At 65.6% G+C, this 56,015-nt stretch carries 54 protein-coding genes (1 of these 54 only partly in view); 19 read left to right on the plus strand and 35 right to left on the minus strand.

Going from position 1 to position 56,015, the window contains the following annotated elements:
- The 4 genes from FAZ69_RS27145 to FAZ69_RS27160 all read right to left on the minus strand — a co-directional run.
- Positions 1-173, minus strand: partial view of an efflux transporter outer membrane subunit gene (locus FAZ69_RS27145; RefSeq protein ID WP_136898287.1) — the 5' portion only. It extends 1,267 nt beyond the left edge of the window; only the first 173 of its 1,440 coding nucleotides appear in the window; its start codon is at positions 171-173; its stop codon lies off the left edge, out of view.
- A gap of 176 nt (positions 174-349) precedes the next feature.
- On the minus strand, positions 350-622 hold the full coding sequence (locus FAZ69_RS27150) for a hypothetical protein (RefSeq protein ID WP_136898185.1): 273 nt from the start codon (positions 620-622) through the stop codon (positions 350-352).
- 264 nt (positions 623-886) lie between these two features.
- Positions 887-1,312, minus strand: a complete 426-nt coding sequence (locus FAZ69_RS27155; RefSeq protein ID WP_136898186.1) for a DUF4399 domain-containing protein — start codon at positions 1,310-1,312, stop codon at positions 887-889.
- Between the two features lie 19 nt (positions 1,313-1,331).
- Positions 1,332-1,775, minus strand: coding sequence for a DUF4399 domain-containing protein (locus tag FAZ69_RS27160; protein ID WP_136898187.1), 444 nt, complete (start codon positions 1,773-1,775; stop codon positions 1,332-1,334).
- Between the two features lie 275 nt (positions 1,776-2,050).
- Here FAZ69_RS27160 and FAZ69_RS27165 point away from each other — a divergent pair, with 275 nt between their 5' ends.
- Both FAZ69_RS27165 and FAZ69_RS27170 read left to right on the plus strand, forming a co-directional pair.
- The gene (locus FAZ69_RS27165; RefSeq protein WP_136898188.1) at positions 2,051-3,196 is read left to right on the plus strand and encodes a formylglycine-generating enzyme family protein; all 1,146 of its coding nucleotides are present in this window, start codon (positions 2,051-2,053) and stop codon (positions 3,194-3,196) included.
- A gap of 17 nt (positions 3,197-3,213) precedes the next feature.
- Positions 3,214-3,654, plus strand: coding sequence for an HIT family protein (locus FAZ69_RS27170; RefSeq protein WP_136898189.1), 441 nt, complete (start codon positions 3,214-3,216; stop codon positions 3,652-3,654).
- 24 nt (positions 3,655-3,678) lie between these two features.
- Here FAZ69_RS27170 and FAZ69_RS27175 read toward each other — a convergent pair whose 3' ends face one another.
- The 3 genes from FAZ69_RS27175 to FAZ69_RS27185 are packed head-to-tail and all read right to left on the minus strand — an operon-like array spanning position 3,679 to position 4,781.
- Positions 3,679-4,050: a DUF190 domain-containing protein gene (locus FAZ69_RS27175; protein ID WP_136898190.1), complete on the minus strand. Its 372-nt coding sequence runs from the start codon at positions 4,048-4,050 to the stop codon at positions 3,679-3,681.
- A complete protein-coding gene (locus FAZ69_RS27180) occupies positions 4,047-4,403 on the minus strand; it encodes a hypothetical protein (protein WP_136898191.1) in 357 nt (118 codons plus the stop codon). The genes FAZ69_RS27175 and FAZ69_RS27180 overlap by 4 nt, the downstream gene beginning before the upstream one ends.
- 36 nt (positions 4,404-4,439) lie before the next feature.
- Positions 4,440-4,781: a DUF190 domain-containing protein gene (locus FAZ69_RS27185; RefSeq protein ID WP_136898192.1), complete on the minus strand. Its 342-nt coding sequence runs from the start codon at positions 4,779-4,781 to the stop codon at positions 4,440-4,442.
- A gap of 180 nt (positions 4,782-4,961) precedes the next feature.
- Here FAZ69_RS27185 and crcB point away from each other — a divergent pair, with 180 nt between their 5' ends.
- On the plus strand, positions 4,962-5,342 hold the full coding sequence (gene crcB, locus FAZ69_RS27190; protein WP_136898193.1) for a fluoride efflux transporter CrcB: 381 nt from the start codon (positions 4,962-4,964) through the stop codon (positions 5,340-5,342).
- Positions 5,343-5,403: 61 nt separating this feature from the next.
- On the opposite strand, the gene FAZ69_RS27195 is transcribed toward crcB, so the two are convergent.
- From FAZ69_RS27195 to FAZ69_RS27205, 3 genes are all read right to left on the minus strand, one after another.
- Positions 5,404-5,748: a hypothetical protein gene (locus FAZ69_RS27195; protein WP_136898194.1), complete on the minus strand. Its 345-nt coding sequence runs from the start codon at positions 5,746-5,748 to the stop codon at positions 5,404-5,406.
- Between the two features lie 105 nt (positions 5,749-5,853).
- Complete coding sequence (locus tag FAZ69_RS27200) at positions 5,854-6,321, minus strand: hypothetical protein (protein ID WP_136898195.1); 468 nt, start codon at positions 6,319-6,321, stop codon at positions 5,854-5,856.
- A 14-nt stretch (positions 6,322-6,335) separates the two neighbouring features.
- Complete coding sequence (locus tag FAZ69_RS27205; RefSeq protein WP_136898196.1) at positions 6,336-6,887, minus strand: GNAT family N-acetyltransferase; 552 nt, start codon at positions 6,885-6,887, stop codon at positions 6,336-6,338.
- 386 nt (positions 6,888-7,273) lie between these two features.
- Here FAZ69_RS27205 and FAZ69_RS27210 point away from each other — a divergent pair, with 386 nt between their 5' ends.
- The 6 genes from FAZ69_RS27210 to FAZ69_RS27235 all read left to right on the plus strand — a co-directional run bounded on the left by FAZ69_RS27210 (position 7,274) and on the right by FAZ69_RS27235 (position 16,098).
- Positions 7,274-8,494, plus strand: coding sequence for an MFS transporter (locus FAZ69_RS27210; protein WP_136898197.1), 1,221 nt, complete (start codon positions 7,274-7,276; stop codon positions 8,492-8,494).
- Positions 8,495-8,710: 216 nt separating this feature from the next.
- A complete protein-coding gene (locus FAZ69_RS27215; RefSeq protein ID WP_136898198.1) occupies positions 8,711-9,610 on the plus strand; it encodes a TetR/AcrR family transcriptional regulator in 900 nt (299 codons plus the stop codon).
- 60 nt (positions 9,611-9,670) lie between these two features.
- Positions 9,671-12,169 (plus strand): acyl-CoA dehydrogenase, encoded by a 2,499-nt coding sequence (locus tag FAZ69_RS27220; RefSeq protein WP_136898199.1) that lies wholly within the window; start codon positions 9,671-9,673, stop codon positions 12,167-12,169.
- Between the two features lie 110 nt (positions 12,170-12,279).
- Positions 12,280-13,209, plus strand: coding sequence for a MaoC/PaaZ C-terminal domain-containing protein (locus tag FAZ69_RS27225; RefSeq protein WP_136898288.1), 930 nt, complete (start codon positions 12,280-12,282; stop codon positions 13,207-13,209).
- Positions 13,210-13,283: 74 nt separating this feature from the next.
- A complete protein-coding gene (locus FAZ69_RS27230; protein WP_136898200.1) occupies positions 13,284-15,062 on the plus strand; it encodes an AMP-binding protein in 1,779 nt (592 codons plus the stop codon).
- A 70-nt stretch (positions 15,063-15,132) separates the two neighbouring features.
- The gene (locus FAZ69_RS27235) at positions 15,133-16,098 is read left to right on the plus strand and encodes a DUF1571 domain-containing protein (protein ID WP_136898201.1); all 966 of its coding nucleotides are present in this window, start codon (positions 15,133-15,135) and stop codon (positions 16,096-16,098) included.
- 10 nt (positions 16,099-16,108) lie between these two features.
- On the opposite strand, the gene FAZ69_RS27240 is transcribed toward FAZ69_RS27235, so the two are convergent.
- From FAZ69_RS27240 to FAZ69_RS33435, 7 genes are all read right to left on the minus strand, one after another.
- Complete coding sequence (locus FAZ69_RS27240; protein WP_136898202.1) at positions 16,109-16,516, minus strand: hypothetical protein; 408 nt, start codon at positions 16,514-16,516, stop codon at positions 16,109-16,111.
- 90 nt (positions 16,517-16,606) lie between these two features.
- On the minus strand, positions 16,607-17,152 hold the full coding sequence (locus tag FAZ69_RS27245; protein WP_136898289.1) for a DUF2239 family protein: 546 nt from the start codon (positions 17,150-17,152) through the stop codon (positions 16,607-16,609).
- Between the two features lie 155 nt (positions 17,153-17,307).
- On the minus strand, positions 17,308-18,891 hold the full coding sequence (locus FAZ69_RS27250; RefSeq protein ID WP_136898203.1) for an FAD-binding oxidoreductase: 1,584 nt from the start codon (positions 18,889-18,891) through the stop codon (positions 17,308-17,310).
- Between the two features lie 51 nt (positions 18,892-18,942).
- A complete protein-coding gene (locus tag FAZ69_RS27255) occupies positions 18,943-19,452 on the minus strand; it encodes a hypothetical protein (protein WP_136898204.1) in 510 nt (169 codons plus the stop codon).
- 133 nt (positions 19,453-19,585) lie between these two features.
- Positions 19,586-20,392, minus strand: a complete 807-nt coding sequence (locus FAZ69_RS27260) for an anti-sigma factor family protein (RefSeq protein WP_136898205.1) — start codon at positions 20,390-20,392, stop codon at positions 19,586-19,588.
- On the minus strand, positions 20,389-20,910 hold the full coding sequence (locus FAZ69_RS27265; RefSeq protein ID WP_136898206.1) for a sigma-70 family RNA polymerase sigma factor: 522 nt from the start codon (positions 20,908-20,910) through the stop codon (positions 20,389-20,391). The genes FAZ69_RS27260 and FAZ69_RS27265 overlap by 4 nt, the downstream gene beginning before the upstream one ends.
- Positions 20,911-20,937: 27 nt before the next feature.
- Positions 20,938-21,078 carry a hypothetical protein gene (locus FAZ69_RS33435; protein WP_169708775.1) on the minus strand — a complete coding sequence of 47 codons (141 nt, stop codon included), beginning with the start codon at positions 21,076-21,078 and terminating at the stop codon, positions 20,938-20,940.
- A gap of 533 nt (positions 21,079-21,611) precedes the next feature.
- On the opposite strand from FAZ69_RS33435, the gene hfq reads away from it, so the two are divergent.
- The gene (gene hfq / locus FAZ69_RS27270; protein WP_136898207.1) at positions 21,612-22,085 is read left to right on the plus strand and encodes an RNA chaperone Hfq; all 474 of its coding nucleotides are present in this window, start codon (positions 21,612-21,614) and stop codon (positions 22,083-22,085) included.
- 26 nt (positions 22,086-22,111) lie between these two features.
- Here hfq and FAZ69_RS27275 read toward each other — a convergent pair whose 3' ends face one another.
- On the minus strand, positions 22,112-22,339 hold the full coding sequence (locus FAZ69_RS27275) for a hypothetical protein (RefSeq protein ID WP_136898208.1): 228 nt from the start codon (positions 22,337-22,339) through the stop codon (positions 22,112-22,114).
- A 216-nt stretch (positions 22,340-22,555) separates the two neighbouring features.
- Between FAZ69_RS27275 and FAZ69_RS27280 the strand changes: the two genes are divergently transcribed.
- The gene (locus FAZ69_RS27280) at positions 22,556-23,746 is read left to right on the plus strand and encodes a low temperature requirement protein A (protein ID WP_136898209.1); all 1,191 of its coding nucleotides are present in this window, start codon (positions 22,556-22,558) and stop codon (positions 23,744-23,746) included.
- Between the two features lie 97 nt (positions 23,747-23,843).
- Here FAZ69_RS27280 and FAZ69_RS27285 read toward each other — a convergent pair whose 3' ends face one another.
- On the minus strand, positions 23,844-24,599 hold the full coding sequence (locus FAZ69_RS27285; RefSeq protein WP_136898210.1) for a DUF2968 domain-containing protein: 756 nt from the start codon (positions 24,597-24,599) through the stop codon (positions 23,844-23,846).
- A gap of 545 nt (positions 24,600-25,144) precedes the next feature.
- On the opposite strand from FAZ69_RS27285, the gene FAZ69_RS27290 reads away from it, so the two are divergent.
- Complete coding sequence (locus tag FAZ69_RS27290; RefSeq protein WP_136898211.1) at positions 25,145-25,633, plus strand: DUF2147 domain-containing protein; 489 nt, start codon at positions 25,145-25,147, stop codon at positions 25,631-25,633.
- Positions 25,634-25,785: 152 nt separating this feature from the next.
- On the opposite strand, the gene FAZ69_RS27295 is transcribed toward FAZ69_RS27290, so the two are convergent.
- The 6 genes from FAZ69_RS27295 to typA all read right to left on the minus strand — a co-directional run bounded on the left by FAZ69_RS27295 (position 25,786) and on the right by typA (position 35,447).
- A complete protein-coding gene (locus FAZ69_RS27295; RefSeq protein WP_136898212.1) occupies positions 25,786-26,235 on the minus strand; it encodes a transposase in 450 nt (149 codons plus the stop codon).
- 134 nt (positions 26,236-26,369) lie between these two features.
- Entirely contained in the window at positions 26,370-27,467 is a 1,098-nt protein-coding gene (gene zapE / locus FAZ69_RS27300; protein WP_136898213.1) for a cell division protein ZapE, read from the minus strand.
- Positions 27,468-27,568: 101 nt separating this feature from the next.
- Positions 27,569-28,999 (minus strand): dihydrolipoyl dehydrogenase, encoded by a 1,431-nt coding sequence (lpdA, locus tag FAZ69_RS27305; protein WP_136898214.1) that lies wholly within the window; start codon positions 28,997-28,999, stop codon positions 27,569-27,571.
- A 113-nt stretch (positions 29,000-29,112) separates the two neighbouring features.
- Complete coding sequence (gene odhB / locus FAZ69_RS27310) at positions 29,113-30,387, minus strand: 2-oxoglutarate dehydrogenase complex dihydrolipoyllysine-residue succinyltransferase (RefSeq protein ID WP_136898215.1); 1,275 nt, start codon at positions 30,385-30,387, stop codon at positions 29,113-29,115.
- Positions 30,388-30,520: 133 nt separating this feature from the next.
- The gene (locus FAZ69_RS27315; protein WP_136898216.1) at positions 30,521-33,382 is read right to left on the minus strand and encodes a 2-oxoglutarate dehydrogenase E1 component; all 2,862 of its coding nucleotides are present in this window, start codon (positions 33,380-33,382) and stop codon (positions 30,521-30,523) included.
- Between the two features lie 238 nt (positions 33,383-33,620).
- The gene (gene typA, locus FAZ69_RS27320) at positions 33,621-35,447 is read right to left on the minus strand and encodes a translational GTPase TypA (protein ID WP_136898217.1); all 1,827 of its coding nucleotides are present in this window, start codon (positions 35,445-35,447) and stop codon (positions 33,621-33,623) included.
- A 352-nt stretch (positions 35,448-35,799) separates the two neighbouring features.
- On the opposite strand from typA, the gene FAZ69_RS27325 reads away from it, so the two are divergent.
- The 4 genes from FAZ69_RS27325 (at position 35,800) to FAZ69_RS27340 (ending at position 40,798) form a co-directional block, all read left to right on the plus strand.
- Positions 35,800-36,276, plus strand: coding sequence for a MarR family winged helix-turn-helix transcriptional regulator (locus FAZ69_RS27325; protein ID WP_136898218.1), 477 nt, complete (start codon positions 35,800-35,802; stop codon positions 36,274-36,276).
- 97 nt (positions 36,277-36,373) lie between these two features.
- Positions 36,374-37,879, plus strand: coding sequence for an efflux transporter outer membrane subunit (locus FAZ69_RS27330; RefSeq protein WP_136898219.1), 1,506 nt, complete (start codon positions 36,374-36,376; stop codon positions 37,877-37,879).
- Positions 37,880-37,959: 80 nt separating this feature from the next.
- The gene (locus tag FAZ69_RS27335) at positions 37,960-39,204 is read left to right on the plus strand and encodes an HlyD family secretion protein (protein WP_136898220.1); all 1,245 of its coding nucleotides are present in this window, start codon (positions 37,960-37,962) and stop codon (positions 39,202-39,204) included.
- 40 nt (positions 39,205-39,244) lie between these two features.
- Positions 39,245-40,798, plus strand: a complete 1,554-nt coding sequence (locus FAZ69_RS27340; protein ID WP_136898221.1) for a DHA2 family efflux MFS transporter permease subunit — start codon at positions 39,245-39,247, stop codon at positions 40,796-40,798.
- A gap of 97 nt (positions 40,799-40,895) precedes the next feature.
- Here FAZ69_RS27340 and truB read toward each other — a convergent pair whose 3' ends face one another.
- The 9 genes from truB to FAZ69_RS27385 all read right to left on the minus strand — a co-directional run bounded on the left by truB (position 40,896) and on the right by FAZ69_RS27385 (position 53,044).
- The gene (gene truB, locus FAZ69_RS27345; RefSeq protein ID WP_136898222.1) at positions 40,896-41,828 is read right to left on the minus strand and encodes a tRNA pseudouridine(55) synthase TruB; all 933 of its coding nucleotides are present in this window, start codon (positions 41,826-41,828) and stop codon (positions 40,896-40,898) included.
- 43 nt (positions 41,829-41,871) lie between these two features.
- Positions 41,872-42,240 carry a 30S ribosome-binding factor RbfA gene (gene rbfA / locus FAZ69_RS27350; protein WP_136898223.1) on the minus strand — a complete coding sequence of 123 codons (369 nt, stop codon included), beginning with the start codon at positions 42,238-42,240 and terminating at the stop codon, positions 41,872-41,874.
- Between the two features lie 154 nt (positions 42,241-42,394).
- The gene (gene infB, locus FAZ69_RS27355; protein ID WP_136898224.1) at positions 42,395-45,313 is read right to left on the minus strand and encodes a translation initiation factor IF-2; all 2,919 of its coding nucleotides are present in this window, start codon (positions 45,311-45,313) and stop codon (positions 42,395-42,397) included.
- A gap of 126 nt (positions 45,314-45,439) precedes the next feature.
- Positions 45,440-46,915, minus strand: a complete 1,476-nt coding sequence (gene nusA / locus FAZ69_RS27360) for a transcription termination factor NusA (protein ID WP_136898225.1) — start codon at positions 46,913-46,915, stop codon at positions 45,440-45,442.
- Positions 46,912-47,370 (minus strand): ribosome maturation factor RimP, encoded by a 459-nt coding sequence (gene rimP / locus FAZ69_RS27365; RefSeq protein WP_136898226.1) that lies wholly within the window; start codon positions 47,368-47,370, stop codon positions 46,912-46,914. The genes nusA and rimP overlap by 4 nt, the downstream gene beginning before the upstream one ends.
- A 440-nt stretch (positions 47,371-47,810) precedes the next feature.
- The gene (gene rluB, locus FAZ69_RS27370) at positions 47,811-49,553 is read right to left on the minus strand and encodes a 23S rRNA pseudouridine(2605) synthase RluB (protein ID WP_136898227.1); all 1,743 of its coding nucleotides are present in this window, start codon (positions 49,551-49,553) and stop codon (positions 47,811-47,813) included.
- A gap of 60 nt (positions 49,554-49,613) precedes the next feature.
- Complete coding sequence (scpB, locus tag FAZ69_RS27375; protein ID WP_136898228.1) at positions 49,614-50,567, minus strand: SMC-Scp complex subunit ScpB; 954 nt, start codon at positions 50,565-50,567, stop codon at positions 49,614-49,616.
- Positions 50,568-50,808: 241 nt separating this feature from the next.
- Complete coding sequence (locus FAZ69_RS27380; RefSeq protein ID WP_136898229.1) at positions 50,809-52,005, minus strand: pyridoxal phosphate-dependent aminotransferase; 1,197 nt, start codon at positions 52,003-52,005, stop codon at positions 50,809-50,811.
- 136 nt (positions 52,006-52,141) lie between these two features.
- Complete coding sequence (locus FAZ69_RS27385) at positions 52,142-53,044, minus strand: LysR family transcriptional regulator (RefSeq protein ID WP_136898230.1); 903 nt, start codon at positions 53,042-53,044, stop codon at positions 52,142-52,144.
- A 405-nt stretch (positions 53,045-53,449) separates the two neighbouring features.
- On the opposite strand from FAZ69_RS27385, the gene FAZ69_RS27390 reads away from it, so the two are divergent.
- Positions 53,450-53,851, plus strand: coding sequence for a transposase (locus FAZ69_RS27390; RefSeq protein ID WP_136898231.1), 402 nt, complete (start codon positions 53,450-53,452; stop codon positions 53,849-53,851).
- 353 nt (positions 53,852-54,204) lie between these two features.
- Complete coding sequence (locus tag FAZ69_RS27395) at positions 54,205-54,450, plus strand: hypothetical protein (protein ID WP_136898232.1); 246 nt, start codon at positions 54,205-54,207, stop codon at positions 54,448-54,450.
- A gap of 195 nt (positions 54,451-54,645) precedes the next feature.
- Here FAZ69_RS27395 and FAZ69_RS27400 read toward each other — a convergent pair whose 3' ends face one another.
- Positions 54,646-54,963, minus strand: a complete 318-nt coding sequence (locus FAZ69_RS27400) for a hypothetical protein (protein WP_136898233.1) — start codon at positions 54,961-54,963, stop codon at positions 54,646-54,648.
- Between the two features lie 267 nt (positions 54,964-55,230).
- Between FAZ69_RS27400 and FAZ69_RS27405 the strand changes: the two genes are divergently transcribed.
- A complete protein-coding gene (locus tag FAZ69_RS27405) occupies positions 55,231-55,950 on the plus strand; it encodes a YdcF family protein (protein ID WP_136898234.1) in 720 nt (239 codons plus the stop codon).
- The last annotated feature ends 65 nt before the right edge of the window (positions 55,951-56,015 follow it).

Here is a 56,015-nt window from a genome sequence, read left to right on the forward strand (position 1 = left end):
ACTGTTTCCGCTGCCGATACCGGGTGTTGCACGTGCGCCCAAGCGTCCTTTGCGGGCATGTCCGGGCGCTTGTAGTCGGGGATGCTCAGGTCCATGCAGCCGCACAGGGAGGATGCGCACACGCCGGCGGCAAGCGCAAGCAGAACGCGGCCCGGCCGAACGAGCGCCGGCATGCGGCCGGTGCGAATCCGTGCGAAAGCTGAACCGGTCGATGTGTTCACGATTTGCTCCTGGAGTGTGGGGCTTGAGGAATGCGGAAGGGAGGCTGCGGATCTAAAAGCAGTGTGGGCGTGTCGGCCCCTGGCGAGCCGTGCAGGTTGCTCTGCAACCTGCACGGCAACCGCTACGATCAGAAATTGATCGTGTTGTGAGCGTTCTGCGAGGGGTTGACCGTCGAGTGGATGTCGGAAGCGAACGCCACGTTGTTGCCCGTGTTGTTCTCGATCAGGTTGCTCTGGCCGATCGATTGCGAGGCGCTGAAGTTGGTCGTGTCGACGTGCACCGACGGATACGGCAGATACACCGGATACAGCGACGGCAGGTAGCCGCCGCGCACGGCGGACATTTCGCGGCCGTCGAGTTGTTTGGCGACGCTGAGGTCTTCGATCATCAAGGTCTTCATGGCAGTTCTCCAAGAGTGAGAGAGAGGCTTCGGTGATTGAGCTGCAAGTGTTGCGGGCTCGGCTCTCTTACTGCATGGGGTATGCCAGGTGTGTGGCCGTACGAGGTGGATAGCGCGCAAAGGCGTGCCGATGCTGGGCTTTACGCGAATGGAGAACAAATCGAGCGGCCCCGCCGATGCACGAGCAACGAGGCAAGTGATGCGGCGGGACCAACACGCGCCAAGGCAAATGTTGCCGCGCCGACAACACTTGCCACGCCAGGCTCACTTCACGTAGATCGTGATCTTCTTCGAGTAGACCGGCGGGTTGTGCGGCACGTGATCGAAGTCGCCCACCAGGAGCTGCAGGGTGTGCTTGCCGGGCGGCAGTTCGAGCGTGGTCTCGGTCTGGCCCGCACCGAAGTGCAGATGGTTGCGGTCCGATGGAATCTTCTGGTCCATCGGCGGCAAGTCGGTGTCGACCAGCAAGTGATGGTGGCCCGTGTTCGGGTACTGGACACCCACCGGGGCCACCCCCATGTAGCGCAGCCCGAACCAGACGCGAAACGGCTTGCCGGCGGGCAGCACCTGTCCGTCGTTGGGCCAGCCGATATAGACGTGGGCGCGCGGATCGGCCGGCGTCGGCCCCGCGATGGCGAAGCTCGCCGAGAGCAGCAAGGCCGCGGCGGCAAGCGCAAATGCTTTCTTCATGGCGTTGACTCCGTGTCGGCTACTTGACCGTGACAGTGATCTTCTTCGAATACACCGGCGGGTCGTGCGGCACGTGGTTGAAGTCGCCCATCAGCAACTGCAGCGTGTGCTTGCCGGGCGGCAGCTCGACACGCGCATCCGTCTCGCCCGCGCCGAAATGCAGGTGGTTTCTGTCAGACGGAATCGGCTGGTCCATCGGCGGCAAGTCGGTGTCGATGAGCAGATGATGGTGGCCGGTGTTCGGGCGGTCGACGCCCTTCGGACACACGCCCATGTTGCGCAACCCCATGCGCACCCAGAAGCCGCCGTGGATCACCGCGCCGTCGTACGGCCAGATGATGTAGACCTCCGCGCCCGGCGGCGACGGCGTGGGTCCGGCCAGCGCGGTGCGCGGCAGCAGCGAGGTCAAGACGGTCGAAGGGAACGCGGCGGCAATTGCGAGGAGCATCGTTCTTCGTTGCATGGCCTGCCCTCCTTCACGTCATTACCGTCCGTCGCCTCATCGCTTCTTCGAGCCGCGATCTATAGCTTAGGTCGTATCGCGCGCGAACCCTACCCGCCGCCGCCCGCAACAACCCTATTCTCGCTAACACTCATGACCGCGCAGCCTCTTCAAGCAAAGACGATTCAATCGTCTTTCTTGGAAAACTGCTGCTATCGTTGTTGATGCGTGGTGCGAAATGCCAAGGCTTGTTCATTCATGCCGCACGCCAAAGAGCACGACAAAGGAGACCGAACATGTGGCGAAGACTCTTGCCCCTCTGTCTGTTGTTCGCGTCGCTCTTTGTCACGTGGCCGGGAATGGCAAACGCCGGCGTGCTCCCGAAAGACAGCTCCGAGCAATACGAAATCACCTTCTGGGACTCGATCAAGGACAGCACCTACCCCGGCGATTACGAGGCCTATTTGAAGGCCTATCCGAACGGGCGTTTCGTGCCGCTTGCGCAAGCACGGCTCGAGCGGCTGCGTGCGGCGGCCTCCGCGGGGCAGGCCGCGCATCCGCCGGCAGTGCCCGCGCAGACGGCTCGGCCCGCGGCTGTTCCTGCGCCAGCGCCCGCTCCGGCGAAAAACGCGCCAACACCCTACAGCCCGGCACCGTCGGCGTCGGCGCCGGCCACGACCGCTGCAATCGCACCGCCGAAACCCGCTGCGCCCACGGCCGCCGCCGGACAGGAAATCAAGGACTGTCCCACCTGCCCCGCGTTGATCGCGCTCAATCCGGGCGCATTCACGATGGGCAACAACGCCGACGACCCCTCGGAGAAGCCCGCGCACCGCGTGACGATCGGCCATCCGTTTGCGCTCGCCAAGTACTCGGTCACCGTCGCGCAGTGGAAAGCGTGCGTGAGCGCGCTCGCCTGCCCGCCGTTGTCGAACGACAGCGGCGGCGGCCCGAACGCGCCGGTGCGCGACGTCAGTTGGGACGACGCGCAGCACTACCTGAAGTGGCTGACGAAGATCACCGGCAAGACCTATCGCCTGCCGACGGAGGCCGAATGGGAATACGCAGCGCGCGGCGGCACCTCGTCGCGCTACTGGTGGGGCGACACCATGAAGAAGGGCAACGCCAACTGCAAGGACTGCGGCGACCCCTGGCATGCCGACGCGCCGTCCGACGTCGGCTCGTTCGCGGCCAATCCGTTCGGTCTCTACGACATGAACGGCGGCGTGTGGGAATGGGTCAGCGACTGCTGGCACAGCTCGTACAAGAACGCGCCCGCCGACGGCCGCTCGTGGGACGAACCGATGTGCGAAGCGCGCGTGATACGCGGCGGCTCGTGGAAAGACGACGCGAGCTACATGCTAAGCTCGACGCGTTTCAAATACGACGGCAGCGTGCGCTATTCGGAGAACGGCTTTCGCGTGGCGCGCGACATGAAGTGATCGACATCCGGAGCGCCATGAGCTACGACCCCGACAATCCCTTTGCGAAGATCCTTCGCGGCGAGGCCCCTTGCGTCAAGGTCTGCGAGACCGAAGAGGTCATCGTCTTCATGGACCTGATGCCGCAATCCGACGGCCATGTGCTGGTGGTGCCGAAGGAAGCCGCGGCCACGCTCTTCGAGCTCTCCGATGCGGGGGCGCAAGCGAGCATCCGCGTCGTCAAGCGCGTGGCGCTTGCCGTGCGCGCGGCGCTCGCGCCCGACGGCGTGTTCGTCGGGCAATTCAATGGACGCGCCGCAGGCCAGACCGTCGCGCACGTGCATTTCCATGTGATCCCGCGCTGGGTCGATCAGCCGTTGCGGATGCATGCGCGCGTGGTCGCCGAAGTGGCGGAGCTGGAGGCGCTGGCGCAGCGGATTCGCGCGCATCTGCATCTGGACGGCGAAGCGCGCGGCTGAACGCGGGCGCTTATACGGCCACTTCTACGGTCGTCCGATGAACAGAAAATGCCGGTGCGTCGTCTTGCTCGCCTCCGGCTCGTCCTCGCCGATCATGCCGAACTCGATCGGAAAGCGCGTATAAAACACGTGCACGTTCGCCGCGCGCACGGCGGCGAGCATGCGCTCGGCCTCATCCCCGGTCGCCGCGAGAATGATCTGCAGCGGCTGGTCCGCGAGCTTGAGCGCGTGCGCCGCATGATGCGCGCCCGCATGCCCGATGCCTTCGGCCGCCGCGACGACCGTCGCGCCATGAATGCCGAGTTCGTGCGCCTCGTGCAGCAGCCATTCGCAGACGGTCTGATGGCCGTGCCTGCGATTGCGCTCGGTGTAGAACGTCAGCTGTTGGCCGTTCATGATGCGCGTCCATGATCGCGCTGCGCGAAGCGCACCGCTTCCGCGAGCACCGGCGCGATCTCGTCGACGCGATCGCGCTGGATCCGCAATTCGACCCACTCGGTCATCGCCGCGCGGCCATACGGCTGGAACGCGAACGCACGCCCGCTTTCGAGCAGCGCCGCCGCGCGCTCGGCGGGCAGCTTGATGCCGAGCCCGCTGCCGTAGACGCAAAACGCGATGCGGCGCCCGACGAACGCAGCCGGGCAGCCGAACATCGCGCCTTCGCGCACGGGCGCGTCGATGTCGCGTACTTCGTTGAATGCCGCGTCGAACAGGAACCGGTCATGCAAGAGCCTGGGTGTCGGATTCATGCTGTTCTCCTTCGTGCTCGCGTGCGCTGCCGGGAATCAATTGCCTTCGCGCGAAGCCTGCTCTTCGCCGAGCACGCCGTACTCGACCGGGTACCGCGTGTAAAAGAGCCGGACTCCGCCTTGCCTCAGGCTGTCGAGCAATGCGTCGATCTTGCCGTCCGCGGCAGTGACCGCGACCGCCACCGGCTGATCGGCCAATTCGAAAAAGCGCGCAGCGTGGTACTTGCCGTGCGCGCCATAGCCTTCGGTCACTTCGATGACCGTCGCACCCTGAATGTCCGCCTTCGTGGTCTCGTCGAGTATCCAATCGACCACGGTCTTATGGTTCTTGCGGTGGCTCTGGTTCGCCGCATATACGGTGAGCTGGCTGCCTTTCATGGAAGCCTCTCTGATGGAATGCCCTCTTCGCCGGTCGAGTGTAGCACTCGGGTTTGGCCGCCGCCATTCGCGTATCCCGCGTATTCGGCAATGGTAGACTCCGGGCCAATCCAACCGGGGAGGCCGCTTTCAGCAAAGCCGCACGCCGCCCCGGCTGTCCAACCTTGCGTGGAATTTCACATGTACTGGTCCATCCTCGCCGTCGGCATCGGCGGCGCGCTCGGCTCGCTCGCGCGCTGGGTACTGGGTATTCGTCTCAACAGTCTCTTTCCCGCGCTGCCTATGGGCACGCTCGCCGCGAACCTCATCGCGGGCTACGTGATCGGCCTCGCCGTCGCGCTCTTCTCCAAGCTTCCCGAGATCGCGCCCGAATGGCGGCTCTTCGTGGTGACGGGCCTCATGGGCGGGCTCTCCACCTTCTCGACGTTTTCGGCGGAGGTCGTGGCGCAACTGCAGCAGGGGCGGCTCGACCTCGCCGCGATGGAAATCGCGATCCACGTCTGCGGCTCGCTCGTCATGACCGGGCTCGGCATCGCCACCGTGGCGCTCGTGGTTCGCTAGCGCGTGGCATGAAGCCAGGGGCAACGGCGCAGCGTGAAGCCCTTTCGTGCGTCCTTCCGGCTCACCGCTTGCAATTCTCCTGCCGCTGCTTCTGATTGCTCAGCACGCGTTCGAGGCAGACGTTCTGTTCATCGACGAGCCGATCGAGCACTTGGGTCGGCACATCGGCGGCAAGCCCGCAGCTGCTGAAGCACCCGCGCAGCGTCAGGCCGTTTCCGAGGCATCCCAGGACGCACGATTTCGCCGACGCGCTCAACGACGGAGCCGCTTCGGCTGCAACGCCCTGTATGTGATAAGCACAGTCTGTCTTGTCCTGCTGCTCTTGCAAGCCGGACTGTTTCAAACATTGCGCATATTCCGCGCGGTCCTTGCAGTAGTAATTGTCGGCGTCTTCACCGACGAGCACTTCATTCGGGCCGCATTGCGCAAACGCGGGGTGGGCGATCACGAGCATTGCCGTGATGACCACGCGGAGCCCACGGAGCAGATAGGCACGTGCATGCATGGCATGTCACCCCCCTTTCCCGTTGTCGAAGATCTTGCTGCAATCGCCCGAACCTATGCAGTGGTCCTTCTCGGGTGGCGAGGTGGGCACCCTGGTAGTCGGCGTGCTTGGGTCGACCGAGTAGTTGTTGCCGTCGCGCGGATTCGCAGCGCCAGGAATCGCCGATGGCGGCAGCTTCGGCGGATCCTGCTGCGCGGGCTTTTCCGGTGTTTGCGGCGGTTTGTTCTTGGGCACGGCGCGTACTTCGTTGTCGGCAACCAGCAGCATGGCGGGCTGGACTCCCATGCTGCCCGGCGGCCATGGCGGCGCGGGCGCTGTCGTTGCCGCGTGAGCGATGCCTGCGATCACGAATAAATTCGTCAGCAACATAGTCACCCCCGTATTCTTCATTTCATATTTTGAATGCGCGAATTCATCGTAGATCGCGGGCCGGGGCAAATCAAGGTCCAAACGCTGCGCGCCGGCGGCATTCAACTCCGGATCGGTCGTCAGCCCCCGCGCAAATCCTCCCGCACGATGCGATAGCGCACATAGCGCTTGCCGTCGCTATCCGCTTCTCCCACGCGGCGCATCCCGAGCTTCTCGGCGACGCGCCGCGAAACCGCGTTCTCCTCGGCGATGTCGGCGACGATGCGCGGCAGCCGCACCGTCTCGAACGCATGCAGCATGATCGCGCGCGCCGCTTCGCTCGCCATCCCCCTGCCCCACGCCTCGCGCACGAGACGCCAGCCGATCTCGACTTCCGGCCCCGCGCCGTGATCGGGAATCAGCAGCACCCAGCCGATGAAGCGCTCGGGCGCGCTCGCCGCGAAGATCGACCAATAGCCGAGCCCGCGCGGATAGGCGCGCGTGATCCGGTGCTCGACGAACTGGCGATGCGCCGCCGGGTCGCCCCATGGGCCGGCGATATGGCGCGTCACCTCCGGGTCGCGGTCCATCGCGAGGCAGGCTTCGAGATCGGCCATCGTGCGTGGGCGCAACAACAGACGGCCGGTGTCGAGCGCGGGTAAAACGTCTTGGGTGAGAGCGGCTGGCTTCATCGAAGGCAATGCCGAGGTATCGATCGGCAAGCGGAATGGTCAAGGCATCGTGAATCGGAATGGCTGCACGCTACCGCAAATGGCGCATGCCGCTCAATGACAAATTCGCAATACGTCATGCTCTAAACGATCTCCATCATTACATTCTGCCGACGATATTTACGGCATTCGCGGGGCGCCGTAAACCGCGCTAGGGATTAGTACCGAGAAACCGCCGATGAACCATGCAACCGCTTAAACGGCGGCGTACACTCGCACGTGCCCGGCTACGGGGACGTATCGGGCTTCGGCGTTGACCGTCCGGCTCGGGCCATACGGAGACGCTCTGCATGGGACCAGAGTCAGTGCTGAAGCACCAACTCTGATCGACACAGGAGAACAATGAAATGAGCTGGACGCGCGAACAGAGAAACGTCACGATCGCAGCCTACCTAGGCTGGACACTGGATGCCTTCGATTTCTTCCTCATGGTGTTCGTCTTCAAGGACATCGCCGCGGAATTCAACACGAAAATCTCCGACGTCACCATCGCGCTGACGCTCACGCTCGCCATGCGCCCGATCGGGGCGCTGATCTTCGGGCGGCTCGCCGACAAGTTCGGCCGGCGCCCGACGCTGATGCTCAACATCGCCTGCTACTCGCTGATCGAATTGCTCTCGGGCTTCTCGCCGAACCTGACCACGCTGCTCGTGCTGCGCGCGCTGTTCGGCATCGCGATGGGCGGCGAATGGGGCGTAGGCTCCGCGCTGACGATGGAAACGGTGCCCACGAAATCGCGCGGCATCGTCTCCGGCCTCCTGCAGGCCGGCTACCCGAGCGGCTATCTGCTCGCCTCGGTCGTGTTCGGCATCCTCTACCAATACGTCGGCTGGCGCGGCATGTTCTTCGTCGGCGTGGCGCCGGCGCTGCTCGTCATGTACATCCGCTCGAGCGTGCCCGAATCGCCGGTCTGGAAGACGATGGAAAAGCGCCCGCGCCCGAGCCTCGTCGATACGCTCAAGCAGAACTGGAAGCTCTCGATCTACGCGATCATCCTGATGACGTGCTTCAACTTCTTCTCGCACGGCACGCAAGACCTCTATCCGACCTTCCTGCAAAAGCAGCATCATTTCGATCCGCATACGGTGTCGCTGATCGCGATCACGCTGAACATCGGCGCGATCGTCGGCGGTCTGTTCTTCGGCTGGTTCTCCGAGAAGATCGGCCGGCGCCGCGCGATCTTCATCGCCGCGCTGATCGCCCTGCCGGTGCTGCCGGTGTGGGCCTTCTCGACCACCCCGGTCATGCTGGCCATCGGCGCGTTCCTGATGCAGATCTCGGTGCAAGGCGCGTGGGGCGTGATTCCGGTCCACCTGAACGAGATCTCGCCTGACGAAATCCGCGCGACGTTCCCCGGCTTCGTCTATCAGCTCGGCAATCTGCTCGCCTCCGGCAACGCGCCGATGCAGTCGGCGTTCGCCGAGAGTCACGACAACAACTATGCGATGGCGATGGCGATCGTGTGCGGCACCGTGGCCGTCGTCATCGCCGTGCTGATCCTGTTCAGCCGCGAGCGGCGCGGCATCGACATGCAGCAATCGGCCAAGGAGGTCGCATCGACCGCATGACGCCGGTGTAAAACGCAAAAGGCGCTTGGCCAGAGCGCCTTCTGCCATTGGCAACATGGCGGCGCGCCATCGCTGCCCGGAATCGTTTTCTAGAGGCCTGTGCCCATAAACAGGCCTTGCTGTCGCAGTTTGCGGTGCCCTATATAAAAAACAGTCGTATGAATTAGAACGTTGAATCGCTTGTACGCGGCCGGTCATCCGGCATGGGAGGCGCACATGGCAGTTCGCACACCGAGCCGGCTCGCCGGCGATACCAAGGCGCGCATTCTCGACGCCGCCGAAGACCTCTTCATCGAATGCGGCTATGAAGCGCTTTCGCTGCGGCACATCACGTCGCGCGCGGAAGTCAATCTTGCCGCGGTCAACTATCACTTCGGCAGCAAGGAAGCGCTGATCCACGCGATGCTCGCGCGGCGGCTCGACCGGCTCAACGAAGAGCGTCTGAAGCTGCTCGATCGCTTCGACACGCAGCTCGGTTCGCGCCTCACCTGCGAGCACGTGCTCGGCGCGATGTTCATCCCCGCGCTGCGGCTCTCGCGCGAGCCTCGCACGGGCGGACGCGCGTTCCTGCAGCTTCTGGGGCGCGCCTACACCGATCCGTCGACGTTCATCCGCGACTTTCTCAATCGCCACTACGCGTTGGTCGCCGAGCGCTTCTTCGATGCATTCCAGCGCGCGCTGCCGCATCTGCCGCGCGAGGAGCTCGGCTGGCGGCTGCACTTTGCGATCGGCGCGCTCTCGGGCGTGCTCGCGGGCGGCGATACCGACGGCCTGATCGTCGAGTTCTCGCAGGGCAAGTCGATGGACGACCTGCGTCTGATCGCGCGTCTTGCCTCTCTGATCGTCGCGGCGCTCAAGGCGCCGCTGCCCGACCCGGCACAATTGGCCGCGTTCGCCGCCGTGCTCGGCGATGCGGGCGAAACCGCTGACGCGGGCACGACGTGCAACGGCGGCGAGCACCCGCGCGAGGCGGGAGGCGCATGCGCCGAACCGCTCGTGCCGCCAGGCACGCATGATGCGCAAGCGCAGACGGCGGCCCCGCTGATGCCGGGAGGCGCCGAGCCTCTCGCGCCGCCGCCGGGCACGACGCCGTCCTCGCCGCGGCCCGCCGCCTGAGTTCGCCGGACCGGGGCCGCGCGCAGCAAGCCCGCCCCGGCAAGGCAGGGAGAAACGCTCATGGCATGGCTCTTCGTGACGCTTGCCGTCGCGATCGCGGTGCTCGTCCATGTGCGAGCGCGCGCAACGTGGTGGCTCGCCATCATGATCGCGTGGGTCGCCGTCGCGCGCGTCAGCGGCGCGGCCGGACGCGGCGCCATGCTCCTGCTCGCGCTCGTCTTCGTGCTGCCCGCGTTCGTGCTCGCCGTCAAGCCGCTGCGCCGCGCCTTGCTCTCGCAGCGCCTGCTCGCCGTGTTTCGCCGCATCCTGCCCGAGATGTCCGCCACCGAACGCGACGCGATCGAAGCCGGCACGGTCTGGTGGGAGGCCGAACTGTTCTCCGGCCGCCCGCATTGGGACACCCTCCTCGCGCATGGCCCCGCAACGCTCTCGGCCGCGGAGCAAGCCTTCATCGACAACGAGTGCACGCGCCTGTGCGATCTCGCCAACGACTGGGACAGCACCGAGATCTGGCAGGACCTGCCGCCCGCCGCGTGGCGTTACCTGAAGGAGCAAGGCTTTCTCGGCATGATCATTCCGGAGCGCTACGGCGGCAAAGGGTTCTCCGCGTACGCGCATTCGCAGGTGGTCATGAAGCTCGCATCGCGTTCGTCGGCGGCGGCCGTCTCGGTGATGGTGCCGAACTCGCTCGGCCCCGCCGAGCTCCTGATGCACTACGGCACCGAGGAGCAGAAGAACCACTACCTGCCGCGTCTTGCGCGCGGCGACGAGATCCCGTGCTTCGCGCTGACGAGCCCCTACGCGGGCTCCGACGCGGCCGCGATTCCCGATGTCGGCATCGTCTGCCACGGCACGCACGAAGGCCGCGAGACGCTCGGCTTTCGCGTCACGTGGGACAAGCGCTACATCACGCTAGGGCCCATCGCGACCGTGCTCGGGCTCGCGTTTCGCGCGCGCGATCCCGAGCATCTGCTCGGCCCCGGCGACGAGCCCGGCATCACCTGCGCGCTGATCCCGGCGACGCATCCCGGCGTCGTGATCGGCCGCCGCCACTGGCCGCTCAACGCGGTGTTCCAGAACGGCCCGAACTCGGGCAAGGACGTCTTCATCCCCATCGACTGGGTGATCGGCGGACGCGCCCAAGTCGGCAACGGCTGGCGGATGCTGATGGAGTGCCTCGCGGCGGGCCGCGCGATCTCGCTGCCGTCGTCGAGCGTCGGCATGGCCAAGCTCGCGGTGCGCGGCACCGGCGCCTATGCGGCGGCGCGGCGGCAGTTCAGGACGCCGATCGGCAAGTTCGAGGGCATCCACGAGGCGCTCGGGCGCATGGGCGGCAACCTCTACCTGATGGACGCGGCGCGACGCCTCTGCGCGCAGGCGGTCGACCTCGGCGAGAAGCCGTCGGTGCTGTCGGCGATCGCCAAATACCACATCACCGAACGCGCACGCGAAGTCATCAACGACGGGATGGACGTGATCGGCGGCAAGGGCATCTGCATGGGACCGTCGAATTTCCTCGCGCGGCCATATCAGCAGATGCCGATTTCGATCACCGTCGAAGGCGCCAACATCCTCACGCGCTGCCTGATCGTCTTCGGGCAGGGGGCGATCCGCGCTCACCCGTATCTGCTCGACGAAATGCGTGCGGCGCGCGCGAGCGACCGCCAGCAAGCCGTGCGCGATTTCGATGCGGCCTTGTTCGGCCATGCGGGGTTTCTGGCGTCGAATGCGTTGCGCGCGTTCGTCCATGGCATCACGGCGGGCGCGGCGATTCCGAAACCGGATTCGGCCTACGCGCCGCTCGCCGGGTACTACCGCGCGGCGACGCGGCTCGCCACGGCGTTCGCGCTCGTCGCCGATGTTTCGATGCTCGTGCTCGGCGGCGAGCTCAAGCGGCGTGAGCGCATTTCCGCGCGGCTGGGCGACGTGCTCTCGCAGCTCGTCCTGATCTCGGCGACGCTCAAACGCTTCGAGGACGAAGGCCGCCAGGAGGCGGACCTGCCGCTCGTGCGGTGGGCGGTCGAGGATGCGCTGTACGCGGCGCAGCACGCGCTCGACGGCGTGCTCGCCAACTACCCCGCCGCGCGGCTCGCGATGCTGCTGCGGGCATGCGCGTTTCCGCTCGGCATGCGCTTGCGCCCGCCCGCCGACGCGCTCGCGAGCGAGATCGCCGAGCTCGTGCAAACGCCGTGCGCGGCGCGCGAGCGGCTGGTCGCCGATTCGTACGTGCCTGCCGCCGAGGCCGATCCGCTCGGCTACGGCGAGCGGCTTTTCGCGCTGACGCCGCGTGTCGCCGAGATCGAGCACAAGTTGCGCGACGCGGTGAAGCGCAACCTGCTCGCGCCGCTGCCGCAGAGCTTCGCACAGTGGGACGCCTGGGCGGAGACGGCGCAACGCGAAGGCTACATCGACGCGGACGAGCGCCACACCCTCGGCGATTACGCGCGCTACGGCGAGCTCGTCATCAGGGTCGACGATTTCGGCCCGGACTTCGGTATGCTCGACGCGCTGCAAAAACGCCGCGACGCGCTCGCGAAAACGGACCAGCTGATCGCATGAGGCTCGTAAGCACCGCGCACTGGCGCACTCCCCCTCCACTCGCCGACAATAGCCACCGCGCCACCACGACCAGCCGAGCCCGCCGCCACGACCACGCCATGAAAGACACGATGAACGAGCCGACGCGCCCGGCCGAAAGCGGCGAGCCGCCGGACGACGCGCCGCGCCGCCTGACAATCGAGGTCGTCGACAAAGCGCCCGCGCCGCACGTGCTCTACGCGCGCGTCCTCGCCGGGCTCGTCAAGCGCCGGCGCGCGGCGCAGTTGCCCGCCTCGCGCTTCGTGCTGCCCGCCGCCACGCTCGAGCCCGCCGCCGTCGAGCGCTATGCGCGCGTCTGCGGCTTCGCGCCCGGGCACGGCGTGCCGCTCACCTATCCCCATCTGCTCGCGTTCCCGCTGCACCTGATGCTGCTCACCGAACCGGGCTTTCCATGGCCCGCGCTCGGCATCGTGCATCTCGCGAACCGCGTGCGCCTGTGGCGGCCGCTCGCTCCCGGCGACACGCTCCGCATCGAAGCCGAATGCGGCCCGCTCCTCGCGCACGAGCGCGGCCAAGCGTTCACGATCTCGGTGCGGATCTACCGGCGCGGCGAAACCGTCTGGGAGGGCGACAGCCGCTACCTGAAGCGCAACGCCGCCGCCCATGGCTTGCCGCTCGCGCCGCTGCCGCTATCGATAGACCGCGACGCCCTCGCCCGGCAGGCGCGCTGGCCCCTGCCCTCGCGCCTGGGGCGCGACTACGCGCAGGTCTCCGGCGACTTCAATCCGATTCATCTGACGATGCTCACGGCGAAGGTCTTCGGTTTTTCGCGCGCGATCGCTCACGGCATGTGGACGCTCGCGCACGCCGCCGCCGCGCTGCAGCCGCGAGCGCCGCTGGCTGCGGCCGAGCTCGACGGCGAGTTCAAGCTGCCGCTCTTCCTGCCGGGCGAGGCGTCGCTGTGGAGCGCGTCGCGCGCTGCCTGCGAGCGCGAATTCGAAGTCCGCGACGCCGCCGGCGACAAGCCGCATCTGCGCGGGCGCTTCAACTGGGACGTGTAAACCGCCCCAAAAAATGGAAGCAATGAACGCTGCCAATCGTTATTCAAACCAAGAAGCCAATAGAGAGACCAGAGATGACCGAACCTACCGCCACGCACCCCACGCACAGCTCCACGGCCGATCCGGCCGCGCCGCCGGACACCGACGGCATCTGGTACGCCTCCTACCCGCCCGAGGTGCCGCGCGACATCGACGTGAACCGCTATGAGTCGATTGCGCAGTTCTTCGACGAATGCACGGCGCAGTACCGCGAGCGCGTCGCGTTCGTGAGCGTGGGCGTCGACCTCACATACGGCGCGCTGGCGAACAAGGCGACGGCGTTCGCGGCCTATCTGCAAAGCGTCGGCGTCACGAAAGGCGAGCGCGTCGCGATCATGCTGCCGAACACGTTCCAATACCCTGTCGCGCTGTTCGGCGCGCTGAAGGCGGGTGCGATCGTCGTCAACGTGAATCCGCTCTACACGGCACGCGAGCTTGCGCATCAGTTGAAGGACAGCGGCGCTCAGACCATCGTCGTGTTCGAGAACTTCGCGAGGACGCTCGAAGAAGCGCTGCCCGGCACCGAAATCAAGCGCGTGGTCGTCACCGCGCTCGGCGACTTGCTCGCCGACGGCCTGAACCTGAAGGGGCATTTTCTCAACTTCATGCTCAAGCACGTGAAGAAGCTCGTGCCCGCCTACCATCTGCCGCACGCGGTGCGTCTGAAGGAAGCGCTCGCGCTCGGCGCGAGCCGCCCGTTCGCGCCCTTGGCCCTAGCCCACGACGATCTCGCGTTCCTGCAATACACGGGCGGCACGACCGGCGTCGCCAAAGGCGCGATGCTGACGCACCGCAACGTGCTCGCGAACCTGCTGCAAGCGAAGGCGTGGGCCGAGGAGGCGCTGCGCGACGACATCGAAACCGTACTCACGCCGCTGCCGCTCTATCACATCTATTCGCTCACGCTGAACGGCCTGATCTTTCTCGGCCTGGGCGGGCGCAACATCCTGATCGCGAATCCGCGCGACACGAAGCGCGTGATGAAGATGCTGCGTCACGAGACCTTCACCGGCATCACCGCGGTCAACACGCTCTACAACGCGTTCCTCGAGAACGAGGAATTCCGCAAGCGCGACTTCTCGAAGCTCAAGCTCGCGATGGCGGGCGGCATGGCGATGCAGCGCGCGGTGGCCGAGCGCTTCAAGGCGGTGACGGGCAAGCCGATCATCGAAGGCTACGGGCTCACCGAATGCTCACCGATCGTTACGATGACGCCCCTTGACGCGAAGGCCCAGCGAGAATACGACGGCTCGGTCGGACTGCCCGCGCCGTCCACGCTGGTGCGCTTCAGGAAGGACGACGGCGGCTGGGCCGGCATCGGCGAGCCGGGCGAGCTTTGCGTGAAGGGTCCGCAGGTGATGAAGGGCTACTGGAACCGTCCCGACGAAACGGCCAAGGTGCTAGACGCCGACGGCTGGCTCGCGACCGGCGACATCGGCGTGATGGACGAGCACGGCTACGTGCGCCTGATCGACCGCAAGAAGGACATGATCCTCGTCTCGGGCTTCAACGTGTACCCGAACGAGATCGAGGACGTGCTGGCGATGCACCCCGCCGTGCGCGAAGTCGCCGCGATCGGCGTGCCGGACCCCGTGCAGGGCGAGCGCATCAAGGTGTTCATCGCCGCGCGCGAACCGCTCACGGCGGACGAGGTCATCCAGCACTGCCGCAAGTACCTGACGGGCTACAAGGTGCCGAAGCTCGTCGAATTCCGCGATTCGCTGCCGCAGACCAACGTCGGCAAGATTCTTCGCCGTGCGCTGCGCGACGAGGAGGCCGCCGCGCAAGGACAAGGCCAGGAACGCGGCATGTGAGCAAAGGAATGTAAGCAAGACAGGGGCGCTGCGCCTCGCCGTACGCGCGCCGATGCTAAGGGAGAGCGTCATGCAGGGATTCCTATCCGGTGCAGTATCGCGCGCGACGTGCGCGCACCGTGTAGTGGGCGCCTGCGCCGCGGCTGCCGCGCTGCTGATCGCGAGTGGGCCCGCGGCGCTCGCTCAAAGCAGCGCGGCAAGCTCGCTCCTCGTCTCGGACCCGGCCACGGCCGCCCCCGCCGTCAAGCCGTCCACGGCGCCGGCCACCCAGGCGGGCAAGCTGCCGCTCGCCGCGCAGGTGCAATGGCTGCGCCGCGCGGCCGAAAGCGGCATGCTCGAGAAGCTCGACGACGATGCGCTCACCGCCCTCTTCGGCTCGCTCGATCCGCGCACGCTCGCGCGCTACATCGCCGAAGGCCCGAACGGCTATCCGTCATACGAGTTCACGATGCTGCGCCAGGAACGCATCCGCGGCGTCTGGCCCGACAAGCCCGATCACATGCTCGTGCGCCTCACGCGCGAGCCGCTGCGCATCTACGCGAAGTGGCTGCCGGACGGCGCGCACGCGGGCCAGGAGCTCATCTACGACTCGACCTTGCGTCCAGACGAAATATACGGGCACCTGGGCGGCCTCCTCGCCGTGATGCCGTTGTGGACCTCGCTCTCCGGCGTGCTGGCGCATTCGCAATCGAACCACACCGTGCGCGAGCTCGGCACCGAGTTCCTCACGCAGCAGTTCGTCGCCGACAGCAAGAAGTTCGAGGCGGCGGGCGTCGAGCGCTCGGAGAAGATCGAGGTGAAGACGATCGCGGGCGTGCGCGTCGTCGCGTTCACGTTCGAAGCGCCGGCGGGCCGCCCCGAGTTCTATGCGAAGAAGGAAACGCTCGGGCTCGATCTGCGGCATCCGTACTTCCGCTCGGTCGAGTCCTACGACAACGACGGGCGGATTTTCGAGCGCATCGTGTTCGACAGCATCACGCCGAAAGCGCTGCCCGACGAGACGTTCAATCCCAAGAATCCCGCTTACAAGTTTTGAGCGCTGAGCCCTAGGCGGCTTGATGCGGCTGCGGCTCGTGGTCGATCACGACGGCGACCACAGCCGGCGCATGAGCCGTGCGCAAGGTCGACGCGTGGCGCACGCGGCAGTTCGCGCTCACTGCCAGTTGCCGGAGCACGAAGGCGTCCGACGCGCGCAGCACGCCGGCCAACACGGCGTTCGTGCAGGCGAGATACGGCGCGAGCGTGGCGTTCCAGAGCATGCCGATGTCGTCGCCGACCTCGACGAGCGGCACTGCGCGCCGCGCCGCCGCGTCGGCAAACGCGCGGCTCGCGGCCAGCGACGCGTCGGCGAGGACCAGCGTCCCCGGCCGCTCGAGCGCAACGGCAAGGCGCTGCGGCAAGTAGCCGGCCGCCGCCACCCATGCGCTGGTCATCACGAACGTGCGCCGATCCATGACTTTCCTTGGCGACGACTCGAGCGGCATGACACACGCCGCCCACGCCATCTGTTCAATCAGCATAGGCTGCAAAACAGCCGCCGCGAATCAGGATTTCGCGAGCCATGCGACGTGGTCGCGCACGTCGGCCGGCCACGTGGCGATGAGCTCGCCGAAGCGGGCGAGCTCGTTGGCAAACAGCGCGCGGGCGGCCTCCTCGAAGCCCGGAAAATCGCCCGCCATCGCCGACATGAAGTGATAGGCGCGCTCCTGCGCCTGACGCTGCCGGTCCCGCTCGCCGTGCGTGCGCCGCGCTTCGTCGACGAGCTCGCGCAACACCACTGATGCCCCGCCCGGCTGCGCGGCAAGCCATTCCCAGTGCCTCGGCAAAAGCGTCACCTCACGGGCGACGACGCCGAGCTTGGGGCGTCCCCGGCCGCGCGGCTCCGCGGGCTCTTCGGCCGCTTCAGGCGAGCCGTCCGCGTTCGCCGGCCCGGCGGCAAAGCGCGCGTTCAACTCGGCCTGCGTGCCGCGCGTGTCGATGTCGATCGAGCGGCCCGTGGTGTCGTCGAAGATCAGGACTGGGCCGGCGGCGCCATCGTCGAGCGCGCGCCTGACCGCGAGCGCGACTGTCAAAAGCGAGCCGCCGGCCATGCGCCGATGGCCGTCGAAGCTGGTGTAGCTGGGGTTGTTGTTCACGACGTGTTCCTTTCGATGCGTCGCCAGAATAATACCCGGGTATAAATTGCATTGCAATAACACCCGGGTAAAATTTAACAGCCCCGCTTCGAACGACCCTCGCCACGCCTTCACGTATAACCCCGCCACCCACGCCAGGCCCGCGGCCAGATCCCCTGCTTGCCCGGCGACAAAATCCCCTCGGGATCGACCGCATCCTTGATCGTTTCCGACAGACGCAACAACGCCCCCTCGTTGAACCCGTACTGCGCCGCCGCGAAATCCATGTAGGCGAGATGCGTCCGGTATTCGCCGTAGCCCGCCGCGTGCGCGTCGCTCATCAGCACGCGCAGCAGGTCGCCGGCGGCGCCGGTCTGGCGCGCGTCGCCGCGATTGAAAATCACCGCGGCGATGTGATGCAGATGCCGCTCGCCCGCGGTGAACCCGCCGTAGTAGTCGAAGCCGTACTCGGCCATGCGCGTCTTCGCGAGCGTGTATTGGCGCATCGCGTCGCGCCCCGTGAACGGACAAATCGGCGAGAAATCGACATGCGCGCCGTCCCCGCCGCGCCAGTCGAGCATCCGGAACGCGCCCATCGACGGAATCCCCGCAAAATTGCGGTCCGCGCCGCCCACGGGCTCCGCATCGCCCGCATATTTCGCCGCCGTCAAACGCGCGCCGCGAATCCGCGCGAACGCCCGCTCGACGATCGCGTGGCGCGCATCGAGCAACTCCGGCGCGCCATACAGCGCGTAATGCAGGTTCCAGCGGCCGACGCCGAGCTTCGCGAGCATCGCGTCCACCGCGCTCTCCGGCATCGCGCCCGGCCCGTCATACCATTGCGCGCGCGACGACACCCCGGCCGCGCGCCGGATCCCGCCTTCGACCACGGCGTGATGGCGGATCGTCTCGTCGAGGCGCAGCGGCCGCAGCGTCTCGACGATGGCTTCGAGATCGCTCTCTTCGCGGCACTGGATCTCGCCGAGCAAATAGGCGCTCGGCTGCGGCATCAGCCAGATCCCGAGCTTCGTGACGATGCCGAAGTTCGACTGCATGAACATCGCGTCGTACGACGGTCCGAAGCCGGGCCGGTAGAGCTGCCACGAGGTGCCGGCCGCGAGGCCGCCCATGCCGGTGCGCAGCACGTCGCCGTTGGCGAGCACGACTTCCATTCCGCACTGCGTCGCCGCGTGGTCGCCGTACGGCGTGTAGCCGAAGCCGCGTTCGAGCGTATTGCCGACGATGCTCCCCCAGCCCGCCGCGGGCGGATCGACCCACAGGCGCAGGCCGCGCTCGCGCAGATAGGCATGCAGGTCGAAATAGGTGACCCCGGGCTCGACGAGCGCATAGGCGAGCGTCTCGTTGACTTCGAGGATGCGCGTCATCCGCTTGAGGTCGAGCACCACCGACCCCGCAAGACGCGGCGCCGCGCCGCCGTACGCGAAATTGCGGCCCGTGGACACGGTCCACAGCGGCAGCCGGTAGGCATTCGCGATGCGCAGGATCGCGCGGATCTCGTCGACGGACGCAGGCAGCACGGCCGCCGACGCGACGAACGCCCGGGGGTTTTCGGGGCTCGGCAGGAACGGGTCGGCGTAGGCCGCGAGATCGCCGCCGCCGGCGACGACGTTCGGCCTGCCGACGGCCCCCGCCAGCTCGTCGAGCGCCCGGTCGAACGTCGCTTCGGAGAGATTCGGCGGCAGCGCGCGTGTCAATTTGCGTTTCCTTCGTTGTTATCGATCGCCGATCGCCGCCGCGCTTGCCGGTCAGTGCCGATGGAATCCGCCGCCACCGCCCATGCCGCCCCAGCCATGCGGGCTGCCCCAGGCGTGCGGCCCGCCCCAGCCGCCGCGCACGAAGGCGGGGTTGCCGCGAAACATGACGTGGCCGTTGTCGTGATCGAAGTGGTGGAAATGGAAATGATCGAAATGGTGAAAATGATGGAAGCGGTCGACGAATACGAACGACGCGCCGACGCCGAACACCACGGGAGGCGCCCAATACCACGGACCGTACCCGTAGTAGTACGCGTAGTCGCGTTCGGGTATGGTCCAGCCGCCGTCCATGTTCTGCACGATTTGCCAAGTGCCGTCCGCCTGCAGGCACGCGAGCCCCGAGATCGGCTGCATGACGCCGTCGATTTCGGCTTGCCCCGTCACTTGACGACAGGTGCCGAGAGGCGGCGATGAAGTGCTTGCTTCGTCCTGCGCCGCAGCGGGAGCGGCGCACAGCATTCCGGCGACGAGCGCCGTTCCGAGTCCAACGATAGTACGCATGATGTCACCCTGCCTGGAGCGCCTGGCGCCGCGCGGCCGATGCCGACGGCCGCGCGCGAGGCCCTCCCTTGCCTGCCCTGCCTTCCTGGTCCCCCGTTCGTTGTTCCCTCGTCGACCGGTTCTTCGTTTTCCTCTATCGCCACACGTCGGGCCGTCCGCCGAGCGCGCTGCACACGTCGATCGCGATCGCGCGCAACCGCTCCTCCGACAGTTGCCCGGACAGCGCGTAGCCCATGTGGTCGCTGACCCAGTAGAAGGTGCGCCGGTTGCCGTCGCGGAAGAGCCGGAAAGCGGTCTCGTCCTTCGGGATAGCCGTGACGTAGAGCGTCAGGCGCGCCCCCGACCCGTCCTGGTACATGAACTGCGCGGCCGGCCCCGCCGCGTCGCCCGGCAGCAGCCGTCCGCCGACGAGCGCATAGCCGTATTCCTGCAGCGACGGCACCGAAAGCGGCCGGTTCAATCGCTTAGACAGCCAGGCGATCAAATGCTCCTCCTCGGCCGCGGCCACTTCCACGGGGTGCCGCTTTTCCGGCGCGTAGACCGCGTAGGCGATATCGGCGCGCTCGGCGAACGCCATCTGCGAGGGCTGCCACGCGAGCCTAGGCGACAGGCTCCCCACGAGCACCGCCAAGCCCGCCCCGGCCGCGACCCAGCAGGCCGCGATTGCCACGCGCTGCCACCAGGGCTTGCGCACGCGCAGCACGAGATACGGCCGCGCCGCGCCGCCCGCCCCCGACGGCGTGTCGCACAGCGCGCGCAGCGCCGCCTGCTGCGCGCGGTAGGCCGCGACGAGGCTGGCGGCGCGCGCGTCCGCCGCCAGCCGGCCGAGCACCTCGAGCCGTTCGTGCTCGGGCAACTCACCGTCCACGAAGGCCGAAAAGGTGAGCAACTCCGCTTCCGCAAAGCCGGAGGTTTCAGCGGGATCGTAGTCGTCGTTCATCTCGTGTTTCTCACGACTTTCAAGGGCGCCGCATGATGCGTGGGTCCGTCGGTCAGCAGCACGCGCAGATGCTCGCGGGCGCGCGAGAGGCGCGACATCACCGTGCCGATCGGCACGTTCAGCACTGTCGACGCCTCCTGGTAGCTGAGTTCCTCCACCCCCACCAGCAGCAGCACCTCGCGCTGCTCGACGGGCAGCAGGTACAGCGCGCGCTGCACGTCACGCAGGACGAGCGCATCGACTTCACCGCGCGGCGCCTCGAGCGTGCGCCACGGCGCGTGCTCGTCGTCGACGGCGATCTCGCGGCGTCCGCGCAACTGGTCGATGTAGAGGTGCCGCAAGATCGTCAGCAGCCAGGCTCGCAAGTTGCTGTCGGGGCGAAACGCCCGGGCGCGCGCGAACGCACGCTCGGCCGTGTCCTGCACCAAGTCGTCGGCCCAGGCAGGATCGCCCGTCAGCGCGCGCGCATAGCGGCGCAGCTGCGGGAGCCACCCGATGACGTCCGCTTCGAAGCTCACGCGGCGACGGCGCGAGACGCGCCGCCGTCAATATCCGCCGCCGCCGCTGCCGCTGCCGGTGCTGCTGCTCGCTCCGCCGGCGTCGCCGGTTGTCGTCTGGCAGCCGCCCGCGGCGAGCGCGAGCGCGAATACCACGAGCAATGCCGATAGCTTCCGAGTCACTTTCATTTGCGCCTCCTGTCGATGGGAGTTGGCGCTTCAGCGCCTACTCCCATCCCATGCTGTGGTTGCTTGTAGTTAGCGCTTCAGCGCTTACTACAAGCCCGCAGCGGTCGATCGGAGTTGGCGCTTCAGCGCCTACTCCGATCCCATGCTGTGGTTGCTTGTAGTTAGCGCTTCAGCGCTTACTGCAAGCCCGCAGCGGTCGATCGGAGCCAGTGCCTCGGCACCCGCTCCGGCCCCATGCAGGGCACTCCAGCCCCACGGCGGTCGAACGACGTCCGTGCGATGAATAAACGCGCGGTGAAACCGCTTTATTCCGCCGACGTGTCCTTACCAAAGATTAGGCGCGAATCGCATTTCCTGGCGCCGCTCGACGCGCATCGCACGCCGCCTGCACCCTGCTTCTTTTGCGTGCGTTATAGTGAAAGCCGGCCAGACAAAACATTTGCGCCGCGACCCGGGGTAAAATCCTGCCCTACGCGCTTGCATCGCCCGCACGTGCGACTAACTTTGACGCAGCCCCCGCTGCCGCCTTCGCAATGCCCAATCCCGCAGAATCGCATCCGCAAAACGACTTCATGAACGCCGCGCGCAAGGAAAGAAAGCGCGTGGAAATCTACCTCGTGAACGGCATTCGCCTCACGGGGTGCATCGAGTCGTTCGATCAGTACCTGGTGATGCTGCGCACGCCGGTCGGCCTGCAAGGCATCTACAAGCGCGCCATCTCGACGATCCAGCTCGATACCGGCACGCGTCCCGGTCCGCGCGGCCCGCGCACCGGCGGCCACGGCGAGCGCCATGGGCCGCGTGAGGGCTTCGGCCCGCGCGAGTCGCGTGAATCGCGCGAACCACGTCATTCGTCCGACTCGTACGGCGCCGCGCCGGCTGCGGCCGGCGCGCCGGCCGAGCGCTCGTCCGACGCGCCAGGTTCGGGGGCCGGCCCCGTCGTCGTGACGCGCCGGCGCCGGCCGTACGGCTCGTCGCCCGGCAACAACGACTCCGGTAACGAGTAAGTAGAAGGCGGTGCAGACGGTTTGCTTCAGTTTTCGGATTCGTCGAGCCGCCGCAAGATCTCCTCGACCCGCTCGCATTGCTTGAGCGTCAGCTCGAACTGGCGCTGCACCGCGAGCAGCCGCCGGCGCCAATATTCGACGTCGAACATGCGATTCGGCGGCTGGCGCGTCGCCCACTCCAGATGGTTCAACTCGGCTTCGACCACGTGCTGCGCTTGAACTCTACGGGCAGCGTTGGCTTCTTTCTTTCCCATATCGTGTACGCGTATTGAGCGGTGTTCCCGCTACGCATACGTCGAGCAAAATCGGTGCCGCGCGCGGGTCCCGCACTGAAGACGCGCAAAGCGCCCGCGTTTTGAACGAGCGTGGCGAATCGCCGCCGTCCACCGTCCAGCCCCTGGCCATTCGGCCGATGTCTGCGCGCAAGGCGTTGTGCGCTATGCTGGTCGCTCGCTAATCCGGTATCCCACATGCCCGACCACCACGACCGCTTCCTGCGCAAGCGCGACGGCGAGGAAGCCCGCGTCACCTACACCGAGCTGTTCTTCGACCTGATCTATGCGTTCGCGGTCACCCAGCTGTCGCACCGGCTGATGCACGACCTTAGTGCCTTGGGCGTGCTGCAGACGCTCGTCCTCTGGTTCGCGGTGTGGCTCGGCTGGCAGTACACCTGCTGGGTTACGAACTGGTTCGATCCGGAACGTCCCCAGGTGCGTCTGCTGGTGTTCTCGGTGATGGTCGTGGGCATGGTCATGGCGGCCTGCCTGCCGCTCGCGTTCGGCACACGCGGGCTCATCTTCGCGCTCAGCTACGTGACGATCCAGGTGGGACGCAGCCTCGCCGTGCTCGTTTTTCTCGGCGGCGACCACCCGCTCACCGCCAACTTCCGGCGGATCACGGCGTGGCTCGCGATTTCCGGCGTCTGGTGGATCGCGGGCGGCCTTGCCGACGGCTGGCCTCGGCTCGCCTGCTGGGGCGTCGCGGTGCTGTGCGAGTATGTGTCGCCGATGTTCGGCTTCGCGCTGCCGCTCCTCGGCCGCTCCCATTCCAGCGACTGGCGCAGCGCCGAAGGCGGCCATCTCGCCGAGCGCTGCCAGGCGCTCGTGATCCTCGCACTCGGCGAATCGGTGGTCGTGACGGGCGGCACGCTCTCAGATATCGCGTCATGGCACGTGCCGGCGGTCATCGCGTTCCTGGTCTGCTTCGTCGGCAGCGTCGCGATGTGGTGGGTCTATTTCGACTGGGGCAGCCGCGCCGGCAGCCATGCGATCGCGCAGTCGCGCGAGCCGGGCCTGATGGGCGCGTATTTTCACTACGTCCACGTGATCCTGATCGCCGGGATCATCGGCTCGGCCGCCGCCGACGATCTCGTCATCCTGCACCCCGACGCCCGCGTCGGCATGCAGACCGCCCTGCTGCTGATCGGCGGCCCGGCGCTCTACGTGGTCGGCAACGGACTATACAAGCGGGCGATCCACGGCTGGCTGCCGCTCTCGCACTGGGTCGGGCTAGGGATCAGCGTGCTCATCGCGCCGCTCGCGTTCCACACCGACCTGCTGACGACGAGCGTGCTAACCACGCTGATGATGATCGTCGTCGCCGCCTGGGAAAGCGTGTCGCGCCGCCACGGGCAACGTACGCGCAATCTGAGCGTGGAATGAAGCAACGCCACCCCGCCAGGCATATGCCTGGCGGGGTGGCGTATTGGACGGATGGGGAAGCCTCGGGTAGCGCTGCCGGCGGCGCAGGCGCCCTAACTCAACGCGTAGTGCGCGGCAGTCCGGCGTCGTTCTGGCGCTGCAGCTCGGCCACTTCGTGCTGGGCCGCACGCAGTTGCGCCTGCGCCTGTTCCTTCTGCTTCTGGAGCGCGGCGGCTTCGTCGCCGATCTGCTTCTGCCGGCTCGACACCAGCGTCTGCTGCTCGTGCGCGATGTTGAGGTCGGCTTGCAGCCGGTTCGCGCGATCCTGCGACAGCGCGATCAGACGCTCAGTGTAGGCCTTTTGCGCCTCGAGCTTGGTGCGGCGGATTTCGACCTCGGCCAGTTGCACGCTGCGCCGCCCGAAATCGTTGTAGATCGCTTCGGCGCGCCCTGCGTCCTGCGTCTTGATCACACGCCAGAAGGTCTTTTGCTGGAACAGCGTGACGTAGTACGTCATCTCCTTGCCGTAGAACAGGAGACTCGCACCGTAACTGCCGTTATAGGTCGTACGCAGCTCGGTCAGATCGTTGCCGTGGATCATTTGCTGCAGTTCGGCAACGTTGCCTGCGGCGGACTGCTTCGCTTCGTCAGGCGTAAGCGCCGTCGTGGCCGGCGCCGCCGCCACGGGCGTTGCCGACGGCAGCGGATCGTTCATGGCGGGCTGCGAGGCGACTGCCGCTGCGGAAGCCGGGCCCGAGCCTGCCGGCATCGCTAAGTTATTGTCGGAATTGGCCTGTGCATGAACTCCTTGGATGCCCCCAATTATGACCAGCGCGGCCAGCGCCGTCCCCCGAAGGTGCGAAATTTGGATCATGTAGTGTAATTCCTGCGCCGAACGTTCTAATTGTCAAATAAAACATCTCATTATTACTCACTTTCGCGCGTTTCGGGTTCCTGGTGGAAGATTTGGTGCTTTCGCAAATTTTTCACGGAGCTCGGCGGTGCGACCGCCACAATCGGCGCGGCGGAGAGCGCTCGAGCCAGTGACTAGCCAGGTGAACACCAACTGGAGCGCAACCGGTTTACAGACTGGCGCAACAAACGCCGCGACGGCCACCGTCGACACGCAGCGTGAAGTCTCGGACCGCGGATCTGGCGAGCGCCAGCGTCGTCGGCCCGATGAGCGCTCGATGCACTGCGCAGCTGGCCCGGCATGCGGCAGTCCTAACGACCATCCCGCCAATCAGCGCGCCGTGGAACACGATCGACGCCAGCAGCCAGTCGAATTAGAGTTTCCGCTCGCCAACAGTCCGCCTGTTTGCGCGTATTCTGCATGCACTCTTAACAGACGCCAGCCGTGCAGTCACGGCCAATCGGCGCGACAACACTCGAAAGACAACTCACCCAAGGAGGAAGACAATGCGGCATTTCACGCAACGCGCGCGAACGCGCGCGCTCAAGACCCTCAAGCAGGCAGCGCTTGCCAGCGTGCTACTGGCAGGCGCAGCAGCCGCCATGGCGCAGGGCGCCGACACCCCGATCGGCACGTGGCAAACCATCGACGATCACACCGGCCAGCCCAAAGCGCTCGTGCAGATCACCCAGGACAACAACGGCGAGTTGAACGGCAAGGTCATCAAGGGTCTCGGCCCGAATGACGATCCGCAGCGCCGCTGCACCGCATGCACCGACGCGCGCAAGGACCAGTTGATCCTCGGCATGACGATCATCAACGACATGAAGAAGTCGGACAGCGGCTGGGACGGCGGCAATATTCTCGACCCGGAAAACGGCAAGATCTACAAGTGCAAGATGCACGTCGAGGACAACGGCCAGAAGCTCGTGGTGCGCGGCTATATCGGGATCTCGCTGCTTGGCCGCTCGCAGACCTGGAACCGGGTTCAGTGAGTGCCCGACGGCGTAGTTGGCGAGCAAGTGCTTCGTTGCGCTCGCCAAGCGCGTCAAAAAACATCGGCGGATAAAAGAAAACCGGCCAAGCGATGAACATCGTCGGCCGGCTCGGTTTCACGGATGGGTAAATGGCTGGACTCAGCCATGGGTTATGCCGCGTGCTTGAGAGAGACGGCGAATTCGTTTGCCGGGACTGTGGCTGCCGGAGCAGAGGCAGGCGCAGGTGCAGCCGCGGCAGGCATGCCGGCCGGAAGCACGGACGGCGGCGTAGCGATGGGCTTCGCATGCGAGCGCATGCGCATTTCCATGAAGCCGCACAGCTCTTCACTCGCCGCGCCGTACAACTCCGCGAGCACAATCTTCAACGTGCCCGACTGATGCCATGCCTTGAAACGCCGGTGGCACGTTTGATACGAAGGGTAGCGGCGCGGCATGGCGGACCACGTTGCGCCGCTGTACATCACCCACAGCACGCCGTTCAGGACAGCCCGCGTGTTGGCGAGGGGACGCCCGCGCAACTCGGCACGCGGACGCAGTTCCGGCAACAGCTGTGCCACTTGTTGCCATTCTTCATCGGTAATATCACGATACGGGGTCATGGGTCCTCTCCTTTGTCAGATCCATGACACAACGATATCGAGCTCCCCCCGGATGGAATATCAGACTAATCCGAATCTTGAAATAGCCGGACAACAGAGGCCGCGGCGCCGGTTCGAGGCGCCGCCGCCGACGCTCAAGTCAGCGACGTATCGACGATCCGCCGCGGCGATTCCAAGTACTCTTTCGATTGCATCTCGACGAGACGCGACACCGTCCGCGTGAATTCGTTGGCCATCGGCCCTTCGACATAAAGCTCCTCGGCCGGCACCGCCGCCGACATCAGCAGCTTCACCTTGTGGTCGTAAAACACGTCGACGAGCCACGTGAAGCGCCGCGCTTCGGACGCCATGCGCGGCGACATCTGCGGCACGTCCGAGAGGATCACCGCATGAAAGCGCGTCGCGAGCTCGAGGTAGTCGTTCTGCGAGCGCGGGCCGCCGCACAGCGTCGCGAAGTCGAACCACACGACGCCATCGGCGCGGCGCAGCGCCTTCAGCTCGCGCTTCTCGATGTGCAGGATCGGGCTCTCGTCGGGCACGGCGGCGAGCTGCGCGAACGCGTGGCGCAACGCCTTGTCGGCGGCGGCGCCGAGCGGCGTGTGATAGACCGACACCTGCGCGAGCGTGCGCTGGCGGTAGTCGATGCCCGCGTCGACGTTGATCACGTCGAGCTTCGACTTGAGCAGCTCGATCGCGGGCAGCACTCGGTCGCGATGCAGGCCGTCGGGATAGAGCGTGTCCGGGTCGTAGTTGGACGTCATCACGAACTGCACGCCGTTCTCGAACAGCTTGTCGAGCAAGCGGTACAGGATCATCGCATCGGCGATGTCGGAGACGTGGAACTCGTCGAAGCAAATCAGGCGATAGCGCTTCGCGACGCGCCGCGCGAGCTCGTCGAGCGGATCGGCCTGCCCTTTGAGCTCCTCGAGCTCGCGATGCACCTCGCGCATGAACTCGTGAAAGTGCAGCCGCGTCTTGCGCGTGAGCGGCACGACCGCGTAGAAGCTGTCCATCAGGAAGCTCTTGCCGCGCCCCACGCCACCCCACATGTAGACGCCGCGCGGCAGATCCGGGTGCATGATCAGCTTCATGAAGGCGTTGGGGCGGCGCGCCTTGTACGCGACCCACTCGTCGTAGCACCGCTGCAGACGGTCGACGGCGGCGCGCTGCGCCGCGTCGGATTGATAACCGCGCGTCCGCAGTTCCTTTTCGTAGTATTCGGTGACGTTCATCGTGACTATAAAAAACGAAAGGCGGACGGGATTGCCCCGCCCGCCTTCGTGGTACTGCGGCTGCGCCTGCCTTGGAAGGTCAGCGCGGCCTCGTTACCGAGTTACATGTTCAGCGAGCGTTTGTCGACGGCAAGCGCCGCTTCGCGCATCACTTCGGACAGCGACGGGTGCGGATGGCAGATGCGGCCGATGTCTTCCGACGCCGCCTTGAACTCCATCGCCACCACGGCTTCGGCGATCAGGTCCGACGCGTTCGCCGAGATGATGTGCACGCCGAGCAGTTCGTCGGTCTTCGCGTCGGCGATCATCTTGACGAAGCCATCCGACTTCGCGATGCCGAGCGCGCGGCCGTTCGCCACGAACGGGAACTGGCCCGTCTTGATCTCGCGGCCTTCCGCCTTCAGCTGCTGCTCCGTCTTGCCGACCCACGCGATTTCCGGCTCGGTGTAAATCACCCACGGAATGCAGTTGTAGTCGATGTGCGGCTTCTGGCCGTCGATGACCTCGGCGACCAGCACGCCTTCGTCCTCGGCCTTGTGCGCGAGCATCGGGCCGCGCACCACGTCGCCGATCGCGTAGACGTTCGGCACGGCCGTGCGGCAGTGGTCGTCGACGTCGATGAAGCCGCGCTCGTTCGCCTTCAGGCCGATCGCTTCGAGGCCGAGGTTGTCGGTGTTCGGCACGCGGCCGATCGACACGATCAGGCGGTCGGCTTCGAGCGTCTGCGCGTTGCCGTCCTTGTCGGTGTAGGCGATCGTCACGCTGCTCTCGGTCGTCTTCACTTCGCCGATCTTCACGCCGAGGTGGATGTCGAGGCCCTGCTTCTTGAACTGCTTGGCCGCTTCCTTCGCGAGCGCTTCGTCAGCGGTGCCGAGGAACGCCGGCAGCGCTTCGAGCACCGTCACGTCGGCGCCGAGACGCCGCCACACCGAGCCCAGCTCTAGGCCGATCACGCCCGCGCCGATCACGGCGAGCTTCTTCGGCACGGAGTCGAACGTCAGCGCGCCTTCGTTGTCGGAGACGAGCTTGTTGTCGACCGGCACGCCCGGCAGATGGCGCGCCTTCGAGCCCGTCGCGATGATCACGTTCTTCGCCGTGACGACTTCGGTCTCGCCTTCGCCGCTCACTTCGATCATCACACCCGCGTCGGTCTTGCCGGTGAGCTTGCCGTGGCCTTTGAGCCAGGTGATCTTGTTCTTGCGGAACAGGAACTCGACGCCCTTCGTCATCTTCTCGACGACGGCGTCCTTGCGGCCCAGCATCTTCGCGACGTCGAGCTTGACGTCCGAGACCTCGATGCCGTGGTCGGCGAGATGGTGCGACACCTTCTCGAACTCCTCCGACGACGCGAGCAGCGCCTTCGACGGAATGCAGCCGACGTTCAGGCAGGTGCCGCCGAGCTTCAGCGCGCCGGCCGAATTCTTCCATTTTTCGATACATGCGACCGTCTTGCCGAGCTGCGCGGCACGGATCGCGGCGATATAGCCGCCCGGACCGCCGCCAATCACGACGACGTCAAATTCTTTGGACATGACAACCCTTTCGATGACGCAGCGGCGCGCGCCGGGTGGTGGCCCACCCCTCGCGCGCGGCGCTGCGAGAGAGAATCAAATGCAATGCGGAAGACTGATGCGGACTGCGGGGATTACAGATCCAGCAGCAGGCGGGCCGGATCTTCGAGCGCGTCCTTCATCGCGACGAGCGACAGCACGGCTTCGCGGCCGTCGATGATGCGGTGGTCGTACGACAGCGCGAGGTAGTTCATCGGACGGATCACGATCTGGCCGTTCTCGACGACCGCACGCTCCTTCGTCGCGTGCACGCCGAGAATCGCCGATTGCGGCGGGTTGATGATCGGCGTCGAGAGCATCGAGCCGAACACGCCGCCGTTCGAGATCGAGAACGTGCCGCCCGTCATTTCTTCGATCGACAGCTTGCCGTCCTTCGCCTTCTGGCCAAACTCGGCGATCTTCTTTTCGATGTCAGCGAGGCTCATCTGGTCGGCGTTGCGCAGGATCGGCACCACGAGGCCGCGCGGCGAGCCGACGGCGATGCCGATGTCGAAGTAGCCGTGATAGACGATGTCGTTGCCGTCGATCGACGCGTTCACGAGCGGGAACTTCTTCAGCGCATGCACGGCCGCCTTCACGAAGAACGACATGAAGCCGAGCTTCACGCCGTGTTCCTTCTCGAACTTGTCTTTGTACTTGTTGCGCAGGTCCATGACCGGCGCCATGTTCACTTCGTTGAACGTCGTGAGGATGGCGTTGGTCTGCTGCGACTCGAGCAGACGCTCGGCGATACGCGCGCGCAGACGCGACATCGGCACGCGCTGCTCCGGACGGTTTTGCAGCCACTTGTCGGCGGACGGCGCCTTCACGTCCGGCAGCGACGGACGCGCAGCAGCCTTCGCAGGCGCGGCAGCCGGGGCCTTGGCGGCCGGCGCGGGAGCCGCTGCGGCGGAGCCGGCGGCGAGCACGTCGCCCTTCGTGATGCGGCCGTCGCGGCCGCTGCCTTGCAGTTGGTCGGCGGAGAGGTTCTGCTCGGCCATCAGCTTGCTGGCGGCCGGCGATGCGGCGGTGCTGGCGGCAGCCGGTGCGGCTGCCGGAGCGGCGACGGGCGCCGGCTGAACTTCGGCCACGCCGGCGGCGGCCGCCGGAGCTGCGGTACCAGCCTTCGCTTCGGTGTCGATCTTTGCGATGACTTCGTCAGCGACAACGATGTCGCCGTCGTTCTTGATGACTTGCGCGAGCACGCCTGCCGACGGCGCCGGCACTTCGAGCACGACCTTGTCGGTTTCGATTTCGATGAGGATTTCGTCTTGCGCGACAGCCTCGCCGGGCTTCTTCTTCCACTGCAGCATGGTCGCTTCCGAAACCGACTCGGACAGCTGGGGAACCTTGACTTCTACGATAGCCATGTGATTTTCCTGAACTCGTATCTGGGTGTGAGCGCGGACTTTGCCTGGATTCGCTGGCGCCTGGTCCAAACGGCCCGGTCCAAACGAACTTGCGGGAAAGCGCTTCTGCGCTTTCCCGGTCCGCTGCGTCTGTTTATTTAGCGATCGATGCGCTCTTCAAGCGGCCAAACGCGCCTTCGACCAATGCCTTCTGCTGCTCATAGTGCTTCGCGTAGTAACCGACCGCCGGCGAAGCCGAAGCCGGACGGCCGCTGTACGCGAGCTTCTGTCCTTCCTTCATGCCGTCCTTCAGGTGGTGTTCGACGTAGAACCACGGGCCTTGGTTTTGCGGCTCGTCCTGCACCCAGACCACTTCGGTCGCGTGCTCGTACTTCTTCATTTCCGCTTCGAACTGCTTGTGCGCGAACGGGTACAGCTGCTCGATACGGATGATCGCGACGTCCGTCGACTTCGATTCGCGGCGGTGCGCGACGAGGTCGTAGTACACGCGGCCCGAGCAGGCGAGCACGCGCTTGACCTTCTTCGTTTCGATCGAGGCGTCGACTTCGCCGATGACCGGCTGGAACGAGCCCTTCGCGAGTTCGGAGAGATCCGACACCGCTTCCTTGTGGCGCAGCAGCGACTTCGGCGTCGCGACGATCAGCGGCTTGCGGAACAAGCGGATCATCTGGCGGCGCAGCAGATGGAAGATCTGCGCGGGTGTCGTCGGCTGGACGACTTGCATGTTGTGGTCCGCGCACAGCTGCAGGAAGCGCTCGATACGCGTCGACGAATGCTCCGGACCCTGGCCTTCATAGCCGTGCGGCAGCAGCATCGTGAGACCCGACTGGCGGCCCCACTTCACTTCGCCCGACGAGATGAACTGGTCGATCACGACTTGCGCGCCGTTCACGAAGTCGCCGAACTGCGCTTCCCAGGCGACGAACGTGTTCGGCTCAGCCGTGGAGTAGCCGTACTCGAAGCCGAGCACTGCTTCTTCGGAGAGCACCGAGTCGATCACCGTGAACTTGGCCTGGCCTTCCGCGATGTTCTGCAGCGGAATGTAGGTGCCGTCGTTCCAGCGCTCGCGGTTCTGGTCGTGCAGCACCGCGTGACGGTGCGTGAACGTGCCGCGGCCCGAGTCCTGGCCCGTCAGGCGCACTGCGTAGCCGGATGCGACCAGCGATGCGAACGCGAGGTGCTCGCCCATGCCCCAGTCGAGCGGGGCGTCGCCGCGCGCCATCGCGCGGCGGTCGTTGATCACGCGCTCGACGAGCGGGTGCACCTTGAAGCTCTCGGGGATCGTGGTGATGCGCTCGCCCAGGCGCTTCAGCTCCGCGAGCGGCACGGCCGTGTCGGCTGCGTCGGTCCACTTGCGGTTCAGGAACGGCACCCAGTCGACGGCGTACTTGCTCTTGTAGTTCGAGAGCACCGGATCGACCGTGTGATGGCCGTCGTCCATCGCCTGACGGAACGCCTTGACGTAGGCATCCGGATCTTCCGCGCCGATCACGCCTTGCTGCACGAGCTTTTCCGCGTACAGCGCGCGCGTGCCCGGGTGCTTGGCGATGGTCTTGTACATCAGCGGCTGCGTCACGGCCGGGGTGTCCTGCTCGTTGTGGCCGAGCTTGCGGAAGCAGATGATGTCGATCACGACATCCTTGTGGAACTGCATCCGGTAGTCGATCGCGATCTGCGTAGCCAGCACGACCGCTTCCGGATCGTCGCCGTTCACGTGCAGCACCGGCGCTTCGATCATCTTGACGACGTCCGAGCAGTACAGCGTCGAGCGCGAATCGCGCGGGTCCGACGTCGTGAAGCCGATCTGGTTGTTGATGACGATGTGCAGCGTGCCGTGCGTGCCGTAGCCGCGCGTCTGCGCGAGGTTCAGCGTTTCCATCACGACGCCCTGGCCCGCGAAGGCCGCGTCGCCGTGGATCTGCACCGGCAGCACTTGCAGGCCGTCTTCGTCGCCGCGGCGGTCCATCCGCGCCTTGGCCGAGCCTTCGACCACCGGGTTGACGATTTCGAGGTGCGACGGGTTGAACGCGAGCGACAGGTGGACCGGGCCGCCTTCGGTCGAAACGTCCGACGAGAAGCCCTTGTGGTACTTCACGTCGCCGGCCGGCAGGTCGTCGACGTGCTTGCCTTCGAATTCGGCGAACAGATCGGACGGCATCTTGCCGAGCGTATTGACCAGCACGTTCAGACGGCCGCGGTGGGCCATGCCGATGACGATTTCCTGCACGCCCTTCGAGCCCGAGTGGCGGACGACTTCGTCCATCGACGCGATGAAGCTCTCGCCGCCTTCGAGCGAGAAGCGCTTCTGGCCGACGTACTTGGTGTGCAGATAGCGCTCGAGGCCTTCGGCGGCCGTCAGGCGGTTCAGGATGTGCTTCTTCTTGTCAGCCGAGAAGTTCGGCGTGGCGCGGATCGATTCGAGCCGCTCCTGCCACCAGCGCTTCTGCTCCGGATCGCTGATGTACATGTACTCGGCGCCGATCGTGCCGCAGTAGGTATCGCGCAGCGACTTGACGATGTCGCGCAGCGACGCCTGCTCGAACCCGAAGTACAGGTTGCTGGCGCTGAACGTCTGGTCCATGTCGGCTTCGGTGAAGTCGTAGAACGCAGGTTCGAGCTCGGGGATGGCGGGACGCTCGCGACGCTTCAGGGGATCGAGATTGGCCCATTGCGAGCCGAGGAAGCGATAGGCGCTGATGAGGGTCTGGACGTGGACCTGCTTGCGGGCCGTGGCGAGGTTCTCGCCGGCTTCGGCTTCGCGCGGAATGAACGCGTTGGCCTTGGCGCGCTGGGCAAACGATTCGACGATCGGGCCGTGGGCCACGTCGTTGACGGCGGAGCCATCCGACGCCGGGACGTTCTGCAACGCGTCGAAATACTCGCGCCAGTTCTCGGGCACTGACGCCGGATTGTCGAGATATTGCTCGTACAGTTCTTCAACGTACGGAGCATTGCCGCCGAACAGGTACGAGTTCAGCTGGGATTGCTTCATCATGTTTACGCTCACCTTTCTTCGAGTTTCTCGAGAAATAGCGGGTTACTCAACCTTCCGCGACACGGCCTGACCGTTTAGCGGATTGCGCGAATCAAGTCTTGCTTGGAAGGACCTAAAACTAGCGCCGGTAGCATAGCACAGAACGCATATATGAGATTCCGCAAACATTCTTGAAATAAACAAAAAGCCGCTGGACAGCGGCTTTTGTTGGTGCTAGGCGAAGCGCTTCGTGAAACGCTTAATCGACTGCGGCCTCACGGCTCGCGCGGCGGCGCTCATGCTCCTTCAGATGGCGCTTGCGCAGACGAATCGACTGCGGCGTCACCTCGACGAGCTCGTCGTCGTCGATGAACTCGACGGCGTACTCGAGCGACATCTGGATCGGCGGCACGAGGCGCACGGCCTCGTCGGTACCCGACGCGCGGACGTTGGTCAGCTGCTTGCCCTTGATCGGGTTCACGACGAGGTCGTTGTCGCGGCTGTGGATGCCAATGATCATCCCTTCGTAGAGCGCATCGCCCGGCTTCACGAACATGCGGCCGCGGTCCTGGAGCTTCCACAACGCGTAGGCCACGGCCGCGCCGTCGTCCTGCGAGATCAGCACGCCGTTGCGGCGCTCGCCGAGCGAGCCTTCCTTGACCGGTGCGTATTCGTCGAACACGTGGCTCATCAGGCCCGTGCCGCGCGTGAGCGTCAGGAACTCGCCCTGGAAGCCGATCAGGCCGCGCGCCGGAATACGGTACTCGAGGCGCGTGCGGCCGCGGCCGTCGGACGCCATGTCGAGCATCTCGCCCTTGCGGCGGCCGAGCTCTTCCATCACGCCGCCCTGGTGGCCGTCTTCGAGATCGACAGTCAGCAGCTCGTACGGCTCGTGCTTCACGCCATCGACTTCGTGCATCACCACGCGCGGACGCGACACAGCCAGCTCGTAGCCCTCGCGGCGCATGTTTTCGATCAGGATCGTCAGGTGCAGTTCACCGCGCCCCGCCACCTCGAACACCGTTTCGTCACCGGTATCGCGCACGCGCAGCGCCACGTTGTGGTTCAGCTCCTTCATCAGGCGATCGCGAATCTGGCGGCTCGTGACGAACTTGCCTTCCTTGCCGGCGAGCGGCGACGAGTTGACGACGAAGTTCATCGTCAGCGTGGGCTCGTCGACGGTGATCATCGGCAGCGCCTCGGGCGTATCGGGCGCGCAGATCGTCGCGCCGATGCCGATTTCCTCGATGCCGTTGATGAGCACGATGTCGCCGGCCTGCGCCTCGTCGACCTGCACGCGCTCCAGGCCCTGGAACGACAGCACCTGGTTGATCTTGCGGTTCAGGATCTCGCCTTCCGGACCGAAGCGCACGACGACCTGCTGGCCCGGCTTGACGCGTCCACGCGCGATGCGGCCCACACCGATGCGGCCGACGTAGGTCGAGTAGTCGAGCGAGGTGATTTGCAGTTGCAGCGGCGCGTCGGGATCGGCCGGGCGCACCGGCACGTGCTCGAGGATCGCCTCGAAGAGCGGACGCATGTCGCCTTCGCGGGCGCTCGGCTCGAGAGACGCATAGCCGTTCAGGCCCGATGCATACACCACCGGGAAGTCGAGCTGCTCCTCGGTCGCGCCGAGCTTGTCGAACAGATCGAAGGTCTGGTTGATGACCCAGTCGATGCGGGCGCCCGGGCGGTCGATCTTGTTGACGACGACGATCGGCTTCAGGCCGAGCGCGAGCGCCTTCTTCGTGACGAAGCGGGTTTGCGGCATCGGGCCCTCGACCGCGTCGACGAGCAGCAGCACCGAGTCGACCATCGACAACACGCGCTCCACCTCTCCGCCGAAGTCCGCGTGCCCCGGGGTGTCGACGATATTGATGTGGGTGCCTTCGTATTCGACCGCGCAGTTCTTCGCGAGAATCGTGATGCCGCGCTCTTTTTCAATGTCGTTCGAGTCCATCACGCGCTCGGCGATCTGCTGGTTCTCTCGGAACGTGCCCGACTGGCGAAGCAGTTGGTCGACGAGCGTGGTCTTGCCGTGGTCGACGTGGGCAATGATGGCGATATTGCGGAGGGCGCGGGTCATAGGAACCTGGGTGCGCAACAAGTGTGCGCGAAATGAAAAACACGTTGAGCGCGCTTGGGCTGGCTAGCCGGGCAAAAGCCCGAGCACCGGCTTGGGACGCACATTGGACAGCCAAAAATTATAGCACGCGCGAGTGACGCGCGATTACCACACCTTCGCCCCGCGTGGCAGCGCCGGATCGACTCAGCCCCCCCCCAAGGCGCCGGAACGCCGAAAGTCATCTCGACATTCACCATACTGGCAGTAGGCACTTAATACACAGATACCCAAGTTGGGTTGTAATAACGCTTGCCGCGTCAACTAACCGCACCTATACTCCTGCCTAGTCAACTATTGCACTCGCACGGGAATCATGACGGAAACCACCCCTACGCTGCCCAAAGAGCTGCGCGACTACCAAGTGGGCGAGAGCGTCGGCTATCTGATCACACGCGTGAAATCGACGATGTCGAACATGGTCACGCAGCGCACGATGGCGGAGTTGGGCATCACCAGCACGCAGGCGAGCATCCTGTTCATGGTCGCGAGCGGCCGGTGCCTGGTGGCGGCCGAGCTGGCGCGGGACTACGGGATCGACGCGAGCGCCGTCACGCGCCTGCTCGACCGGCTCGAAAAGCGCGGCCTGCTCTCGCGCGTGCGCAGCAACGAGGATCGCCGCGTGGTCCGGCTCGCCTTGACGCCCGAGGGCTACGAGCTTGCCGCGCGCCTGCCGGAAGTCTTCACGAGCGTGCGGGACAAGCTGCTCGCCGGCTTCACGCCCGAGGAAGTCGGGTTCTTGAAAAGCATGCTGCGGCGCGTCCTCGCCAACAACGGCGATCAGGCGAATTGAGCCCGGAACGCAGTCGGCCACGAGGCAATTCACAGTCGAACTGCCTAGAAAAATACTTGCAGGGTCCATGATCACACTCCAATCCAAGAGTCGAGCGATGAAATCCCTTTCTCTGTCGGCCCGTGCACTGCCGCGCCGGCGGGCTGGCAACGCGGCGGTCGCGGCAGTCGCCGCGCTTGCCCTCGCCGGCTGCGCGAACTACTTCGGCATCAAGAGCGACAAGCAGATCGCGCCGGCGACCCAGTTCGAATCCGCGCAAAGCCTGCCCGGCCAAGGCGGACAGTGGCCGTCGCTCGACTGGGCCGCGCAGTTCGGCGACCCGCAATTGCCCAAGCTGATCGCCGAGGCGCTCGAGGGCAACCCGACTATCGCCCAGGCGCAGGCGCGCCTCGCCAAGGCGCAGTCCTATATCGAAAGCTCGCGCTCCAACCTTTATCCGAAAGTCAACGGCAGCTATTCGTGGACCCGCGAGCTGTTCTCGGGCAACGGGCTCTATCCGCCGCCCTACGGCGGCTCCTGGTACAGCGAGAACAACGCGCTCGCGAGCGCCTCCTGGGACCTCGACCTGTGGGGCAAGAACCGCGCGAAGCTTGATTCGGCGGTCTCGCAGGAGAAGGCGGCCGAAGCCGACATGCAGCAGGCGCGAATCACGCTGGCGTCGTCGGTGGCGCGCACGTATAACCAGCTGGCCCAGCTCTACGCGCTGCGCGACATCGCCCAGCGCGAAATCAAGAACCGCCAGGATGTCAGCTCGATCACGAACGACCGCGTCGGCGCCGGCCTCGACACCAACGTCGAGAAACAGACGGCGATCGGCAATATCGCGAGCAGCCAGACGACACTGTCTGACTACGACGGCCAGATCGCGATCACGCGCTATCAGCTGGCCGCCCTGCTCGGCAAGGGGCCGGATCGCGGACTGCAAATCGCCGAGCCGTCGCTCGCGCCGGACGGCAAGGTCGCCCTGCCCGACAACCTGCCGGCCGATCTGGTCTCGCGCCGGCCCGACATCGTCGCGGCGCGCTGGCAAGTGGAGGCTGCAATGCACGACGTGAAGGAAGCGAAGGCGGAGTTCTTCCCCGACGTGAACCTCGCCGCCGCGGCCGGCTTCGACGCGTTCGGCTGGGGGCGCTTTTTGACCTCGTCGAGCCGCCAGATCCAGTTCGGCCCGGCGATCCACCTGCCGATCTTCGACGCCGGCGCGCTGCGCTCGCAATTGAAGGGACGCTACGCGGACTTCGACCTCGACGTCGCGAACTACAACCAAACGCTCGTCAGCGCGCTGTCCGACGTCGCCACGCAGGTGGCGTCGATCCGCTCGATCGATCAGCAGATGGGCGACGCGCAGCGCGCACTCGACGCCTCGACCAAGGCCTACCAGCTCGCGGTGATCCGCTACAAGGCGGGGCTATCGCCGCAGCTGCAGGTGCTGAACGCGGACATCAACCGCCTGTCGGCCGAGCAGACCGTGACCAACCTGAAGATGCGGCGGCGCGACATGCAGCTCGCGCTGATCAAGGCGCTCGGCGGCGGTTTCGACGCGAACGCCGCGGGCCTGACGGCGCCCGCCGCCGACGCATCGGCCGCGCATGCGCCAGGCTGAACCGCACCGCCACCACACGCAACTGAACGACCAAGACGACCAAGACGACCAAGATTGTTGAGAGAATACGGAGCATTCCAATGAGTGACACCCAACAAGCCGCCGCCGGCGCGCAGCCGAAATCGAACGGCAAGCGCAAGCGGATGATGACGCTGCTCGTCATCGTGATCCTGATCGCGGCCACAGCCTACGGCCTCTACTATTTCCTCGATGCGCGCTTCCACGAAAACACCGACGACGCCTACGTGAACGGCAACGTCGTGCAGATCACGCCGCAGGTCACGGGCACCGTGGTCGCGGTCAACGCCGACGATACACAGACCGTCAAGGAAGGCGATCCGCTCGTCGTGCTCGACGGCGCCGACGCGAGCATCACGCTGCAGCAGGCCGAGGCGAATCTCGCACAGACGGTGCGCCAGGTGCGCGGTCTCTTCGTCGACGACAACCAATACCAGGCTCAAGTCGCGCTGCGCGACTCCGATCTCTCGAAGGCGCAGGACGATCTGCGCCGCCGCATGCAGGTCGCCCAGACGGGCGCCGTCTCGCAGGAAGAAATCTCGCACGCGCGCGACGCCGTGAAGGCCGCGCAGGCCTCGCTCGACGCCGCCCAGCAGCAGCTCGCCTCGAACCGCGCGCTGACCGCCAACACGACGATCGCCACGCACCCGAACGTGATGGCGGCCGCCGCGAAGGTTCGCGACGCCTATCTCGCGAACGCGCGCAACATGCTGCCGGCGCCGGTCACAGGCTACGTGGCGAAGCGCTCGGTGCAGGTCGGCCAGCGCGTGTCGCCGGGTACGCCGCTGATGGCGATCGTGCCGCTGAACGCCGTCTGGATCGACGCAAACTTCAAGGAAGTGCAGTTGAAGCACATGCGCATCGGCCAGCCGGTCGAGATGACCGCCGACGTGTACGGCTCGTCGGTCGTCTTCCACGGCAAGGTGATCGGCTTCTCGGCGGGCACGGGCTCGGCCTTCTCGCTGCTGCCGGCGCAGAACGCAACCGGCAACTGGATCAAGGTCGTGCAGCGCCTGCCGGTGCGGATCTCGCTCGATCCGCAAGAGCTCGCGAAGCATCCGCTGCGCATCGGCCTGTCGATGCAAGTCGACGTGAACATCAAGCAAGACGAAGGCGGTCAGCTCGGCAACGCGCCGAACACCGTCTACTCGACCGACGTGTTCAAGAAGTACGGCGACGAAGCCAACGCGGAAATCGGGCGCATCATCGCCGAGAACGCGGGTCCGAACGCCGGCCTGCCGCAGAAGGCGGGGTCCGCCCTTGCGGCAAGTAGCGCGACGGCAGCGAAAGGCGCGTCGCGCAGCTGACCGGGCGGCCGCAAGCCACCGAACCAAGGTCCCAAGCTCAATGGCTCAAGCTCAACACCCGCCGCTCTCCGGCATGCAACTGGTGATCGGCACCATCGCGGTGTCGCTCGCGGTGTTCATGAACGTGCTCGACACGTCGATTGCGAACGTCGCGATTCCGACCATCTCCGGCGACCTCGGCGTGTCGTCCGACCAGGGCACCTGGGTCATCACGTCGTTCGCGGTCGCCAACGCGATCTCGGTGCCGCTCACCGGCTGGCTCACCGACCGCATTGGCCAGGTGCGCCTGTTCCTCGCGTCGATCGTGCTGTTCGTCGTCTCGTCGTGGATGTGCGGCCTCGCGCCGACGCTGCCGCTCCTCTTGCTGTCACGCGTGATTCAGGGCGCGGTGGCCGGGCCGATGATCCCGCTCTCGCAGGCGCTCCTGCTCGGCGCCTATCCGCGCGAGAAAGCACCGCTCGCGCTCTCGATGTGGGCGATGACGACGCTGATCGCGCCCGTCGCCGGGCCGATTCTCGGCGGCTGGATCTCCGACAACATTTCGTGGCCGTGGATCTTCTACGTCAACATTCCAGTCGGCATCGCCGCCGCCATAGCGACCTGGGCGATCTTCCGCAAGCGCGAATCGGCCGTAAAGAAGGCGCCGATCGACGGCGTCGGGCTCGGGCTCCTCGTGATCTGGGTCGGCTCGCTGCAGATCATGCTCGACAAGGGCAAGGATCTCGACTGGTTCTCGTCGGCGACGATCGTCGTGCTCGCGCTGACGGCGATCATCGGTTTAGCGTTCTTCGTCGTCTGGGAACTGACGGCCGACCACCCCGTGGTCGACCTGTCGTTGTTCGCGCGACGCAACTTCACGGGCGGGACGGTCGCGCTGTCGATCGGCTACGGCCTCTACTTCGGCAACCTCGTGCTGCTGCCGCTGTGGCTGCAAACCGATATCGGCTACACCGCCACCGACGCCGGCCTCGTGATGGCGCCAGTCGGCCTGTTCGCGATCCTGCTCTCGCCGGTCACGGGCAAGTTCCTGCCGCGCACCGATCCGCGCTACATTGCGACGGCATCGTTCTGCACGTTCGCGCTGTGCTTCTGGCTGCGCTCGCGCTACACGACGGGCGTCGACACCTGGGCGCTGACGCTGCCGACGCTGATCCAGGGCATCGCGATGGCGGGCTTCTTCATTCCGCTCGTGTCGATCACGCTGTCGGGGCTGCCCGGCCCTCGGATTCCGGCCGCGTCGGGGCTGTCGAACTTCGTGCGGATCATGTGCGGCGGCATCGGCACGTCGATCTTCCAGACCGCCTGGGATCATCGGACGATCCTGCATCACGCGCAGTTGACCGAGCAGGCGAATCCGTACAACCCGGTGTTCGCGCAACAGATGACCAACATGGGGGCGACCGGGCTCAACCAGGCGCAAAGCTATGGGCTCTTCAACAACATGGTGACGCAGCAGGCCGCGCAGCTGGGCGTGAACGATTTGTTCTGGCTCTCGTCGGCGATTTTCATCGCGCTGATCGCGCTCATCTGGATCACGAAGCCGGAGCGCGCCGGCGGAGGGGATGCGGGAGCGGCGGCATCGGCGGCGCATTGAGGCTGCGAGCGGCGTAGCCTCCCGGTTTGGATTCCTTTGGATGTGGAAACGCCCGGCTTTGACCGGGCGTTTTTTCGTCTCGCCGCCAAGAAAGAGGCTATGCCTCGGCGGTCACGACCAGACGCTCCGGCGCGAGCACGCCATCGGCCGCCTTCGCGACGCCGAGCAGCCGTCCGCCATCGCCATAGACGCGCACCCGAGCACCCTGCGGCGCATCGATCGCCGGCAGCTCCGCCAGCCGCAGACGCTGGCCATGCAGAAAACGCCGCGTCGCCTCGGCATCGAGTTGCAGCGACGGAAACGTCGATAGCAACGCATCGACCGGTTGCAGCCAGGCATCGCGCTCGCTTTGCCCGGCGTCGGAAAGCGCATCGAGCGTCACCGCGTTCGCGAGCGTCAGCGCACCGACGCCCGTGCGGCGCAACGCCACCAGATGCGCGCCGCAGCCGAGCGCCTCGCCGATATCCTCCGCGAGCGTGCGCACGTAGGTCCCTTTGCTGCACGTCACGCGAAACGTCACGTCGGGCAGCGCGCACGCGAGCAGCTCGAGAGCATGGATCGTCACGCCGCGCCCTTCCCGCTCGATGGTCTGCCCCGCGCGCGCGTATTCGTAGAGCGGCTTGCCGTCGCGCTTGAGCGCCGAATACATCGGCGGCACCTGGACGATATCGCCGCGAAACCGCGCCAGCGCCGCGTCGACCGCAGCGCGATCGCAGCTCACCTCGCGCGTTTCCAGCGCCTCGCCTTCCGCGTCGCCCGTCGTCGTGCGAACGCCGAGGCGCATCGTCGCCTCGTAGGTCTTGTCGGCTTCGAGCAAGTCCTGCGAGAACTTGGTCGCCTCGCCGAAGCACAGCGGCAGCAGGCCGGAAGCGAGCGGATCGAGCGTGCCGGTGTGGCCGGCCTTCTTGGCGGTATAGAGGCGCTTGGCGCGCATCAGCGCATCGTTGCTCGACAGACCGACGGGCTTGTCGAGCAGCAATACGCCGTCGAGCGCACGGCGCGGCACGCGGGGACGTTGAAGTTGAGTCATCTGAGAAGCGGGACGATGGACCGGTGACGAATCAAGCGCGAAGTCAATCGTCCTTGGCGCGCGTCGCGTTGGCTTCGTCGATCAGGCGGGACATCTCGACAGCCTTCTCGATCGTCTTGTCGTAGTGGAAATGCAGCGTCGGCACGGTGTGGATGTGCAGGCGCTTGAAGAGCAGATTGTGCAGATGGCCGGCCGCGTGGTTGAGCGCGGCTTGCGTCGCTTGTGCGTCGCCGGTCAGCGTCGTGAAGTAGACCTTCGCGTGCGCGTAGTCGGGCGTAAGCTCGACGCTCTGGATCGTGACGAGCCCGATGCGCGGGTCCTTGACCTCGCGCATGATGAGCTCAGACAGATCGCGCTGGATCTGGTCGGCGATCTGGACGTTGCGGTTCGGACTGGTGCGTTTTTTCGGCATGATGATTCCGTGATTCGGTTCGGACGCGTTCAGGCTGCTCACGGGCTTTCTGCCATGCAACAGGCAGTAGGACGCCCGGAGCATTACTCGGGTCGACAAAAAAAGGCGGAACGGGCCAGCGCCCGCTCCGCCCTTCGAGCCCTCGCGCCGGTTGTTACAGCGTACGCGCGACTTCCGTGACTTCGAACACCTCGAACTGATCGCCTTCAAGGATATCGTTGAAGTTCTTGATCGACATGCCGCACTCGAAGCCTTGGCGCACTTCCTTGACGTCGTCCTTGAAGCGCTTGAGCGAATCGAGCTCGCCGGTATGGACCACGACGTTGTTGCGCAGCACGCGCACCGACGAACTGCGCTTGACGACGCCGTCGGTGACCATACAGCCCGCCACCGAGCCGACCTTCGGCACCTTGAAGACTTGGCGGACCTCGACCATGCCGGTCACGACTTCGCGCTTCTCCGGCGCCAGCATGCCCGACATCGCCGCCTTCACCTCATCCACGGCGTCGTAGATGATGTTGTAGTAGCGGATGTCGACACCGTTCGCTTCGGCGAGCTTGCGCGCCTGCGCATCGGCACGCGTGTTGAAGCCGATGATGACCGCCTTCGAAGCCGTCGCCAAATTGACGTCGTTTTCGCTGATGCCGCCAACCGCGCCGTGCACGACCTGCACGCGCACTTCGTCCGTCGACAGCTTGAGGAGCGCCTGCACCAGCGCTTCCTGCGAGCCTTGCACGTCGGCCTTGACGATGAGCGGCAGCGTTTGCACTTCGCCTTCGCCCATCTGCTCGAGCATGCTTTCGAGCTTCGCGGCCTGCTGCTTCGCGAGCTTGACGTCGCGGAACTTGCCTTGGCGGAACAGCGCGATTTCGCGCGCCTTGCGCTCGTCCGGCAGCACGATGACTTCCTCGCCCGCAGCCGGCACTTCCGACAAGCCTTGAATTTCGACCGGAATCGACGGACCCGCCGACTTCGTCGCCTTGCTGGTTTCGTCGAGCATCGCGCGCACACGGCCGTAAGCACTGCCGGCCAGCACGACGTCGCCGCGCGAGAGCGTGCCCGACTGCACGAGAATCGTCGCGACCGGGCCCTTGCCCTTATCGAGCTTGGCTTCGATCACGATGCCCTTGGCCGGCGCTTCGACCGGAGCCGTCAGTTCCAGCACTTCGGCTTGCAGCAGCACGTTTTCGAGCAGGTCGTCGATGCCCACGCCCGTCTTCGCCGACACCGGCACGAACGGCGAATCGCCACCGTACTCTTCCGGCACGACGCCTTCGGCGACGAGCTCCTGCTTCACGCGCTCGGGGTTCGCTTCCGATTTATCGATCTTGTTGATCGCGACGACGATCGGCACGCCGCCCGCCTTCGCGTGGGCGATCGCTTCCTTCGTCTGCGGCATCACACCGTCGTCGGCCGCAACCACGAGAATCACGATGTCGGTCGCCTTCGCGCCGCGCGCGCGCATCGCCGTGAACGCCTCGTGACCCGGCGTGTCGAGGAACGTGATGACGCCGCGCGGCGTATCGACGTGGTAGGCGCCGATGTGCTGCGTAATGCCGCCCGCTTCGCCCGCGGCCACCTTGGCGCGGCGGATGTAGTCGAGCAGCGAGGTCTTGCCGTGGTCGACGTGGCCCATGACCGTGACGACCGGCGGACGCGGCAGTTGCTCCGCATCGGTGACTTCACCCTCGACGAGCAGCGCTTCCGGATCGTCGAGCTTCGCCGCGACCGCGCGGTGCCCCAGTTCTTCGACGACGATCATCGCCGTTTCCTGGTCGAGCACCTGGTTGATCGTGACCATCTGGCCGAGCTTCATCATCACCTTGATGACTTCCGAAGCCTTCACCGACATCTTGTGCGCCAGATCGGCAACCGTGACCGTCTCCGGCACGTGCACTTCGCGCACGATCGGCTCGGTCGGCGCCTGGAACGACGTCGCGGCTTCCTGATGCTTGCCGCGGCCCTTCGGACCGCCGCGCCAGCCGCGGTCGACGCCGCCGCTGGAATCGCCGCGTGTCTTGATGCCACGGCGCTTGGCTGCGTCGTCCTGCCAGTTGCCGCCGCCCTTGCCGCCAGGGCCAGCCTTCTTCTTGTCGCCGCCTGCCGGAGCCGACGACGGTGCGGCGGCGGCCGCTGGAGCCGCCGCAGGCGCCTTCTTCCCGGCGGGACGCGCGCCGGCTTCGCCTGCCGGACGCGCCGGCTTGTGCAGCGTGCCCTTGGCTTCGGCGGTCTTGGCCGCCGCCGCTTCGGCCGGCTTGGCAGCGGGCGCGGGCTCGGGCGCCTTCACCTGCGCCTTGCGCGGCGTGTTCATCATTTCGCGAATCGCACGCGCTTCGGCTTCGGCCGCCGCGCGGCGCTTGCTGATCTCTTCCTGCTCGGCACGGGCCTTCTCGGCCGCGACGCGTGCCGCATCCTCGGCCTTCTTCGCTGCTTCGCGCTGGGCAGCGCGCTCCGCTGCCGCGCGCTCTTCATCATCGGCGGCCGTTCGCCCGGCCGCTTCGGCCTGCTCGCGGGCCGCCGCTTCGGCAACCGCAGCCGCACGCTTCTTCACGGATTCTTCTTCCTGGCGGCGACGCTCGGCCTCGGCAGCCTGCTCGCGCTCCTGGCGCTCAGCTTCCTCGCGGGCGAGGCGCTCCTGGCGCTCCTTCAATTCCAGCGCCTGCTTCTCGAGCAGCTCGGCCTCGCGGCGCGCCTCTTCCTCGCGGCGCTGCAGTTCGGCCTCTTCCGCCTCAGCTGCATGATTCGATGCTTCCATGCCCGCTTCCGCGGTTTCGTCGCGCTTGACGAACACGCGCTTCTTGCGCACCTCGACTTGAATGGTGCGAGCCTTGCCCGTCGCGTCGGATTGCTTGATTTCCGACGTGTGCCGTTTGGTCAGCGTGATCTTGCGCTTGTCCGCGTCGGTCGAGCCGTGCGACTTGCGCAAGTGGTCGAGCAGACGCGACTTGTCGGTCTCGGACAAGACATCGTCTTCGCTCGCTTTCTGTACGCCGGCCGCCTGGAGCTGCTCGAGCAGCACGCCAGCAGGCATTTTGAGTTCCGCGGCAAATTGGGCTACGTTGTTACTCGCCATTCATTCCTCTTAGTGCAAGGACCGATTCCTTGCGGTTAGCATCGGGTCATGCGGCCAGCGGGCCGCCATCAAATCAGTGCGCCATGGTCATTTCTCTCAAGAAAGGGCCGGGCCGTTCCAAGGTCTTCATTGGAACCAGTGTTCGCGTGCTTTCATGATCAGCGTCTTCGCTGTTTCCTCTTCCATTCCCGTCATCTCGACCAGCTCGTCGACCGCCAGCTCGGCAAGATCGTCGCGCGTTTGAATCTGGTGTTCGGCCAGCTTCGCGAGCAGGTCGGCGTCCATGCCGTCCAGGCTCTTCAGATCGAGCGCGACGTTTTCGACCTTCTCCTCGTTCGCGATCGCCATCGTCAGCAAGGCATCGCGCGCGCGATTGCGCAGTTCGTGCACGGTGTCTTCGTCGAACGCTTCGATTTCGAGCATCTCGTTGAGCGGCACGTAGGCGATCTCTTCGAGACTCGTGAAGCCTTCGTCGATCAGGATGTCGGCGACTTCTTCGTCGACGTCGAGCCGCGCCATGAACAGGTCGCGCAGCTCGCCGCGCTCCTGGTTCTGCTTCTGCGCCGACTCGTCCGGCGTCATGATGTTGATCTGCCAGCCGGTGAGCTCGCTGGCAAGGCGCACGTTCTGGCCGCTGCGGCCGATCGCGACTGCCAGCTCGTTTTCGTCGACGACGACGTCCATCGAATGCTTTTCTTCGTCTACGACGATCGACTGCACGGCTGCCGGCGCGAGCGCGCCGATGACAAACTGGGCGGGATCTTCCGACCATAGCACGATGTCGACGTTTTCGCCACCGAGCTCATTGCGCACGGCCTGCACGCGCGAGCCGCGGATGCCGACGCAGGTGCCGATCGGATCGATGCGCTTGTCGTACGCGATCACACCGATCTTCGCGCGCACGCCGGGATCGCGAGCGGCAGCCTTGATCTCGAGGAGGCTTTGCTCGATCTCCGGCACTTCCATCTCGAACAGCTTCATGAGGAACTCGGGCGCCGTGCGCGAGAGCTCGATCTGCGGACCGCGCGCGGTGCGATCGACCTTCGCGATATAGGCGCGCACGCGGTCGCCCACGCGCAGGTTTTCCTTCGGGATCAGCTGGTCGCGGCGCAGCAGTGCTTCGACGCGGCCCGACTCGACGACGAAATTGCCCTTGTCTAGACGCTTGACCGTGCCGGTCATGATCTTTTCGCCGCGCTCGAGGAAGTCGTTCAGGATCTGCTCGCGCTCGGCGTCGCGGACCTTCTGCAGAATCACCTGCTTGGCCGCCTGCGCGCCGATGCGGCCGAATTCGATCGACGGAACCGGATCTTCGATGTAGTCGTCGACTTGCGCCTCGGGTTGCTGCTCGCGCGCTTCGAAAAGCAGGATTTCCTGATCCGGCTCCTGCAGGCCCGCTTCGTCCGGCACGACGCGCCAGCGGCGATACGTTTCGTGTTCGCCGCTTTCGCGATCGATATGGACGCGGATATCCACGTCTTCTTCGAAGAGCTTCTTGGTGGCCGAGGCGAGAGCCGCTTCGAGCGCAGCGAACACGACATCCTTATTGACGTTCTTTTCGCGTGCCAGCGCATCCACCAGCATCAACACTTCGCGACTCATTGTTTGCGGCTCCTAAAGTCAACGTGCGGGACGAGGCGCGCTTTATCGATATCCGCGAGCGTGAAATCGAGCATCGCGGCGCCTTCCTTCCCTTCAAATTCCAAACCGATCGTTTCGCCGTTCGGCGCATGCAGGATGCCCCGGTACGATTTGCGCCCGTCCAACGGCTTCTTCAATGTAATGACGGCCTCGCTGCCCGCGAAGCGTTCGAAATCCGCCAGCTTCTTCAGCGGACGATCGAGTCCCGGCGACGATACTTCGAGCCGCTCGTAATCGATGTTTTCGACTGTCAGAACGTGCTGGAGCTGACGTGTGACTTTTTCGCAGTCTTCGATCGCGATGCCGGACGGCTGGTCAATGTAGACGCAGAGCATGCCGCGTCCGGTACGCTCGAGATCGACCAGTTCGTAGCCCAGACCCAAGACCGTGGTTTCTATCAGTTCCGTCAGTTGCACAATGCCCTCTAAGGTGTACGCGCACAGCCCTTCGCCCTATCGCGTTCACCTTCGGGCCGCGCGCCAAGCCGGCGCACGGAAATGGTGTGTGCTGCCCGAGATGCCGAACCGTACCGCCAAAAAAAAATGGGCTTCACGCCCATCTTTTTCTAACCGGTGGTCGCACCTGAGCCGCACGTTGATGCCACCTTATTGCTGCCAAGTCAGAGACCTACCGCGGTGACCAAGCCAGATGCCGCACGCCCAGCGACTTCGCGATTGTAGCATTTTTCGGCACGAACGCAAACCGCTCGCCGAGGTTTCACGCGCTTGACGCTTGATTTCGCAGCATGTTTCGTGCGATTTGGCGAAACATGCGTGCCCGGCATGAGGTAATCGGGAAACCACCGAGGAGCAACGCGCCGGACGAGAAAGCGCGAAACGCGCGTTGCCTCGACCGGTTAGCGGCCGCGCGAGCGATTGCGCGGCGTCTGGCGTTGCGCGCCACCGGCCGGCGCACGGTTGCCGTTGCCCTGGCCGCGATTGCCGCCGCCCGGAGCGCGATTGCCGTTGACGTTGCCCGAGGCGCGCTTGCCGGTGCTGCCTGTGCCGCTGGTCGGCGCACGGTTGCCGTCGACGTCGCCACGCCGCCCGCCCGGGTTCTGGCCGCGGCCGCCGCCGCGATTGTTGCCGTAGCCGCCCGGTCCGCCGGTGCCGGAACCGAAACCACCCTGCCCGCCGCCGAAGCTGCCCGCCGCACCGCGCCGGCCGCCACGCTGAGGCTGCTCCATACGGCCATGAGCGGTCAGCACCGGCTCACGGCTGATGAAGCCCATCGAGGTCTGCATCGGGTCCGGCTGGCGACGATCCTGCGCCGCATTGCGGCCGTGCTGTTTCTCTTCGGCCGGAGCCTTCAACCCGACCGACGCCATCAGGCTGCGCACCTGATTGTCCTCGAGCTCCTCCCAGCGGCCGCGCTTCAAGCCGCGCGGCAGCAGGATCGGGCCGTGCCGCGTGCGGATCAAGCGGCTCACCATCAGGCCGACCGCCTCGAACATGCGCCGCACTTCGCGGTTGCGCCCTTCGGCAAGCGCCACGTGATACCAATGGTTCGTGCCTTCGCCGCCGCCATCGCGAATGCGCAGGAAGTTGGCGGGACCGTCCTCGAGCTCGACGCCGTGAAGGAGCTTCTGCCGCGAGCCTTCGCTCAGTTCGCCAACGACGCGCACCGCGTACTCGCGCTCCACGCTGTAGCGCGGATGCATGAAGCGATTCGCGAGATCGCCCGACGTCGTCAGCATCAGCAGACCTTCCGTATTGAAATCGAGCCGGCCGACCGCGAGCCATTTGGCGGTCTTCATCGGCGGCAGCTTGTCGAACACGGACGGACGCCCTTCGGGATCCGCGTGGCTGACGATTTCCCCAGTCGGCTTGTGATAGAGCAGGACGCGCGGCGGCTTGCTCTGCAGCTTGCGCTTGACCGGCTTGCCGTTAATGCGGACTTGATCGGTCGGCATGATGCGCTGGCCGATGTGCGCCGGCTCGCCGTTCACCGAGACCCGGCCCGCGACGATCAACTCTTCCATCTCGCGACGCGAGCCCATGCCCGCTTCGGCCAGCACCTTGTGCAGTTTCGGCGCATCGTCGTCCGGTGCGAGCACACGCTTTTGCTGCGTCTGGCGGCCGCGTCGCAGCATCGGTGCGCGCACGCCGCCCGTGCTGCTGTTGTCCGCATCGAAGGCGGGCGAAGTCACATAGGAGAACAGGTCGTCCTGCGCTGCAGCGCCCGCTTCGGGAGCGGTCTCCGCGCGCTTGTTCTGGCGATTGCCGCCTTCGCGCTTGGCTCCGGCCTGCTTGCGCGGACCTTTGGCGCCCGCTTCCCTGCGCGGCGCGCGCGCCGGCGACGGCGCGGCAGCCTCGCCGTCGGACGGCAACTCGGCCACGGCGCCCGCCGGCTGGACCGGCGCGTTTTCCGCGCCCTTGGTCTTCGCCGCCGCGCGGCGGCGCGCGATCAGGCTGCGCGGACCGCGCCGCAGGCCGCGGCGAGGCCGCTCCTCGTCGCTCGCTTCCGCGTTGGGCGTTGTGCGCTCGGCATCGCCGGACGACGCCTGGGGCTCGCGGGCGTCGCGATCCTCGCGCGCACGGCGCGCCGCTTCGACAGCGTGCCCGGATTCAGACGAATCGGTGTCGTGGGTAGTAGTCAAAACAACCTCTAGTGTCAGGTCGCGCACGCCCATTGCGAGCGCGGCTGGTGTTCGGTCACGTCAAGCGCTGCGCGACGCGGCTTCGTCGTCGGTAAATACGCTTGCGTCCTGCGTGGCGTCACCGCGATCCTCCGGATCGCCGTGCGTCACATGCGCCGGGTCAGGCTCGATTGTTTGCTCCGCGTCGGCGCTAAACGAATTCGAGTCATGCGCCGTTGCTGCCAGATCAACCTCGGCGCGATCGGCGTTGTCTTTATCTGCCTGCGTCACGACCCGCGTTGCGGCGTCATCGGCGTGCAGTTCAACGGTTGCTTCGGCGTCAGACGATTCGCGCCCGGCAACCGTTTCGATACGCTCGCCCGGTTCCGCGGCGTTCGTTTGTACATCAGTCCGCTCTTGGAGATCGGATGCAGCGGCCGTCTCGCCTTCAGCGGGGGCACCTGTCTCTCCATCCGGAAACTCGATCGCGTGCTGCGCCAGCAGATTCGCCTCGATCTCACCTGCCGGGTCGTTGAGCGCGGGCAACTCGTCGAGCGCCTTCAGGCCGAGATCGTCGAGAAACTGCTTGGTCGTGGCATAAAGCGCCGGACGGCCAGGCACGTCCCGATGGCCGATCACTTCGATCCAGTTGCGGTCCTCGAGCTGCTTCACGACCTGCGTATTCACCGTGACGCCGCGAATCTCTTCGATGTCGCCGCGCGTCACAGGCTGCCGGTATGCCACGATGGCCAGCGTCTCGAGCACCGCGCGCGAATATTTCGGCGGCTTCTCGGGATGCAGGCGATCCAGATAGGTACGCATCGCAGGCTTGCTTTGAAAGCGCCAGCCGGAGGCCAATCCGACAAGCTCGACGCCGCGCCCCGACCAATCCTGCCTCAGGTCTTCGAGCAACGCGCGAACCGTATCTGCCGACACGCCGTCGGCAAAGAGCTTGCGCAAATCACCGATCTTGAGCGGCTCCTGCGCGCAAATCAAAGCAGTCTCGAGGACGATCTTCGCCTCTTGGGTATTCATGCAGCTAGGCCAGACCCTGTGGTCAAACGGACCGGATCAAACAGACGATATGGAACTGAAGACGCGCTCGCCCGATTCTGATCGGTCATATTGATGGGAGCACGGACCGGGGGGTGGCGAATCGTACCGCTTATCAAGCCAAACCCAGCCGGACAGAGCAGCGCGATTCCGAAATGGAATCGCGTGACTGAACGCAATCTTACGCAAAAATATTCGGTGCGTAAAGAACGGCGCCCGCGATTCACCTGCGCGCGAGAAAGCGCCGCAGCCGCTCGACGCCGCGATCGAGCCGCGCCGGATCGCATGCATAGCACCAGCGCACGAAGCCCTCGCCTTCCGCGCCGAATGCACTCCCCGGCGCAAGCCCTAGGCCGACTTCGCGCACGAGCGCCTTACAGAGATCGAGGCTGTGTCCGGCGCCCGGCAGCGTGAAGAATAGATACATCGCGCCCAGCGGCGCTTTGACATCGACGCCGGCGATCTGGGAGAGCTCACCGACCAAGTGGTCGCGCGAGGCGCGCAGGCTCGCGGCCAACTCCTGCGCGAACCGCTCGCCTTCGCGCACCGCAGCGATGCCGGCCTGCTGCACGAAAGCCGGCGCACAGGACGTGTTGTATTCGATGAGCTTGGACAGATCGTCCATCAGCGCGCTGGGCGCCACGATCCAGCCGAGCCTCCAGCCGGTCATCAGCCATGCCTTGGAAAACGAGTTCACACAAATCACGCGTTCGTCGCGCGCCGCCAGATCGAGGAAAGACGGCGCGCTTGCCGTGACGCCTGCATCATCGCCGTAGTAAAGCCGCTCGTAGACTTCATCGGCGACGATCCAGATGCCGTGGCGCCGGCAATGCTCGAGCACCGCGCGCTGGTCGTCGCGCGCCATCACCCAGCCGGTCGGGTTGTTCGGCGAGTTCAGCATCAAAAGCCGCGTATCGGGCGTCAGCGCCGCCAGCAGCCGCTCGACATCGAGCGTCCAGCCATGCGCACCGTAGTCCAGCGACACGGTCTCGACGCTTGCGCCAAGGATCTTCGGGATCTCGACGAGATTCGGCCACAGCGGCGTGACCGCGACCACGCGATCGCCCGCGCCGACGACCAGCTGCGCCGCCAGCATCAGCGCGTTGACGCCCGCGCTCGTCACCGCGATGCAATCGGGGGATGTCGCGCCGTGCAACGCGCTCACGTACTCGGAGAGCGCCTCGCGCAGCGGCGCAATGCCGAGGTTGTGCGTATAGAACGTGGCGCCGGCGGCGAGCGCGTCACCCGCTGCATCACGGATGAACTGCGGAGTCACCTGATCCGATTCGCCGAACCAGAACGGCAGAACGTCGGCGACGCCGAAACCGGCGTTCGCGACCTCGCGGATCTGGGACGGACGCAGCGCCCGCACGGCGTCGCGAGCGCTCGGCGCGCCGTGGCGAATTACGGTCTCGCTCATTGGGGTCCTAATGGAGGGCTCGGGAGAAAAGCATGCAGTGTAGCGTGCGCTGAACGAACGCGCGCTCGGACGAAATCGACGCGGGAGGACGCCGGACCGGCGCCGTGCGCCGCCATCGATCCATGCGCCGTCCGCCCTAGCCAAGGTCTTCGACCCGCGCGGGAAGCTGCCGGATCAAGCCCCAAACCGCCTCGGCCGCGGGCGACAGCGAACGGTCCCGGCGCCGCACCAGGTCGACGGTGCGCTCCGCGCGCGGCACGAGCGGCCGCGCGACGAGCGAGGTGTCGGCGGGTGCCGGCAGCGCCAGCCACGGCAGCACGCTCACGCCGACGCCCGCCTCCACGAGCCCGAACACGGTAGCCGTGAATCCCAGCTCCTGCACGATTGGCGCGCTCACGTGCTGCTCGGCCAGCACAGCGTCGATCAAGGGACGGCTGCCCGATGCCTGGTCGAGCATCACGAGACGCTGCCCGTCCAGCGCGCTCCACGAAACGCTCGCCTGAGCCGCCAAAGGATGATCGGCCCGGGCGACGAAGCAGAATGAATCCGTCATCACCGTCTCGCTGACCAGATCCTCCGCGCCGTGCGGCCCGATGATGACCCCGAAATCGGCCTCGCCCGACTTGACCTTGCGCATCACGTCGGCCTGCACGTCGTCACGCAAGCCGAGTGTGATGTAAGGAAACCGCTTGCCGCACGCCGCGATGACTGGCGGCATCACCCGGCACGCGACTGTCGGGCTCGCCGCGACCACGACCCGGCCGCGCCGCTGCTCGCCGATCTCGCGAATTTCGCGCAAGGCCTCGTCCAGATCGGTCAAGAGGCGCGAGACGCTCGCGATCAGGTTTGCGCCGACATCGGTCAGTTGCACCTCGCGCGTCGTCCTGTCAATCAGTTTCAAGCCGATCTCACTTTCGAGCTCCCGCACGCAGCGGCTCACGGCGGATTGCGTGAGCCCGATCTCGTCGCCCGCGCGGCTGAAGCTTTCCTGGCGCGCGACTTCAATAAATACGCGCAACTGCCGCAACGTGACATTCATTTATCGGCCTCATCAATGTGCGCTACCGATGCAATTCTATTGCCAACGGTTCGAACTGAGACGTCAGCAGTCGTTTCCCGCAGCGCAACAATCGGGCGCAAACGCACGCCCGGCGGGCCGACTGCACAAGATTGGTGATAGCCCTTATTTTCCGGATGGTCATTTTGGCGTCTTATACGCCCCTAGCTGACTTCCGTGTGGCCTTCTGCCAAGCGCCTTGGAGGCAGTCGCAAAGCAGATGGCACGCTTCGTGCATTGATGGGTGCACTGGCCGGCGCCGCCCGCGGATCGACGAAATCATCGACCGCCGCGGTCTGCCCCGGCCCCCTGGCACCCGGTCACGGGTGCCTCCAGAGTGCGCAGCACGGGGCAGCGCACCGGAGTTAGCTTCGCTGAGGTGAGGACATGATGCTGTTCGACGATTTGAGAGATAACGAGTGGGCGCTGGTCGAGGCGTTGTTCTGCGCGGAGCCTGCACGCAGCGAGCGGCGCGGTCGCCCGCGTGTGGAAGCCCGTGCAGTCGTAAATGCGGTGCTGTGGGTGCTGTCGACGGGCGAAGGCTGGTCGAAGCTGCCGGGCCGCTACCCGTCCCCGCCGACCTGCCGGCGCCGTTTCGACGAGTGGCAAGCAGACGGCACGCTTGCAGAGATCGTGAAGCGTCTTAGCACGAGCGGCCGCCAGATTTCACTGCGCGGACGCATCGGCGCAACCGCCGTGAAGACGCCGGCGCCGCCGAGCCGGGATCGCCTGCGCGGCGCATTCTGGACCAATCCGGAATCCTGGCGCGCGCCAGTCAAGATGGCTTGATTCGAATTGCAGCCGGGCGCCTGCGGGCGCCCGGTTCGCATCAGGCGGCCGCTGCGGCGAGGTGCCGCAAGCCCCCTGCTGGTGCGCACGCTCTCGCACCAGCCATTCCCCCTCATCACTGCGGTTCAAGCTCCGCGCCGGCGTTCCGCCAGGCAGCGCAAAGCGTGCACGCCAGACATTCAGCGTTTGGCGAAACATCTATTTACCATTATTTACAACGCGCTTTCGCCCACCCGCTTACTTTACGAGTATGCGAACAAGCCGCCGCTTTGCGCGGTTTGATAGTGGTGGATGGGTCAGAGTAAGTGCTGAAGCGCTAGCTCCGATCAACACAGGAGCCAACCATGAAATCAGTGTCACTGCTTCTGTGCGGTGTGGTGGTTTCATTGGCTACTGTTGCCGCACAGGCCCAGCATTCTCCTCGCGATTGGGGCCGTCAGCCGAACGGCACGACGCCCCAGTCGGCGCCCTCCAGGGATGACGCGCGCAGCCGTCAACTCAACCCGACCGTGCCGCGCGGCGATTTGCGCGGCGATATTGCCAGCAACGCGCGGATGCGCGCCGACCCCTCTCGCAACGAAAACCGCCAACAGCCGTGACGCGTCGCGAAAATAGCGGGAACCACCCGGCACGGGCGAAGTCGGAGTAATTGCCATGAGCACAGCGTGGCAGCAGCAAATATCCGGTAGCCCGTATCCTCGCGATACGGGCTTTTTTTCGCACAATGACTCAACCTCAAGCCGTGCCGCGCCGAATCGCTTCCTTTGCAGCGAAGGCCGGCACAGCCGAAAGCACTAGGAACGCGCTTCCAGCGCAGCCGCGACAAGAGCGTCGCCTAACGCGTAGTCGTGCATGCGCTGCGCTTCCCAACCGAGCGTGCGCTCGTCTCGCGCGAGACGAGCAAACTCGGCGCGCCCCTTGTCGGTCAGAACGGCGATGTCGACGGGTGCATGAAAGCCCGGCGCCGGGGCGACGGTCCGTTGGCGAACGGTATCCATCAAGCCAAGACCGCGGAGATATTCGAAGACATTGGGGCGCTTTGCCCAAGGGACCTGCCGATATTGCACTCGTCTGAGCGCTTCGAGTACCGCTTCGTTGGAATACGTGGTCATCTCGACTCTTTCTTAAAGTGCAGCCATGACACGGCTTTCCACGGCGTAACGCCGCGCTGCCGCTGACGCCCGGCTACGCCGCACGAGCCGGGGGTTGTCAGCCCGGCCGGTTCGGCGCCACCGTCATTCCAAGGTACCGCCTATAATTTCGAGCTCCCCGCTCGAGCGCGCGTGAAGCGCACTCCTCATGGCGCTGCAATACGCCGGAAATCGGCGTGATGGAAGATCCACGAATTGTCTCGAAGCTGTTACGTTACTCCAACTCAATTGACCTTATTCACTTTATTCGCGCTTTTTTTCGCGGTTTTCCTGCTATGGCGCCGCGCTCGGGCGGCCATCGCGATAGCGAGCATCGCGATTTTCTGGCTGCTGGCGGCGGGCTGGCTCGCCGCTCCGCTACTCGAGTGGGCGCAGCCCAGCATCCGCCAGGCGGCCGAACCGGACTTCGCGCCGCGCACCGCGCTGATCGTGCTCGGCACCGGAACCGAACACAGCAGCGACGGCACCCTCGTTCCCAAGCCCGACGCCTTTCCGCGCATGGCCAAGGCGGCAGCGCTCTACGCCGAATGCAAGCGTCGCGAGCCGACTTGCAGGGTCATCGTGAGCGGCGGCAATCCGCAGCGGCACGAGACAAGCGAAGCCGATAATTACGCACCCTATCTGTTGCGTCTTCATGTCGAAAACACCGACCTGTTGCTCGAAAACACCAGCCGCAACACCTACGAAAACGCACGCAATGCCGCTAGTATGTTACGCGGCGAACGTTACGATTCTTTGATGCTCGTCACCTCGGCCTATCAGATGCCGCGCGCCTTGCTCGATTTCGAGCGCTTCGGGTTCGCGCCGCAACCTGTCGTATCGAATGCGCGGCATGCCCGGCTCGGCGTGCTGCCCCGCTTCAGCAATCTGGTCAATGCCGAAATCGCGCTGCACGAATTGATCGGAATCGCACAGTTCCATGTTTATCGCGCCATCGGGTGGTTTTGAAAAAGGTAAGCCGCAAACGCCGTGCCTGCGAACCATCGCCATTTAGTTCGGACTCCAGCCTTTTC

This window comes from Trinickia terrae, assembly GCF_005144415.1.
Taxonomy (GTDB): domain Bacteria; phylum Pseudomonadota; class Gammaproteobacteria; order Burkholderiales; family Burkholderiaceae; genus Trinickia_A; species Trinickia_A terrae.

Excerpts from the sequence above, each read along its gene's own strand:
- FAZ69_RS27165 (WP_136898188.1), top strand. The coding sequence starts at position 2,051 with ATGTGGCGAAGACTCTTGCCCCTCTGTCTGTTGTTCGCGTCGCTCTTT.
- lpdA (WP_136898214.1), bottom strand. The coding sequence starts at position 28,999 with ATGTCCAAAGAATTTGACGTCGTCGTGATTGGCGGCGGTCCGGGCGGC.
- FAZ69_RS27400 (WP_136898233.1), bottom strand. The coding sequence starts at position 54,963 with ATGACCACGTATTCCAACGAAGCGGTACTCGAAGCGCTCAGACGAGTG.
- FAZ69_RS27315 (WP_136898216.1), bottom strand. The coding sequence starts at position 33,382 with ATGATGAAGCAATCCCAGCTGAACTCGTACCTGTTCGGCGGCAATGCT.
- FAZ69_RS27280 (WP_136898209.1), top strand. The coding sequence starts at position 22,556 with ATGCCCGACCACCACGACCGCTTCCTGCGCAAGCGCGACGGCGAGGAA.
- FAZ69_RS27385 (WP_136898230.1), bottom strand. The coding sequence starts at position 53,044 with ATGAATGTCACGTTGCGGCAGTTGCGCGTATTTATTGAAGTCGCGCGC.
- infB (WP_136898224.1), bottom strand. The coding sequence starts at position 45,313 with ATGGCGAGTAACAACGTAGCCCAATTTGCCGCGGAACTCAAAATGCCT.
- scpB (WP_136898228.1), bottom strand. The coding sequence starts at position 50,567 with ATGAATACCCAAGAGGCGAAGATCGTCCTCGAGACTGCTTTGATTTGC.
- FAZ69_RS27185 (WP_136898192.1), bottom strand. The coding sequence starts at position 4,781 with ATGAAAGGCAGCCAGCTCACCGTATATGCGGCGAACCAGAGCCACCGC.
- FAZ69_RS27210 (WP_136898197.1), top strand. The coding sequence starts at position 7,274 with ATGAGCTGGACGCGCGAACAGAGAAACGTCACGATCGCAGCCTACCTA.
- FAZ69_RS27215 (WP_136898198.1), top strand. The coding sequence starts at position 8,711 with ATGGCAGTTCGCACACCGAGCCGGCTCGCCGGCGATACCAAGGCGCGC.
- FAZ69_RS27255 (WP_136898204.1), bottom strand. The coding sequence starts at position 19,452 with ATGCGTACTATCGTTGGACTCGGAACGGCGCTCGTCGCCGGAATGCTG.
- FAZ69_RS27340 (WP_136898221.1), top strand. The coding sequence starts at position 39,245 with ATGGCTCAAGCTCAACACCCGCCGCTCTCCGGCATGCAACTGGTGATC.
- FAZ69_RS27220 (WP_136898199.1), top strand. The coding sequence starts at position 9,671 with ATGGCATGGCTCTTCGTGACGCTTGCCGTCGCGATCGCGGTGCTCGTC.
- FAZ69_RS27150 (WP_136898185.1), bottom strand. The coding sequence starts at position 622 with ATGAAGACCTTGATGATCGAAGACCTCAGCGTCGCCAAACAACTCGAC.
- FAZ69_RS27335 (WP_136898220.1), top strand. The coding sequence starts at position 37,960 with ATGAGTGACACCCAACAAGCCGCCGCCGGCGCGCAGCCGAAATCGAAC.
- FAZ69_RS27170 (WP_136898189.1), top strand. The coding sequence starts at position 3,214 with ATGAGCTACGACCCCGACAATCCCTTTGCGAAGATCCTTCGCGGCGAG.
- FAZ69_RS27245 (WP_136898289.1), bottom strand. The coding sequence starts at position 17,152 with ATGGCCGGCGGCTCGCTTTTGACAGTCGCGCTCGCGGTCAGGCGCGCG.
- FAZ69_RS27325 (WP_136898218.1), top strand. The coding sequence starts at position 35,800 with ATGACGGAAACCACCCCTACGCTGCCCAAAGAGCTGCGCGACTACCAA.
- nusA (WP_136898225.1), bottom strand. The coding sequence starts at position 46,915 with ATGAGTCGCGAAGTGTTGATGCTGGTGGATGCGCTGGCACGCGAAAAG.
- FAZ69_RS27275 (WP_136898208.1), bottom strand. The coding sequence starts at position 22,339 with ATGGGAAAGAAAGAAGCCAACGCTGCCCGTAGAGTTCAAGCGCAGCAC.
- FAZ69_RS27380 (WP_136898229.1), bottom strand. The coding sequence starts at position 52,005 with ATGAGCGAGACCGTAATTCGCCACGGCGCGCCGAGCGCTCGCGACGCC.
- FAZ69_RS27160 (WP_136898187.1), bottom strand. The coding sequence starts at position 1,775 with ATGCAACGAAGAACGATGCTCCTCGCAATTGCCGCCGCGTTCCCTTCG.
- FAZ69_RS27230 (WP_136898200.1), top strand. The coding sequence starts at position 13,284 with ATGACCGAACCTACCGCCACGCACCCCACGCACAGCTCCACGGCCGAT.
- truB (WP_136898222.1), bottom strand. The coding sequence starts at position 41,828 with ATGACTCAACTTCAACGTCCCCGCGTGCCGCGCCGTGCGCTCGACGGC.
- rbfA (WP_136898223.1), bottom strand. The coding sequence starts at position 42,240 with ATGCCGAAAAAACGCACCAGTCCGAACCGCAACGTCCAGATCGCCGAC.
- FAZ69_RS27180 (WP_136898191.1), bottom strand. The coding sequence starts at position 4,403 with ATGAATCCGACACCCAGGCTCTTGCATGACCGGTTCCTGTTCGACGCG.
- FAZ69_RS27330 (WP_136898219.1), top strand. The coding sequence starts at position 36,374 with ATGAAATCCCTTTCTCTGTCGGCCCGTGCACTGCCGCGCCGGCGGGCT.
- crcB (WP_136898193.1), top strand. The coding sequence starts at position 4,962 with ATGTACTGGTCCATCCTCGCCGTCGGCATCGGCGGCGCGCTCGGCTCG.
- FAZ69_RS27285 (WP_136898210.1), bottom strand. The coding sequence starts at position 24,599 with ATGATCCAAATTTCGCACCTTCGGGGGACGGCGCTGGCCGCGCTGGTC.
- FAZ69_RS27225 (WP_136898288.1), top strand. The coding sequence starts at position 12,280 with ATGAACGAGCCGACGCGCCCGGCCGAAAGCGGCGAGCCGCCGGACGAC.
- FAZ69_RS27240 (WP_136898202.1), bottom strand. The coding sequence starts at position 16,516 with ATGGATCGGCGCACGTTCGTGATGACCAGCGCATGGGTGGCGGCGGCC.
- zapE (WP_136898213.1), bottom strand. The coding sequence starts at position 27,467 with ATGAACGTCACCGAATACTACGAAAAGGAACTGCGGACGCGCGGTTAT.
- typA (WP_136898217.1), bottom strand. The coding sequence starts at position 35,447 with ATGACCCGCGCCCTCCGCAATATCGCCATCATTGCCCACGTCGACCAC.
- hfq (WP_136898207.1), top strand. The coding sequence starts at position 21,612 with ATGCCCAATCCCGCAGAATCGCATCCGCAAAACGACTTCATGAACGCC.
- FAZ69_RS27390 (WP_136898231.1), top strand. The coding sequence starts at position 53,450 with ATGATGCTGTTCGACGATTTGAGAGATAACGAGTGGGCGCTGGTCGAG.
- odhB (WP_136898215.1), bottom strand. The coding sequence starts at position 30,387 with ATGGCTATCGTAGAAGTCAAGGTTCCCCAGCTGTCCGAGTCGGTTTCG.
- FAZ69_RS27155 (WP_136898186.1), bottom strand. The coding sequence starts at position 1,312 with ATGAAGAAAGCATTTGCGCTTGCCGCCGCGGCCTTGCTGCTCTCGGCG.
- FAZ69_RS27260 (WP_136898205.1), bottom strand. The coding sequence starts at position 20,392 with ATGAACGACGACTACGATCCCGCTGAAACCTCCGGCTTTGCGGAAGCG.
- FAZ69_RS27295 (WP_136898212.1), bottom strand. The coding sequence starts at position 26,235 with ATGACCCCGTATCGTGATATTACCGATGAAGAATGGCAACAAGTGGCA.
- FAZ69_RS27235 (WP_136898201.1), top strand. The coding sequence starts at position 15,133 with ATGCAGGGATTCCTATCCGGTGCAGTATCGCGCGCGACGTGCGCGCAC.
- FAZ69_RS27290 (WP_136898211.1), top strand. The coding sequence starts at position 25,145 with ATGCGGCATTTCACGCAACGCGCGCGAACGCGCGCGCTCAAGACCCTC.
- FAZ69_RS33435 (WP_169708775.1), bottom strand. The coding sequence starts at position 21,078 with ATGAAAGTGACTCGGAAGCTATCGGCATTGCTCGTGGTATTCGCGCTC.
- FAZ69_RS27175 (WP_136898190.1), bottom strand. The coding sequence starts at position 4,050 with ATGAACGGCCAACAGCTGACGTTCTACACCGAGCGCAATCGCAGGCAC.
- FAZ69_RS27205 (WP_136898196.1), bottom strand. The coding sequence starts at position 6,887 with ATGAAGCCAGCCGCTCTCACCCAAGACGTTTTACCCGCGCTCGACACC.